At 43.9% G+C, this 52,502-nt stretch carries 43 protein-coding genes, 1 tRNA gene, 1 other RNA gene and 2 pseudogenes; 25 read left to right on the forward strand and 22 right to left on the reverse strand.

The window, feature by feature from the left end; genetic code table 11:
• Positions 1 to 40: 40 nt before the first annotated feature.
• From B1A85_RS15210 to B1A85_RS15230, 5 genes are all read right to left on the reverse strand, one after another.
• Entirely contained in the window at positions 41 to 235 is a 195-nt protein-coding gene (locus B1A85_RS15210; RefSeq protein WP_015186531.1) for an NblA/ycf18 family protein, read from the reverse strand.
• 369 nt (positions 236 to 604) lie between these two features.
• Complete coding sequence (locus B1A85_RS15215) at positions 605 to 1,327, reverse strand: Stp1/IreP family PP2C-type Ser/Thr phosphatase (RefSeq protein WP_104547751.1); 723 nt, start codon at positions 1,325 to 1,327, stop codon at positions 605 to 607.
• A 17-nt stretch (positions 1,328 to 1,344) separates the two neighbouring features.
• Positions 1,345 to 3,081 carry an AarF/ABC1/UbiB kinase family protein gene (locus B1A85_RS15220; protein WP_104547752.1) on the reverse strand — a complete coding sequence of 579 codons (1,737 nt, stop codon included), beginning with the start codon at positions 3,079 to 3,081 and terminating at the stop codon, positions 1,345 to 1,347.
• A gap of 123 nt (positions 3,082 to 3,204) precedes the next feature.
• Positions 3,205 to 3,543 carry a DUF6825 family protein gene (locus B1A85_RS15225; RefSeq protein ID WP_104547753.1) on the reverse strand — a complete coding sequence of 113 codons (339 nt, stop codon included), beginning with the start codon at positions 3,541 to 3,543 and terminating at the stop codon, positions 3,205 to 3,207.
• Between the two features lie 140 nt (positions 3,544 to 3,683).
• Positions 3,684 to 6,437, reverse strand: coding sequence for a CBS domain-containing protein (locus tag B1A85_RS15230; RefSeq protein ID WP_104547754.1), 2,754 nt, complete (start codon positions 6,435 to 6,437; stop codon positions 3,684 to 3,686).
• A 274-nt stretch (positions 6,438 to 6,711) separates the two neighbouring features.
• Here B1A85_RS15230 and psbZ point away from each other — a divergent pair, with 274 nt between their 5' ends.
• The 5 genes from psbZ (at position 6,712) to B1A85_RS15255 (ending at position 9,657) form a co-directional block, all read left to right on the forward strand.
• The gene (gene psbZ, locus B1A85_RS15235; protein WP_104547755.1) at positions 6,712 to 6,903 is read left to right on the forward strand and encodes a photosystem II reaction center protein PsbZ; all 192 of its coding nucleotides are present in this window, start codon (positions 6,712 to 6,714) and stop codon (positions 6,901 to 6,903) included.
• Between the two features lie 155 nt (positions 6,904 to 7,058).
• Positions 7,059 to 7,634: a 6,7-dimethyl-8-ribityllumazine synthase gene (gene ribH / locus B1A85_RS15240; protein ID WP_104547756.1), complete on the forward strand. Its 576-nt coding sequence runs from the start codon at positions 7,059 to 7,061 to the stop codon at positions 7,632 to 7,634.
• A 69-nt stretch (positions 7,635 to 7,703) separates the two neighbouring features.
• Positions 7,704 to 7,775, forward strand: a tRNA-Gly gene (locus B1A85_RS15245).
• A 203-nt stretch (positions 7,776 to 7,978) separates the two neighbouring features.
• On the forward strand, positions 7,979 to 8,389 hold the full coding sequence (locus B1A85_RS15250; protein WP_104547757.1) for a hypothetical protein: 411 nt from the start codon (positions 7,979 to 7,981) through the stop codon (positions 8,387 to 8,389).
• A gap of 5 nt (positions 8,390 to 8,394) precedes the next feature.
• Entirely contained in the window at positions 8,395 to 9,657 is a 1,263-nt protein-coding gene (locus B1A85_RS15255) for a glutamate-5-semialdehyde dehydrogenase (protein WP_104547758.1), read from the forward strand.
• Between the two features lie 10 nt (positions 9,658 to 9,667).
• Here the strand turns inward: B1A85_RS15255 and B1A85_RS25640 are convergent, their stop codons facing one another.
• From B1A85_RS25640 to B1A85_RS15260, 3 genes are all read right to left on the reverse strand, one after another.
• Entirely contained in the window at positions 9,668 to 9,799 is a 132-nt protein-coding gene (locus B1A85_RS25640; protein WP_256387464.1) for a hypothetical protein, read from the reverse strand.
• An 803-nt stretch (positions 9,800 to 10,602) separates the two neighbouring features.
• Complete coding sequence (locus B1A85_RS23655) at positions 10,603 to 10,836, reverse strand: hypothetical protein (RefSeq protein WP_146087187.1); 234 nt, start codon at positions 10,834 to 10,836, stop codon at positions 10,603 to 10,605.
• 268 nt (positions 10,837 to 11,104) lie between these two features.
• Positions 11,105 to 12,262 carry a sodium-dependent bicarbonate transport family permease gene (locus B1A85_RS15260; protein ID WP_104547759.1) on the reverse strand — a complete coding sequence of 386 codons (1,158 nt, stop codon included), beginning with the start codon at positions 12,260 to 12,262 and terminating at the stop codon, positions 11,105 to 11,107.
• 1,013 nt (positions 12,263 to 13,275) lie between these two features.
• Between B1A85_RS15260 and B1A85_RS15265 the strand changes: the two genes are divergently transcribed.
• Positions 13,276 to 13,590 (forward strand): P-II family nitrogen regulator, encoded by a 315-nt coding sequence (locus B1A85_RS15265; RefSeq protein ID WP_104547760.1) that lies wholly within the window; start codon positions 13,276 to 13,278, stop codon positions 13,588 to 13,590.
• Between the two features lie 436 nt (positions 13,591 to 14,026).
• Here B1A85_RS15265 and B1A85_RS15270 read toward each other — a convergent pair whose 3' ends face one another.
• Positions 14,027 to 14,851, reverse strand: a complete 825-nt coding sequence (locus B1A85_RS15270) for an acyl-CoA desaturase (protein ID WP_104547761.1) — start codon at positions 14,849 to 14,851, stop codon at positions 14,027 to 14,029.
• Positions 14,852 to 14,926: 75 nt separating this feature from the next.
• On the opposite strand from B1A85_RS15270, the gene B1A85_RS15275 reads away from it, so the two are divergent.
• Both B1A85_RS15275 and B1A85_RS15280 read left to right on the forward strand, forming a co-directional pair.
• Positions 14,927 to 16,159, forward strand: a complete 1,233-nt coding sequence (locus B1A85_RS15275; protein WP_104547762.1) for a methionine gamma-lyase family protein — start codon at positions 14,927 to 14,929, stop codon at positions 16,157 to 16,159.
• Between the two features lie 156 nt (positions 16,160 to 16,315).
• Entirely contained in the window at positions 16,316 to 16,858 is a 543-nt protein-coding gene (locus B1A85_RS15280; protein ID WP_104547763.1) for a hypothetical protein, read from the forward strand.
• Positions 16,859 to 17,186: 328 nt separating this feature from the next.
• Here B1A85_RS15280 and B1A85_RS15285 read toward each other — a convergent pair whose 3' ends face one another.
• Together B1A85_RS15285 and B1A85_RS15290 are read right to left on the reverse strand one after the other, a co-directional pair.
• The gene (locus B1A85_RS15285; RefSeq protein ID WP_104547764.1) at positions 17,187 to 17,669 is read right to left on the reverse strand and encodes a TspO/MBR family protein; all 483 of its coding nucleotides are present in this window, start codon (positions 17,667 to 17,669) and stop codon (positions 17,187 to 17,189) included.
• Between the two features lie 83 nt (positions 17,670 to 17,752).
• Positions 17,753 to 18,511: a class I SAM-dependent methyltransferase gene (locus B1A85_RS15290; protein WP_104547765.1), complete on the reverse strand. Its 759-nt coding sequence runs from the start codon at positions 18,509 to 18,511 to the stop codon at positions 17,753 to 17,755.
• 157 nt (positions 18,512 to 18,668) lie between these two features.
• Here B1A85_RS15290 and B1A85_RS15295 point away from each other — a divergent pair, with 157 nt between their 5' ends.
• The 5 genes and pseudogenes from B1A85_RS15295 (at position 18,669) to B1A85_RS15320 (ending at position 21,318) form a co-directional block, all read left to right on the forward strand.
• Positions 18,669 to 19,628, forward strand: coding sequence for a polyphosphate kinase 2 family protein (locus B1A85_RS15295; RefSeq protein ID WP_104547766.1), 960 nt, complete (start codon positions 18,669 to 18,671; stop codon positions 19,626 to 19,628).
• Between the two features lie 16 nt (positions 19,629 to 19,644).
• A complete protein-coding gene (locus B1A85_RS15300; RefSeq protein ID WP_104547767.1) occupies positions 19,645 to 19,830 on the forward strand; it encodes a hypothetical protein in 186 nt (61 codons plus the stop codon).
• Positions 19,831 to 19,976: 146 nt separating this feature from the next.
• Positions 19,977 to 20,212: pseudogene (locus B1A85_RS26200) on the forward strand (helix-turn-helix transcriptional regulator).
• Positions 20,213 to 20,377: 165 nt separating this feature from the next.
• Positions 20,378 to 20,659: a hypothetical protein gene (locus B1A85_RS15315; RefSeq protein ID WP_210404484.1), complete on the forward strand. Its 282-nt coding sequence runs from the start codon at positions 20,378 to 20,380 to the stop codon at positions 20,657 to 20,659.
• A gap of 188 nt (positions 20,660 to 20,847) precedes the next feature.
• Positions 20,848 to 21,318, forward strand: coding sequence for an ABC transporter substrate-binding protein (locus B1A85_RS15320; RefSeq protein ID WP_104547770.1), 471 nt, complete (start codon positions 20,848 to 20,850; stop codon positions 21,316 to 21,318).
• Between the two features lie 7 nt (positions 21,319 to 21,325).
• Here the strand turns inward: B1A85_RS15320 and B1A85_RS15325 are convergent, their stop codons facing one another.
• Genes B1A85_RS15325 through B1A85_RS15335 form a run of 4 tightly spaced genes read right to left on the reverse strand, consistent with a single transcriptional unit; the run spans position 21,326 to position 23,529 of the window.
• Positions 21,326 to 21,907 carry a CPBP family intramembrane glutamic endopeptidase gene (locus tag B1A85_RS15325; protein WP_104547771.1) on the reverse strand — a complete coding sequence of 194 codons (582 nt, stop codon included), beginning with the start codon at positions 21,905 to 21,907 and terminating at the stop codon, positions 21,326 to 21,328.
• Between the two features lie 2 nt (positions 21,908 to 21,909).
• The gene (locus tag B1A85_RS15330) at positions 21,910 to 22,974 is read right to left on the reverse strand and encodes a DUF3326 domain-containing protein (protein ID WP_104547772.1); all 1,065 of its coding nucleotides are present in this window, start codon (positions 22,972 to 22,974) and stop codon (positions 21,910 to 21,912) included.
• Between the two features lie 9 nt (positions 22,975 to 22,983).
• Positions 22,984 to 23,160 carry a hypothetical protein gene (locus tag B1A85_RS23960; RefSeq protein WP_168192413.1) on the reverse strand — a complete coding sequence of 59 codons (177 nt, stop codon included), beginning with the start codon at positions 23,158 to 23,160 and terminating at the stop codon, positions 22,984 to 22,986.
• Positions 23,161 to 23,202: 42 nt separating this feature from the next.
• Complete coding sequence (locus B1A85_RS15335; protein WP_104547773.1) at positions 23,203 to 23,529, reverse strand: 2Fe-2S iron-sulfur cluster-binding protein; 327 nt, start codon at positions 23,527 to 23,529, stop codon at positions 23,203 to 23,205.
• A gap of 292 nt (positions 23,530 to 23,821) precedes the next feature.
• On the opposite strand from B1A85_RS15335, the gene acnB reads away from it, so the two are divergent.
• Positions 23,822 to 26,428, forward strand: a complete 2,607-nt coding sequence (gene acnB / locus B1A85_RS15340; RefSeq protein WP_104547774.1) for a bifunctional aconitate hydratase 2/2-methylisocitrate dehydratase — start codon at positions 23,822 to 23,824, stop codon at positions 26,426 to 26,428.
• A gap of 200 nt (positions 26,429 to 26,628) precedes the next feature.
• Here the strand turns inward: acnB and B1A85_RS15345 are convergent, their stop codons facing one another.
• The 3 genes from B1A85_RS15345 to topA form a co-directional block, all read right to left on the reverse strand.
• A complete protein-coding gene (locus B1A85_RS15345) occupies positions 26,629 to 27,339 on the reverse strand; it encodes a dienelactone hydrolase family protein (RefSeq protein WP_104547800.1) in 711 nt (236 codons plus the stop codon).
• Between the two features lie 94 nt (positions 27,340 to 27,433).
• Positions 27,434 to 28,342 carry an AraC family transcriptional regulator gene (locus B1A85_RS15350; protein ID WP_104547775.1) on the reverse strand — a complete coding sequence of 303 codons (909 nt, stop codon included), beginning with the start codon at positions 28,340 to 28,342 and terminating at the stop codon, positions 27,434 to 27,436.
• A 150-nt stretch (positions 28,343 to 28,492) separates the two neighbouring features.
• On the reverse strand, positions 28,493 to 31,174 hold the full coding sequence (topA, locus tag B1A85_RS15355) for a type I DNA topoisomerase (protein ID WP_104547776.1): 2,682 nt from the start codon (positions 31,172 to 31,174) through the stop codon (positions 28,493 to 28,495).
• A 979-nt stretch (positions 31,175 to 32,153) separates the two neighbouring features.
• On the opposite strand from topA, the gene B1A85_RS15360 reads away from it, so the two are divergent.
• From B1A85_RS15360 to B1A85_RS15370, 3 genes are all read left to right on the forward strand, one after another.
• Entirely contained in the window at positions 32,154 to 33,725 is a 1,572-nt protein-coding gene (locus tag B1A85_RS15360) for an NAD(P)H-quinone oxidoreductase subunit N (RefSeq protein ID WP_104547777.1), read from the forward strand.
• A 72-nt stretch (positions 33,726 to 33,797) separates the two neighbouring features.
• Positions 33,798 to 35,624, forward strand: a complete 1,827-nt coding sequence (gene cobJ, locus B1A85_RS15365; RefSeq protein WP_104547778.1) for a precorrin-3B C(17)-methyltransferase — start codon at positions 33,798 to 33,800, stop codon at positions 35,622 to 35,624.
• Positions 35,625 to 35,690: 66 nt separating this feature from the next.
• On the forward strand, positions 35,691 to 37,016 hold the full coding sequence (locus B1A85_RS15370) for an NAD(P)/FAD-dependent oxidoreductase (RefSeq protein ID WP_104547779.1): 1,326 nt from the start codon (positions 35,691 to 35,693) through the stop codon (positions 37,014 to 37,016).
• 15 nt (positions 37,017 to 37,031) lie between these two features.
• Here B1A85_RS15370 and B1A85_RS15375 read toward each other — a convergent pair whose 3' ends face one another.
• Complete coding sequence (locus B1A85_RS15375) at positions 37,032 to 37,388, reverse strand: phage holin family protein (RefSeq protein WP_104547780.1); 357 nt, start codon at positions 37,386 to 37,388, stop codon at positions 37,032 to 37,034.
• 129 nt (positions 37,389 to 37,517) lie between these two features.
• Here B1A85_RS15375 and B1A85_RS15380 point away from each other — a divergent pair, with 129 nt between their 5' ends.
• From B1A85_RS15380 to B1A85_RS15400, 5 genes are all read left to right on the forward strand, one after another.
• The gene (locus tag B1A85_RS15380) at positions 37,518 to 38,009 is read left to right on the forward strand and encodes a pentapeptide repeat-containing protein (RefSeq protein ID WP_104547781.1); all 492 of its coding nucleotides are present in this window, start codon (positions 37,518 to 37,520) and stop codon (positions 38,007 to 38,009) included.
• Positions 38,000 to 39,133, forward strand: a complete 1,134-nt coding sequence (locus B1A85_RS15385; protein WP_246841437.1) for a 5-(carboxyamino)imidazole ribonucleotide synthase — start codon at positions 38,000 to 38,002, stop codon at positions 39,131 to 39,133. The genes B1A85_RS15380 and B1A85_RS15385 overlap by 10 nt, the downstream gene beginning before the upstream one ends.
• Positions 39,134 to 39,262: 129 nt before the next feature.
• A non-coding RNA gene (gene ssrS, locus B1A85_RS15390) (6S RNA) lies at positions 39,263 to 39,449 on the forward strand.
• Between the two features lie 258 nt (positions 39,450 to 39,707).
• Positions 39,708 to 40,976 (forward strand): pitrilysin family protein, encoded by a 1,269-nt coding sequence (locus tag B1A85_RS15395; RefSeq protein WP_168192414.1) that lies wholly within the window; start codon positions 39,708 to 39,710, stop codon positions 40,974 to 40,976.
• 171 nt (positions 40,977 to 41,147) lie between these two features.
• Entirely contained in the window at positions 41,148 to 42,446 is a 1,299-nt protein-coding gene (locus B1A85_RS15400) for a pitrilysin family protein (protein WP_104547782.1), read from the forward strand.
• Positions 42,447 to 42,559: 113 nt separating this feature from the next.
• On the opposite strand, the gene B1A85_RS15405 is transcribed toward B1A85_RS15400, so the two are convergent.
• Both B1A85_RS15405 and B1A85_RS15410 read right to left on the reverse strand, forming a co-directional pair.
• The gene (locus B1A85_RS15405) at positions 42,560 to 43,606 is read right to left on the reverse strand and encodes an oxidoreductase (protein WP_104547783.1); all 1,047 of its coding nucleotides are present in this window, start codon (positions 43,604 to 43,606) and stop codon (positions 42,560 to 42,562) included.
• Positions 43,607 to 43,680: 74 nt separating this feature from the next.
• The gene (locus tag B1A85_RS15410) at positions 43,681 to 45,285 is read right to left on the reverse strand and encodes a sodium:solute symporter (protein WP_104547784.1); all 1,605 of its coding nucleotides are present in this window, start codon (positions 45,283 to 45,285) and stop codon (positions 43,681 to 43,683) included.
• A 599-nt stretch (positions 45,286 to 45,884) separates the two neighbouring features.
• On the opposite strand from B1A85_RS15410, the gene B1A85_RS15415 reads away from it, so the two are divergent.
• The 3 genes from B1A85_RS15415 (at position 45,885) to B1A85_RS25255 (ending at position 51,844) form a co-directional block, all read left to right on the forward strand.
• Positions 45,885 to 47,696, forward strand: a complete 1,812-nt coding sequence (locus B1A85_RS15415; protein WP_104547785.1) for an iron uptake porin — start codon at positions 45,885 to 45,887, stop codon at positions 47,694 to 47,696.
• A 103-nt stretch (positions 47,697 to 47,799) separates the two neighbouring features.
• Positions 47,800 to 47,946, forward strand: coding sequence for a ribbon-helix-helix protein, CopG family (locus B1A85_RS15420; RefSeq protein WP_104547803.1), 147 nt, complete (start codon positions 47,800 to 47,802; stop codon positions 47,944 to 47,946).
• A gap of 400 nt (positions 47,947 to 48,346) precedes the next feature.
• Entirely contained in the window at positions 48,347 to 51,844 is a 3,498-nt protein-coding gene (locus tag B1A85_RS25255) for a calcium-binding protein (RefSeq protein WP_104547786.1), read from the forward strand.
• A gap of 509 nt (positions 51,845 to 52,353) precedes the next feature.
• On the opposite strand, the pseudogene B1A85_RS15430 reads toward B1A85_RS25255, so the two are convergent.
• A pseudogene (locus B1A85_RS15430) lies at positions 52,354 to 52,502 on the reverse strand (photosystem II protein D2); the annotation flags it as partial.

A 52,502-nucleotide genomic window follows, 5' to 3' on the forward strand; every position in this document is an offset into this window, starting at 1 on the left:
GAGATGGAGGTCGCCTACTGCGACATTAAGGTAGTACGAATTAAGCCCAGCTACCTCCTTCTAGTCCCCAGTGATGCTTTAGCAGTTGCTTGTAGGTTGCTTCGCGCATCACCATTTGCTGATAGAGCTTCACTAAGAAGTCTTTGGCTTGCTCGTGGCTCATGTTTTGTACTTGTGTTTCAAAGGAGCGGATACTGAACTGTTGTTCTAAAGAAAGTTCGATTGGCTGATCCATAGCTAACTCCAAACAAGATAATCAAGGTATTGGTTGATCTATCTAACTAAAGTAGGAGTAAATGTTGTACTCTCTACATTTAGATTCATTTTTACAAAATATAACAAATAGTTGACAAGTTGCACATACTCCTCGATGAGTAGTTATTCTAATCAAAAGAAATAACCTTAACCTCGGTGGATTCCAGGAAGGCTCCAGTTATTTTTATCAAGTTACAAAAAGTAAAAATGCTCAAACTGAACAAATAATAAGTATATATACCTAAAAATATTTTGGGTTTGAGGACAAAAATTATTAGTTATATTGATAATTGCCCAAAGATGGTCATCCTCAGGAGCCTTCAGGAGCGCAGATATCTAACGAAAACTCTTACTCAAGTTCGACGATTGCTACGGTGATATTATCATGACCACCGCTTGCCAGTGCAGCTTTCACTAAGGCAGCAGCAGCTTTCTCGATTGGGGGGTTGGATTGCAGCTGAAAAGCAATTTGTTCGTCAGAGAGTTCTTCAGTCAGTCCGTCAGAGCAGAGTAGCAAGCGATCGCCACTTTGAACGGCGAGCGTTTGTAGATCGACTTGGTCTAACTCCTCGCGACCCAAACAGCGCGAGAGGATGTGTCTCCAGGGATGAACGCGGGCTTCTTCAGGCGTAATATCGCCTTGGTGTAAAGCCATGTTGACCCAGGTATGATCTGCGGTAACTTGTTGTAATGTTGAGTCACGAAACAGATACAAGCGGGAGTCCCCAACGTGCGCGATTGTTGGTTGTTGGTTGCGAAAAACAACTGCGACAGCGGTTGTTCCCATATCACTGCATTGCGGCTGTCGTTTTTGTTCTCGGACGATTGTGAGATTAGCCTGCTTGAAAGCATTGTCTAATAAGTCTTTTGTTGCAAGATCGCTCTTCCAATGCTGCAACAGATAGTCGCGAATGACGTGTATTGCAATCCGACTTGCCTCTTCGCCGCCAGTATGACCGCCCATACCGTCAGCGACAATAAAAAATCGCCCTTCCGGATCGATGTAGTAAGCATCCTGATTCGAGAAGCGTACCAACCCTGGGTTACTAAGACCCGTGAAGCGCAGTTTCATAGTTGCCTGAGAAAATATCAATACATTCGGTCGTATCGGTCAAGGCGCATGAGCAGTCGTATAAGCGCTACCCCTACTACTGCAGCGATCGCTGCTGCAACAATTGCCAACCATATATAATGATTGACGAATAATAGCGTAGCGGACAGGGTAAAAGCACTGATCATTATCGCGTAGTTTGTTCCTAGTTGCAGGCTACTGTGCCGACGTAATAGCCGCTCGGTTTCGATTGAACGTACGCGCACGCGAATATCACCCCGCTCTAGCTTTTCTAGTGTATCCTCTAAACGTCTTGGCAGTCCAAAGGCCGTGCTACCCACCTGTGCTGCTTGGCGACCTAACTCGTTCAAGAAGCTATTACCTTCAATACCGTTGCCGTTTGTCATAAGATCCATTGCAAAAGGTTTAGCAACTTCCATAAAATTAAATTCTGGATCTAAGCCCTTACCAACACCCTCTAGCGTCGAGAAAGCCCGCATCACAAACGTAAAAGTTGCAGGAAAGCGGAAGGGCTGACCGTAAGCAATTTCGTATAGATCGTCACTAATTGCCGCCACTGATTGATTTTCAAATGGCTTATCCATAAAGTGATCCAGCATATACTGAATTGAGCGCCGTACAGGTCCCATATCATCGGTGGGTACCAACGCTCCTAACGCAACTAAAGAGTCGATAACTTGTTGCGCATCTTTTTGGGCGATACCAAACAGCGTCTTCATGAGTTGTTCGCGGACGCTCGTTTTAATCTGACCCATCATGCCAAAATCGTAGAAGATCAGCGCTCCCTCTGGACTGACCGCAATGTTACCTGGGTGGGGATCGGCATGAAAGAAACCATCATTGAGTAGCTGTTGTAAATAAGCCTCAGCACCTTGACGTGCTACCAATTTTCTGTCAATTCCTGCTGCTTCTAGCGCTTCATAGTGGCTAATCTTAATTCCAGGTACGTATTCTAAAGTCAGTACTCTAGAAGATGTATAGCGCCAGTAGACTCTGGGAACTTTTACCCAATCGTAAGCGCGAAAATTGCGCCGAAAAGTATCTGCATTCCGCCCTTCGTTGATATATTCAATTTCTTCCCATAAAATGCGGCAGCACTCTTCATAAATTCCTATCCAGTCGCGACCGCGTCCCCATTTAGGATGATTTTGGAAGTATTGCGTAATTCCTCGGAGAATTTTTAAATCAATTTCAAAAAGCTTACGCAATCCTGGGCGTTGTACCTTAACAACAACAATTTCGCCTGAATGCAGTTGTGCTTTATGAACTTGACCTAAGCTGGCGGCGGCGATGGGAATTGGTTCAAAACTTGTGAAGAGCTCAGGAATTTTTTTGCCGAGTTCTTGCTCAATGATTGTTTCTACTTGCGCATAACTAAAAGCGGGTACTTTATCTTGGAGTTTGGCAAGTTCTTCAACGTATTCACTCGGAAATAGATCGGCTCGCGTCGAAAATAACTGCCCTACTTTAATAAAAGTTGGTCCTAAGTCTAATAGTTTATTGCGAATCCAAATAGCCTGTCGTTTGCGTCGCGCACTGCGCTTAGCATCAGTAACGCCGCCTGCATAACTCCACGATTTGTTGTTGTACCAAAAACCAGCCAGCAATCGAATGACAAACAGCCAGATGTCAACAAAACGGCGTTTGCTTGAGTAATTTTCCCGATTCCAACGGTAGGACTTTTCTTTATAGCCCGTCTCCAGATTATTGGTATACCGTAGGGTTTTCACAGAGTTAGCAGGAAGAACAGACACTCAATGTTCCTAAGTTTGTTTGCTAGAAATTCTTCAAACTTTTACAGGGAATTTTTAGTCAGGTTATGACTGCGATCGCCTGAGTTGCGCTTCTACCCTGCGAAAGCTACAACTTTACGAATTTTAGGTGCTTGTGCCAGAATTACTGCGATAGCGCTGTATTTCTGTCCGTAACAAAGCAATTTCAGCGCGAAGATCGTCGATCATTGCTTGTGTATCGACAGGTTGCGTATTTGGCGTAACAACTGTTGTCCCTCTACCCCTAGAGGTCATTTCCATTTCCATTTCCCGATTTGCCCGTTCCATGACTTCATCCGAAAATTGGCGCATTTGCTCTCGGAGTTCAGCATCGAGTTTACCTAGTTCGCTGAGCGCGTCGGTTAGGGCATTTTCTAGCTGCTCATTGAAGATTTCAGCAACAGCTCTGCCAACAAAAAAAGCTTTTACAAAAGGATTACTCATAAATATTTGTTTACATGCCTCCGCAAAAATTATAACTTGCTTGTTTGCTCTGCTGCTGTTGGTATTATTGGTTTGCGATTTTTGTGGAAGTGAAGATCCTCTGAGTATTGACCAAGAAGCAATAAGTTTAGCTTATTTTTTTATTGCGGGTAGCGGTTTTGAACAAACGCGATCGCCCACTGACGACGTTCTTCAGGATTTGCATTGCGCTCAATCGCACCATCGAGCGTCGCGGCTAATAAATCATCTAAAATGACGCGGTATATTGGTCCTGGTTTGTAACCTAAAGCTTTTAGGTCATTTCCATTTAAGGGTGGTTCAACCATTCTCCAGAAGTTGAAATATTGCCAAATTAAACGTCTAACTCTTTGATTGGTACGAATGGCGATTAAAATTAGCGTTGGTATGTCATAACAACGAAGTAACTGTACAATTTGACTTGGTTGCTGATAGGAAGGTAATAATTGTTCAATTTTGGTTTGTACCTCACTTAATGCTCCGAGACGTTTGATACTATCCTCAGAAAGCTGTAAATGCGTGGCAACCTGCGCGCGATATTCTGGTGAGAGGTACGCGACGATCGCTTCGAGTCGCAATAGCCAATGATGTAAGTTTTGTTGCCAGTCAAGTTTTTGTTGCAAACAGCGTTCTAACAAACGCAGTTGTCGCCATAATTCGCGATCGAGTTCTAAAGTTGGGTGAATGCACTTGAGTGCGCCTAAATCGGAAAGTAGCTTTAATGCCCGCTGCCAATAAGGTGCTTCTAAAATATACTTCAGTTCGCCTTTGAGCCGCGCAGACAGTGCAGGAGTTTTATTGCCTTGAAGGCGGTTATAGATACCACTAGCGATGCAGTAGCGAATATAGCTTTCGGTTTCGGGTTCAATCGTAAAATCTAGCCGTACTGCAAACCTCACCGCCCGGTAAATCCGCGTGGGATCTTCAATAAAACTATTGGCGTGCAGAACGCGAATTTGCTTGGCTTGTAGATCGAGAAAACCACCAAAGAAATCTAATAACTCTCCGGCGCGCGGCGATGTCAGTCGAATTGCTAAAGCATTAATTGTAAAGTCTCGCCGATACAAATCTTGGCGAATTGAACTTGCTTCCACCTCAGGGTTAGCTGCGGGGTAGGGATAAAATTCGGTTCTTGCGGTGGCAATATCTACCCATAAAGAATCAAAAACTGGGTCTTTGTGCCATAAAAGTGCTGCAGTTTGAAACGCGCCGTGAACTTCTAAACGAGCATTGGGATAGATTTGCTGTAATTCTCGTGCAAGTTGGACGCCTGCACCGTTACCATTGTTGGCAACAGGACCATCTACGACTAAGTCAAGATCGGTTAGAAGTGCGGAATTATCTTGGAAAGAGCTTTTATCTGAGCCATACTTGTCATGTCGAAAGTATGTCAACAGCAAGTCGCGGACAGCACCACCAACAAGATATAAATGCCAACCTCGTTGTTCAGCGTGAGTCGCCGCTTTGATGAGTAATTCCCAAAGTTGCGGGGCTAAGCGATCGCGTAAAAGTTGATATGCACCTTGTCGATAGTTGGGTAAAATACTATCTCTAGTTGTTTGTTCTCGGCTGGTTTCTTCTTGATGAATTTCGCGCAGTACGTCGGTACGCGTTACAATTCCCACTAATTCATTGCTATCTAAAACGGGAAGACGTCCAATATCGTATGTCACCATAAGTGACTCGATTTCGGGTAGTGTTGTTGTTGGGGTAATTGTTTTAAGATTTGTTTTCATGTATCCCTTGACGGGTGCATGACTAAAGCCATGATGCAGCGCAATATCAAGATCGCGGCGGGAAACAATACCGACAAGTTGACCTTCAGAATCGGCAACGCATAAGCCCGAATGACCATAGCGTAAAAGAATCCGCTGTGCTTCGCCAATCGTTGTTTCAGGTCGAATTGTGCGCACGGGTGAAGACATTAAATCGCGGGCAATCGGTGGTGTAGGAGTTTGTTTTTTCAGCCTGTTTAAGATTGCCGTTAAGGTTTGCTTAGCATCGACACCACGCAGCGAAATGGATGCTGCTTGCGAATGTCCGCCACCACCAAATTCTTGAAAGACTTGATTGAGGTTTGTTCCTGGAATTCGCGATCGCCCGATAATTGTCAACCGTTCGTCGTCTAAAGAATGCTGTGCGGCTAAAATTAGCGCATCGCTTTCGGTAATTTCCATTAACTGCGAAGCCAAGCTAGATAAACCCATGACATAACCTGAGGTTTCTAGCAGTACCCAAGCTATGTTGTAGCCGCTGATAATTTCGGTTTGCAGATTGGCTAAAGCTGTTGTGAGTAATTCTTGTAACTCTGGTGATAATCCTGGGTCGATATAATCGCGAATGACACGTAAATTTGCCCCTTGCTCCATCAACCACGATAAGGCGATCGCATCGCGGGCGGTTGCTTGGGCAAAGGTAAGCGAACCGGTATCAACATGAATTCCTAATGCCATCACTGTGGCTTCAATTGAGTTAAGGCTAATGTTTTGTTGCTGCAGTTCTTCGACGACTAAAGTTGTTGCTGCGCCAACAGAGGCAATTCGAGTTTGCGTTGCGGGAATATCTGTCGCAACATCTACGTGATGATCGTATACGCAAATCGCTTCTAATTGCGGTAAATCTAACCACTCGGCTGCTTTACCCAAGCGATCGCGCTTTTGTGTATCTACTACCACTAAAGAACGAATTTGTTCGGGATGAACCGCACGGCGTTCGATTAAGGGATACTCGTCGCGATGTAACGCCAAAAAATCACGCACCGCTGGATGGCTACCACCTGTTAGGACGATTTTTGCCCCAGGAAGCAACCGCGCAACGCCGACAGCTGCACCTAGCGCATCAAAATCTGCTGTTGTATGACACAAAATTAAATCCATGTTTTTATAGCAGGGGTCAAAGGTCAGCGGTCAAAGGTTAGGGAAAGAAGAATTATGAGCATTTACAATGTCCTAACCGTATTGACCATTGCTATGAATTCAAACAGCGAGGCTACGATCTTATTGTCCTACTTGCCGCTTGTCTTAAGTTCGTTACCTAAAGCGATCGCCCGATCTGGATCTGATAGCGTACAAATAAGGAATAATCAAAAGTATAGTCAGCTTTACGCTCAACAATTTTGTCCACCTTGTTGCTGTTTTGGGAGAAGCACCAATGCTCACAATTTTATTTCAAATTGCTTTAGTTGCTCTGGTGATCGTGTCGTTTGCTATGCTCATTGGCGTTCCTGTTGCGTATGCTACGCCGCAGAACTGGGTTGAATCCAAAAGGCTACTGTGGATAGGTTCGATTACTTGGATTGCTCTCGTCTTTTTAGTCGGCGCGCTAAACTTTCTCGTTGTTTAGAATATTGCGACAAGACTCTACTAGCAATATCAAGATACACTAGTACTCTATGGGGGCAATGACTATATTGCCCCTATGTTGTCAAAGTAGCGCTGCATGAAGATGAAGCAGTGATTTCATTAAGACATCAACATATGAGATTTTGATTTATAGTTATGGCAGTTTTTGAGGGTACTTTTGCGCAAACTGAGCCATTACGCTTGGCAATAGTTATTGGGCGATTCAACGATCTAATTACAAATAAGTTACTGGAGGGATGCCAGGATTGCTTAAAACGTCATGGTGTTGATATCAATCCGCATGGTAACCAAGTAGATTATGTCTGGGTTCCAGGAAGTTTTGAAGTTCCAGTCGTTGCGCATCAACTCGCGCAATCACGACGTTACGACGCGATCATTTGCTTGGGGGCTGTGATTCGCGGGCAAACTCCGCATTTCGATTATGTTGCGGGTGAAGTTGCGAAAGGTATTGCTGCCGCTGGCTTTCAAACTGGAGTGCCTGTTGTTTTTGGCATTTTGACGGCAGACAATATGCAGCAAGCATTAGAAAGGGCAGGCATCAAAAGTAATAAAGGCTGGGATTACGCGATGAATGCTTTGGAAATGGGTAATTTGATGCGTCAACTACACTCGCGACTCGAAGTCGAATCGTATCGAGATCCACAACTCCCTGTAGCCCTCAAAAGCGCGCAAGCCTCAGATGTTTCAGTTGCTCCCGAAGCAATGGGTTAAACATATTCCCTCGCAATGGGGGTTGACAAATCATGATTAAATTGCAATGATAAAAATTGCACAAGTTTTGCGGGTATAGCTCAGTGGTAGAGCGTCACCTTGCCAAGGTGAATGTCGCGCGTTCGAATCGCGTTACCCGCTTTTATAAAGATTCAATACGGTATCTATTGTAAGATGCGGGCAAAAACTCATAGGATAGATCGTAGAGTTGTCCGTGAAACTATGCGTAAGGATGGGTAAAGTAAAAATAGAAAAATAGATCCAACCAATAAATATAGTTGGTCATCTTGGATTAGATTTAGATACACTCGTGGAATAGCTACTTTTTGCTTCTACTAGTCGCTGTGCAAGCTCAAAAGGGAAAAAAAATTGATCTCAGTTCAGACTATCCGTGTCCGTGTCGCAGACGCGGGCGTTTAGTCCCGATTACCTTGACAGAAGCATTCGGGTGCGATCGCTGTCAGCAACTATTTGTCGTGGAAGATAAAGGTTACTTGTTAGAGCAACTTTCGACAACTTATCCATACAAACGGGCGTGGCGCTGGATGGGCGGTCGTTGGGTTGTTGCTCAACCACGCTTCGGACAGACCTACTTACCGATAGCTTTGGGCATTATTTTAGTGTTACTCGTGGTTTGGTTGCCTTTGGCGCTGAGGTCGAACAATACAAACACAAATATTCTCGTTTGGGCAATGGTCGCAGTACTATTAGCTGTATTACCAGCGCTAATGGTATGGCTTACTTATAGACGTTGATATAAATGATTGATGCTTTTGATATAGCCCCTGATGCGATCGCCGTTGCAAGCCGCGCCTATCAAGCTTCCTTAACACTAGGTACTACCAAAGGAACTGAACGAAGTAGCGCTGTACTGGCCATGGCAAAAGCACTACAGCATTCATTTGATGACATTCTGGAAGCAAATACGCTGGATTTGGAAGCTAGCCGCGAAATGGCAGTTCCCGATTTAATTTTAGATTGGCTAAAACTAACGCCGAAACGTTTGCAAGCCGCAGTAGAAATTTTAGAACGCCTCGCAGAATTATCCGATCCAATTCGGCGCGTGCGCAATGCTGACTATCAATTACTAGACTCGCAAACGTACTGCCAACTCGTACCTTTGGGAGTTATTGCGTTGATATATGAGGCATTTCCTGAGTTAGCAGCGATCGCAGCAGGATTGTGCATCAAAACAGGTAATAGCTTAATCTTGAAAGGCGGTAGCGAAGCGAGTAATTCTAATGCAGCAATTGTCAATGCTTTACAACTAGCGCTAGAAGAAACAGGTTTACCTCACGGATGTCTGGATTTATTACCAGTCGACCGCGGTGGCATTATCCGCGATTTGGTTACTCAAGATCAGTATTTGAATCTTGTGATTCCCTACGGGCGTCCTAGCTTGGTACAACAAGTTACTAAAGTCGCGACTGCTCCAGTCTTGCGTTCGGCAATGGGTAATTGTTACCTTTACTGGTCAGCGTCAGGAAGTCTGGATATGACGCGCACCATTATTATAGACAGCCATCAAAGCGAACCCGATCCAGTTAATGCGATCGAGAAAGTCCTCGTTCATCGTGCGAGTAAGCCTTCGTATTTAGTTAGCCTCTGGAACAACTTGCAAGAAAAAGGTTTCAAGATCAAAGGCGATGCAGAGTTAGTTGCAGCATTTCCAGAGTTACAGCTCGCAGCGGAATCGGAATGGGCGTGTCCTTACTTGGATCGAACCGTGGCATTTAAAGTTGTCGATCGCTTGGAAGAAGCGATCGCATGGATTAATCGATATAGCAGTGGTCACGCCGACTGCATTGTCACCGAATCTTACCAAGAAAGTCGCCACTTTGCCTTAGGAGTAAATAGCGCCTCAACGTACATTAATGCTTCTCCACGCTTTTCGCGTAATCCCGCGCAAGGCGATGCTGTATTTTTGGGTATGTCAAATCAAAAAGGACAAAGACGAGGTTTTATTAGCTTAGAAACGCTAACAACCGTCAAGCACATTGTTCAAGGTAATGGCAAGTTTTGATTGAGTTCCTTTAGGGAAGTTGTTGAGAGTACATCACCATCATAAATATTGTGACGCCTAATCCGCAGATTAGCAGTAGTAGAGAACCCCAACTGGCTGAATGCTCTGTCATTTGTTGCCATATTCGATTACGGGTTGCCATAAGACTGTCCTCTATATCCCTGTAATTTTTAATTTATCGCTAAGGAATCGGTAATCTTTAATGAGAAAAGAAAATTAACAGTACGGGGATCAAAGAGATATCAGAGGTTAGAAAAAACCAATTAATGCGATTTAGGGGGAAATTTAACTGCGACAAATCAGCCTTCTGGATTAGGGGATTCAGGGGGACTTCAAATTCAGAAACTTTCGAGAGTAGAGAGCTAAGCCAGCCCTTAGGGATTTTCCTCATTCTAAGAACTGGGGTGCGTTGGGGGACAGTTTAAACAACTATAAATCCGTTTTCAGATAAATTCAGCTTACCTGCTTCGACAAGTTGCATTACCGCGATCGAGGAGTGACTTGACGCTGATTTAGATCGGCAATACCATAACCACGCAGATATACAGCGCGATCGCCTTCAACAATTCCTAACGCTAAGCCTGGGTCTGCAATGGCTGCATTTCCGATTGCCCATATTGATCGAGCGCTTCTGAGGTTTCGGTTTGTGAAGATGAAGCGGGTTGACTAGCAGCACTTACTGCCGTCAGGCACCTTACCCAAAGCGTAAGACAGATAATACTTAACTATTGTTCAGGTTTTGTCATTCAGCTTTACTAAAGCAATATAACGACAATGACTCTACCTGTGTCATTGAAGTGGCTCCTCTGTCTTAAGGTAAAATCTCGCTTACCTCAAGAAAGACCTTAAGACTTGTTTCATTGAATCTTAAATACTGGGGTATAAGCTTCAAAAACTGCTTATACCAACTATCTGGGAAGTTGCACTTAATATGAAGATGTACTCCTAACCACCGAGAGAGCTAACAACGTCAACTGTGATGCTTTTCAGCACTTTGTCTGGTTCGCGTCGCGACTCATGGAGCGTCTTACATGAGTCCCAAGCTAAGGCTTGCTTGAGGTGTTGCCAAAGCTCAATTGGATTAAGTTCAGAACTGTGAACCACCTGAAAAATGGGTATGACATTAGCCGGAAATAGCACAGATGCAGATTTGTGGAAGCTGCCATTATCTATCTGCACAAGGTTAAGTGGGTCTAGAAACGTTTAAAAGGTTCTCGCTCATCCTGGCATTTTACGCCCCAGGCGCAGGGAATTCACTCGCAGAGATTGAACTAATCTGCCCCATAGAGCAAAATTTTCGCGTGAAAGCATATTTATTCTTTGGTGAGAAATCGTCGTTTTCAATCGTTGGTTCATCAAGCTTGTCTGGAAGATGCAGACTTTGACATAGCCGCCACGTTGGTCGCTAGTCAAGGGAACACTGGCAGAGACCGCGACCTGTCTGGAATTAATTACCCATCAGCGCCTGGGCGAGCCCAATGTATAGCGGTATTCCCAAGGCGATCGCAACTGGCGTGCCAACGGCTGTGGAAGCACCTACGTAGGCTGAGGGATTTGCTGACGGGATACCGGCTCGTAAAGTAGGCGGACCTGAGATGTCTGAACTGGAGCAGGCAATGACGGCTAGGATCGCGACGCCACCAAGGCTGAATCCCGTGGCAAAGTGGGCAATCATACCGAAACCAAAGGCTATGAGCCCATGTAGCAGCGGCGCCACCACAGCATATACAGCGTACCAGTGGGCGACCTTGCGCAACTCGCTAAGCCTTGCCGTGGCCTCCATACCCATTACCAGCATCAGTATCGAAAGCAGTCCGCGGAAGAGGGGTTCGTAGAAGCTTTCAAAGACACTTTCCGGTCTGGTTAACAAGCCCAAAGCGAGACCAAGGAGCAGTGCCGACAGCGCAGAACCCTGGAGGCTTTCCTTCACAATAGGCCATATCTTGACCTGCTTACTTGTGATGCCGCGCGGCTTGCTGGGATACTCACATACGATACCGCGTGGCTCACTAGGATACTTACCTACGGTACCGCGCGGCTCACTGGGATACTCGCCTGCGATAACGGGCTGCATGCTGAGATATTCCTGCTTGCTGAGATACTCTTCTTTGATAGCGCGCCGCTTACTAAGATAAACGCTGGCCAAGACGATCGCAGTTACAAGTGCAGGGATGTCCATGAAGGGATAGAGTGCGGCGGCCCAAGCCTCGTATTCGATGCCTTGCTCTTGCAGTAGAGATAGGGCGGCGGCGAGGGTAGAGCCACTCACGGCACCGAACAAGCCCGCAGTCGCGATGGCATCCACGGTTTTGACGTTCGGTAGCTTAGCCAACGTGTAGCGCCCGATAAACACGATAAGAACCCCCATGACCATGGCAAACACCGCAGGCAACAGCATCTCCGCCAGATTAGCATTGCGGATCGCAATGCCACCTTGCAGGCCGACTTTTACAAGCAGCATGAAGACGACAAACTGATAGATCGCATCTGGAACTTGCAGTCGGCTATTAACGGCGGCAACGACCATACCACCAATCAGAAAGCCGAGTGTCGGGGACTGTAACTGCGCCAGGAAGCGCATCAAGAAATCGGACAAGAAATCCACGAATACCTCCTTCCACCTCCTCTAACGAGGAACGATTATTGTAATTAAGTGAGCTTTAAAGAGTTGAAGAAAGTAAGGGTGAAGCGCTTCATCCCTACTGTACAGGTGTTAAGCGAGAACCTACCGACAGGATATTCAGAGAGGGCTGCTCTTTGAATAAAGCTGGAAGGTGATGGTTATCCCGCACTACCCTCCATAGATGCCTGGCTATCAATAACTAAATCTTTATGGGTTTAAGTCTATCCTGAAATGCACAGATTTTTAATATGGATTTGGAACGCAATTTCAAATCTGTGTCATAAGTTTTCCTTTTAATTGACAGTTTTCGATATATCCTTGGTTAATGAAAATTGCGATCGCATTCTCAATGCCTCATCTCGTTCATAGCTCAGGTTGCCGATATTTCGGGGCTGCAATGTTTGAACCAGTTTGAACCAACTAAATTGGCTCGCTCTGTACAGCATGCCTGTGACTGAGGTGAACGCCCTGACGAATTTGTTAAAGTTTATCCTGGCTCAATTTGCGGGGAATTGGACTAGCTCCATCCTACCTGTCCAGTCGAACTTGTCAGAGCGCCTGTTGGTTTTCACCAGAGGATAGTATGGGAAAGATAAAGACTGGGTATGGATGGCTGCCCAATATTGTGGGCGACGAGCCCCCCTTGGCGCTGTCGCAGCGAATGCAAAGAGAACTCTCGTACCGCTTGCTGCCGACTACTAAAACATCTGCGCCGTTGTTGGATGGTGAATCGAAGTTTGATTACTCTATCAGTGGACGGTACTGCAAACGGCAGAGCACTCATCTCTAGCGCTTCTTGCAATCTGATGTTGAATGGCGGTCATAACGCCAAAAGGATTTTTTATAAAATGCTTCCGCTAATTTGAGTCAATCTTTTTCAACAGAGGGCAGTGGATTCGCCGCTCTTTGACATAAACTTAAAGACATGGTTCAAAACAACACCATAGAGTCTTGCCTTAAATTGTCGCAACAGAACGCATCAAGAGGTAACCCACATGACCCAGCAAGCCAGCAAACTTGTCATCGTCACGGAAAAGGTGCTGCTAAAACAGATCGCCAAGATTATCGACGAAGCCGGGGCTACCGGTTATACGGTGGTGGCCGCTGGCGGTAAAGGCAGTCGCAACGTGCGCTCGTCGGGACAACCCACCGTTTCCGATACCTATGCGAATATCAAGATCGAGGTGCTCACCGCCAATCGGGATATAGCCTTAAAGATTTCAGACGAGGTCGCAGCGCAGTTTTTCGGCGATTATTCGGGCATCGCCTATCTCTGCGACGCGGAGGTACTGCACGCGCACAAGTTCTGACTCAAAACTCCTTAGTGGTGCAGAAAACTCTGTCGTTTGCGATCAATGGTCTCTAAGACAGATAAAACTTAACTATTGTTTGGGTTTTGTTATTCAGCTTCACTAAAGCAACAAAAGACAAATACCTCACCTATAGTATTGAAGTGACTCCTCAGTCTTAGAGTAGAATCTTGCCCACCTCATAAAGAACCTTAAGGCTTGTTTCACCAATAACCTTAAGGTCGTTTCATCTTAAATACTGAAGAATAAGCTTCAAAAACTGCTTAGCTGTATGACAATTTTTTCACAACTTATGAGGGTTGGAAACTAAATATAGCAATCGATGGGAAGGTAAGACATTCTAAAAGCTCAAAAACCTTCTCCTGGTTAGCTTTTAGCCCTGACCTCTGCTATAGCAGTAGTTTTGTGCTTAACTTCGATCTTTGACCTTTGAGTATTAGTTTAAGGATTCTTTTGGTGCTAACTTGACTTTAGTTGCCAGTCCCAAGGTTTGTAGCAATTGAATTGTCATCCACGTAAGGTCAATTTCCCACCACTGCAAGCCGTGACGGGCAGAGTATTGAAACGCATGATGGTTGTTGTGCCAACCTTCGCCGTAGGTAACTAAAGCAACCCACCAACAATTTTTTGAGTTATCGTTTGATTCGTAGGTACTATAACCAAAAATATGGCTAGCACTATTCACAAACCAAGTGCAGTGCCAAACTAGAACGAGACGGACAAAAATTCCCCAAACGACGAAAGACCAGCCACCGATGAAGAACAGTAGAAGTCCTAGGGCAAACTGGATAGGAATAAAATATTTATTAAAAAATTGATACACTGGGTCATCCGCAATGTCTTTGATGTAGCGGGGAATTTCAGATTCTACGGGGGTGTGAAACAACATCCAACCTATATGGCTCCACCAAAAGCCTTGGTTAGAATCGTGGGGATCTAGCTTTTGATCCGAATACAAGTGATGTAGTCGATGTAGTCCCACCCAGTCAAACACTCCTCCTTGGCAAGCAAGCGTACCGCAGAAGACAAAAAAATACTCCAACCATTTGGGAGTTTGAAAGCTGCGGTGGGTTACCAAGCGATGAAATCCTAGTGTAATTCCTAACCCACCGGTGATCCAATGGAGTAATAAAGCTAAACCTAAGGCACTCCAATTAAAATTGCTAGGTAGTAAGGCAAACGCAGCGCCGATGTGAACAAAGGCAATAAAAATGATAAACGCCCAATTCAGGGAAGGTTTGGTTGAGTTGGCAATGGTCATGCAATTATCTCGTATAGGTCAGCTTAATTTCGGCAATAATAAACACCGCGTAGAAAATTAAAGTATGAGGTGTTAATGAATAGCGCTGAACAGCTACAAGCAGCCGAACAGGCACTATCTCCGATTTTTTCTGGAATTGACGCTGCAGTCAAGCAAAATTTACAACGCGTGCTGAGAGCATTTCGCAATCAGCGTGTTGGAACACACCATTTTGCTTCGGTGAGTGGTTATGGTCACGACGACTTAGGACGTGATGTTTTAGACCGCGTTTTTGCAGAAGTCATGCAAGCCGAAGCTGCAGCAGTACGGGTGCAATTTGTTTCAGGAACTCATGCGATCGCTTGTGCGTTATATGGTGTCCTCCGTCCTGGAGACGAAATGTTAGCCGTTGTGGGTTCCCCGTATGACACGTTAGAAGAAGTCATTGGATTGCGTTCTCCTGGTCAAGGTTCCCTTCTTGAGTTTGGCATCCGTTACCGCGAATTATCTCTAACCGATGAGGGAACTATCGATTGGAACAGGTTAGAAAACGCCATTAAAGATGATACCCGTTTGGTGTTAATTCAGCGATCGTGTGGTTATTCTTGGCGTGCTAGTTTAGCGATCGCCGAAATTGAAAAAATTATCCGCATTGTTAAACAGCAAAATCCCGACACGGTTTGCTTTGTTGATAACTGCTACGGTGAGTTTATTGAAGATCGCGAACCAACCGCTGTTGGTGCAGATTTAATTGCGGGTTCGTTGATTAAAAACCCTGGGGGTACAATTGTCACTGCTGGCGGTTATGTTGCTGGAAAAGCCGAATTGGTAGAAGCAGCAGCTTGTCGCTTAACAGCGCCAGGAATTGGCACTGCTGGAGGAGCAACGTTCGATCAAAATCGTCTGTTGTATCAAGGGTTGTTTCTTGCGCCGCAAATGGTGGGAGAAGCAATGAAAGGCAATCACCTGACGGCGTATGTCTTCGATCAGTTGGGGTATCCTGTGAATCCTGCACCGTTTGCACCCCGCCGCGATGTGATTCAAGCAATTAAGTTAGGTTCGCCGCAAAAGTTGATTGCGTTTTGCCGGGCAATTCAACAAAATTCCCCTGTTGGTTCTTATCTCGATCCGGTTCCTGCAGCAATGCACGGTTATGAAAGCCAGTTGGTAATGGCGGGTGGGACGTTTATTGATGGCAGTACGTCGGAATTTTCAGCGGATGGTCCATTACGAGAACCATATATCGTCTTTTGTCAAGGGGGGACGCATTGGACGCATGTAGCGATCGCGCTTGAAGCGGCGATTGAGGCAGTGCAGGCGGTTGACTAGTAGAGAATTCTTCATTTTGTAGGATTAAGGTGGTGATGACATAATTATTGAGACTAACGAACCACATTGGCGTAGCCTTCCCGCAGGGTAGGCACAAAGGTTGTCCAGAATTAATAATTACTAGAATTACAAAAGTACTTGATTAGGTTTTGTGTTGTGAATAAAGCTATAAAAGTGCCAACGGAGGTTTCTTTTAAAGAGGCGATTGATTTAACTCAGTTATTGCTGGAACAAGCTGATGCTAGGCAATTGCCAGAATCGGAAGTTAAAGCGGTTGTCTCTGATTTGGTGAGAACGCAAAACGGTGCTAGAGGTTTTTTTGTTACTTATTTGACGTCTGATTCACCAGTAGTCGATCGCTTAATGCATTCAGTTGTTGAAGCTTTGCGATCGCATCCTGAAACTGTTGCAGAATTGTTGGTGAAAAATGTGGCAATGTCCGCAGCCCAAGCTATTTACCATCAACGCAATCAAGCTGAGGAAATGGTACAAAGTTCTTTACGAGTTCAACAGCGTACGCAAAAGTTAATTCAATTACTTAATCTTACTGCTGTAACTCAATACGCTCAGGACTTATTAAACACTGCCACAAGTGGAGAAGGTAGCTACAAGGATTTTCTCAATCGCTGGGGCTACGATACTGAACAAAGACAAGTTATTTGCCAAGCACTACAACAAGTCTTATCTCACGCTGGTTAAGTCGCGTCGTCAATTTCACTCCATAATTTACGATTTCTAGCTGCATTAAGGAATCAGTTTTCAGAGTTTCCACATATCCAAAAACAGCAGATTCATTGGAAATGTTCTGACCTCCGACCCCTAGCAAATTCAACTAGCCGCTGAATCCGACTAAGAATACCGCGATCGCACCAGCGACTGCCAAGATTGAAAGTACCAATCCAGCATTGGGACTGCCTTTAAAGGAATAGTTTTTGTCTTTCATAGAAGTACCTACGTGTTAAGCTTCTATAGATATTGTTACATTTAGTAACTGATTTTTCATAAATGATAACAAACTAAATAGTAACTAGACGCCTCCTGCGCCAGGGTTAAGCTGAATGAGTACCCAAGTGAGATATGTACCAATTGGTCCCCAAAGCATGTAGGGTAAAAGTAGCCAAGACGCGGTTGTTGATATCTTACGGACAGAAATCGCCACAACATAAGCTAATATTGTTGCTAATCCACCGAAGATCAGCCCGCCAACGAGGCTGCGGAGTTCAACAACAACAGGGCTATAGAGTGTAGTTAAAAGAGCGATCGCAATATACAAGCCCATGAATAGCCACGGGCGATCGCGTCTTTGACGGCGAGATTGTTCCCAGACTAGAATTGCTGAGATTGTCCCACAAATCCAAACCACTGCCCAAATTAAGGGAATTAATGATTCAAAGGTTAACCATCCAGGGCGAGTTAAGTTTTGAAACCAAGGGTCTTGCAGTGAAGTTAGTAGATTTCCTCCAAAAAAAATAGCTACGGAAACGGCAAGTATTATCCATCTAGCTTTCATAGTTATTAGTAATTGATAATTGGTAATTGGTATAGTTCGATCTTATCTATTACCTAATTACTCGATTGATTTTTGTTGATAAGCTATTTAACCATAGCTTTAGCAAAAGTTATAATGTGTTGATTTGGTAGAGATTCGTTGGTGTTTTGCCATTGCAATCCGATCAATGCCATTTCTTTTTTTACTTGATTTAGAGTCATTTTATGTAATCCCTTAATTGGAATAAAAGGATTTTCTTTGCGGTATTCAACTAAGACGACTCTTCCCCCAGGTTTGAGTGCTTTTGTAATACCTTGCATAACTTCATATGGGAAGGAAAATTCATGATAGGCATCTACCATTAGAGCTAAATCAATGCTATTCTCAGGCAAGTTAGGATTAGTAACAGTGCCTAAGATGGTTTCAACATTGGTAAGTCCTGTCTCTTTTTTCAGAAACTCAATAATATCCAACATTTCTGGCTGAATATCGACAGCTAGTACTTTTCCCTGGAGGAGCTTTTGAGCTATCCGAAAGCTAAAGTAACCTGTACCCGCACCAATATCGGCGACCACATCTGTAGGTTGCAGATTCAGTGCATCTAATACTTTTTGTGGTTGTTCTTCTCTTTCTCGACTTGGGCGTTCTAGCCATAGTGCTTCAGTATGTCCCATAACTTTCGCAATTTCACGCCCTTGATAAAATTTGCCGATACCATCAGGGCTATGTATGGTGCGATACTGGTAAGTTGAGTGATTATCTACAGATGAAGTTGCAGCGATTGGCGTGCAACTTATCAAAACTGTGCAACATATAAATACAAGCAGTTGTAATAGTTTCTGTTTGAGTTGGTTCCAAAGCATAATTTCAGAAATATTAGCGACGAGATAATGGTGGCTTGATACAATTACACGTCTTGTCATAACGATATCGTCTACCTTGTGATAGAAACGGCAGCATCTGTGGCTGAACTAATATCAAGACAAAGTAGTTTAGATTACAATCAGGCTACAAAAGCTTATGAATCAAGACGATCGCACAAATAATCTTAATCCGACAGATGTCACTGAAGCAGAAGAACGAGAAACGACTCAAGCTGCGGAACAAAAAGCTAGTAGCGTTGCCAATGTCGTATCACCAGAAACACTCGTTGTCAACGAACCACCACCAAAACCGGATTATCCTCGCTACCGAGTCAGCCCAGATGAACGCATTAGACTCGCGGATATTAACCCCGATGCTTGCGAACACTACAAAAAAAAGAAAGATGTTGAACACGAACTAGAAATTCAAAGGAAGCGACTAGCAGTGTTACAAGAACGCTTATACGCGGAAAATAAACGTAGTGTTTTGATTGTATTGCAAGCAATGGATACAGGTGGAAAGGATGGTACAATTAAGCACGTTTTTCGAGGAATTAATCCGCAAGGTTGTCAAGTTTGGTCTTTCAAAAAACCTACTGATGAAGAACTGAGTCATGACTTTTTGTGGCGCTATCATCGCCGCGCACCACGTCGAGGAATGATTACGATTTTCAACCGATCGCACTACGAAGATGTCCTGATTGTACGTGTAAAAGACTTAGTTCCTGAACAAGTATGGCGTCAGCGCTATCGTGTCATCAATGAGTTTGAGCAAATGCTGACATTGGATAATATTGTTATTATCAAGTTTTTCCTACATATTTCTAAGGACGAACAACGCCGGAGATTAGAAAGTCGCTTGGAAGATCCTGATAAGCGCTGGAAATTTTCAATTAACGATGTCAATGAGCGTCAGTTATGGGATAAATATCAGCAAGCTTACGAAGACGCAATTAATAACTGTTCGACCGCTTATGCACCTTGGTACGTTGTACCATCGAATAAAAAATGGTATCGCAATTTGGTAATTGCCCGCGCGATCGCCGATACGCTAGAGGCAATGAATCCGCAATATCCCGCTGCTGAAAAATTAGAAAACATTGTGATTCCAGCATAAAGGTTATGTGAGGCAGATGGAATTACTTCCTCAAGAGTTACGACAACAACTCGAAAATCCAGATAAAGAATTTTATACCGATTTAAGTATCGTCACTCCAGAAGTTCATTTGGTGTTACAGCAAATTCTCAATTGTCCCTACCAAGGAGAAATTGAGAAAATTTATTTGCAAGCCAAAGCCCTAGAATTAATGGCATTATAGTCAGACTATATTCTCAAGCATAGCGATCGCAACCACCTCAGGAAGCTGAAATCAAGCGATATTGCTCGTCTTTATCAGGCTAGAGATGTGTTGATAATAATGCTGAGAATCCACCTTCGTTGATTGATTTAGCACGATCAGTAGGGATGAATGACTGTACGTTTAAACGCGGATTTCGGCAAGTTTTTGGGACAACGGCATTTGGTTATCTGCGAAAACACCGCATGATTCAAGCACGGCAATTGTTACTAGGAATAAAATGAGTATTGCTGAAGTAGCGCGTGCAGTTGGCTATTCACATCCTGGCTATTTCGCTGCTGCATTTCGCAAAAAGTTTGGCGTGAGTCCGAGTCATTATTCATCGCAACATGGGAATAGGTAATTGGTAATAGCAGAACTGTTCGCAATTTTCACCCACTTAATTAACAAATTCCGTTTTGGGATCTAATCATTCCATTTGTGAGTCACTTCAGCGTGCATAAACCATTAATATTTTGATCTGAACTAATTAGGAAAGTTTATCAACTTGTGGGTTGGGTAAGGAGTGATGGAGCGATCGCATTTTCTTGTAGCAATAGTCAGCATGGTGTCGATTATCGGTACGCAGTCAGTTCACGCGGAAGAATTACCAACAGTACAACAAAGTCCTGCGACTACCGTTGCTGAGTGGCTAGCGCAATCTCCAGTAATACAAGTTACCAAAGTAGAGCTAAATCCAACTTCTGAAGGCTTGCAAGTCAAACCCAAATTTGCAAAACACCCCAACGCATTATCGCCCTCGATCCGCGATCGCTTGATTTATTACTTTCTCTCAACATTCAACCCGTAGGCTATGCTGAAGATGCCAGAGTTTTAGTTGGTACTCCACAATTCGGCACAACGGTCGATGTTAAATATTTAGGCGGTCGCATCACAAACGATCCCATGTATGTTGGTACTCGGCAATCACCATCACAAGAAGCAGTATTAACACTCAAACCCGATTTAATTCTTTTAGGCTAAAGCAGCGAACAATCGCTGTATCTCATTTTTTCCCAGATCGCGCCAACATTACCGTTATCGCACAGCGATCGCCACTGGCAAGATGATTTATTAACGCTTGGTCGAGTCACGCATCGCGAACAACAGGCACAACAGGTGATTCAAGACTACAACAAACGAATGACCGACACGAAAGAGAAGTTTAAAGCTTTGCAAGGAAAACAGCTATTACTGTTATCAATTTCTGGATTAGACAGTATTGAAGTCTTCACCAAACAAACCTTTGCGGGTAATCTCCTTGAAGAGCTAGGATTTGAGTTAGTATTACCCAAACTACCTGTACGCTATGGTGCAATACCGATTTCTTTAGAACTTTTACCACAATCGCTACCTGCTTATCAGGCAAAGCAAGTGTATTTTGTTGATTATCATTTCTGGAGTCGAATTACGGGTCCAATTGCGACTGAGTTAGTGATTGAACAACTTCAACAACTATTAGATCTGTAAATTGCATTTACCGCGAGTGTTCCCACTTCCAAAAGTAACTAGAAAACAAGTTAGTAATCGTGTGTGCCACAATTGGCACGAGAAGATTACCTGTGTATAAAGCGCTACAACCGAGTAAGAAGCCTACCGCTGTTGCCCAAACGACATATGGCCATTGCTGAGTAGAACTCATGTGAAGCACGCCAAAACAGATACTCGATACAATCACAGCAGTGATATTGAAGCCAAATGCAGGCAACATGACACCGCGAAATAATAATTCTTCGCTTAGTCCTGGAAGTAACCCAATCCAAATTAAATCTGCCCAGTGTAAAGGTTTGAGAACCAATTCGAGGTAAAAATCCGCACTACGACGATACCCCGACCAAACGCGGTAGACGACCCAACTCGCGATCGCAATGATCGACGCAACACCCAATCCCCTAGCCACTGCTATTGATGTTAGCTCCACAGGCAATAAGGCAAAATTACCAAATTGCAACCATAGCTTGGCAATAACCAGTAATACTAATGCAGTAACGGCCATGCCAATTAAGATCTGGGTACGCGATAACGGCTGAATTTTGGGGTCAAAATCTTGTTCGGTCACTGTCAGTTAGAATTCAGGCAATTAAGGGATGAAATATGAGGGTCAAGTGCAGTCGGTGTAATTCCTGCCTTATGCGCGGCTAATACACCAATTGCTTCTAGGTACGAGTTTACCGATATGACTTTAATTCCTAATGGTTCTGGAGGAACATAAAGTTGAGTTTGATTTTCTTGTACTGTAACAATTTGTACAGGCGATTGACTAAGGTTTAACACTGTGCTGCCACCGCAAGCCGTTGCCGGAATGACAACAGCATCAACTTGATTTGCCCAGATGTCTTGTGGTGATGATTGCTGCTGGTTTGTCACAAACTGCGGGGCACGACTTAAACCCACAAGCACACTAGGTAAGAATGTATACCCAATTTCTTCAGCAGCCGATCGCGGTGATATATCAGGATCGAGCGGTAACGGTAACAAAGCGGGCGCGTGGGCGCAAGGAACTTGAAATTCGCGGACAACTAAATGACTGATGACAGCTTCAGCACCTGCAAGCGGGTCAACACCTTTACCGTAACGATATTGCTGTAATGCAGGACTATCCATATCATCAGGAAAACGGGCTACAACGGCGATCGCGTCTACTCTTGCTTTATTAATCAATGTCTCTGTTGCCCGCAGTAAAGTTCCAGGATTTTGAATCGTTCCCCAACTCACACCTGAATCGGATATTCGTAATTCTACGCCTATAGCTGTATCAGTGACAACATAATTAGCTAAGTGTAATCCTAGAGTAGCACGGGCAGCATCAGCTGCTTGCAGCTGCCGTACTCGTAAGTCTGGTTCGATTCCCTGGTCTAAAATGAGACCAATACGATTTTGATGTACAGGACGTAACCCCCAACTCCCAGCAGCAAATTGATCGAGTCCGTAACCTTCTACATAGAAAACATTTGGTAAAGACCAATACAATTGCGCGCCATTGAGCACATTTGGGTGAGTAATCAGGCGGTCCGCGACAGAAGCGATCGCCCTAGCAACTGGCATGGCATCTCCGGCATATCCGCCAATGGCGGCTCCGATACCAGTTGGTACAATTAAGATAACGGTGTAAGGACGCTGGTTCACGCTGTTGAGTTAGTCCTCTAAAGTAACAACGGCTTCGACAGTCGCTGTTTGTTGTTGGAGATCTATCGCTGTAATTGCCCAGCGTAGTGGTTTTCCAGATAACTGTAATTCAGCCTCAATGACCTTGGGAAGCATTGCAGGAGAATCCTGAAACTTAATCTCAGCAGTAATAAAGTGTGTTTTCATACTACCTGTTAAATTCTATACCAAGAAAGCCGGGCAACTTCTTTAGCTGGGTTGAAACTGACCAAACTGTAAGTCGTATACTTCATCTTCCTTCTCAGTTTCGATCTTCAAATCGGATCGGGGGTAGGAAACACAAAGTAAAGCGTAACCTTTCTGCTGGAGTTCAGGACTAAGACCCATGCCATCACTTTGTTCTACAGTACCTTCAAGCAGCAAAGCCGCACAAGTTGTACAAACACCAGCATTACAGGAACTAGGTAAATCTAAGCCAGCCGCACTCGCAGCACGTAAAATAATTTTGTCTTCGGGAACTTCAATCGTATGAGTTTGACCTTGATGCTGAATTTGAACCTTATAAATTTGAGGCATAAACTAAAAACCGTTTTACTAAACTGCCAAGTTAAATGCAGTCTCTGCTCGTGATTAATCACTAACAAGTAATTGTATCTTGAGGCGTCAGGAATCTGAGGTCGGAAAGCAGAGGAAGCAGAAGAAATTATGCATCAAAAAAATTATGTATCCAAAATATTTCTTTGTTCTGTGACCCCTGAGCTCTACAATCTCACAGACCGTATCATTGTCAACTGTAATTGCGGTCGCGCGGCGTTAACCTTGCACTAAAAAGACAAAAGATAATATGGCTGATTTAATGGAGATGAGAATGCTGGAAGAATATCGGCACCACGTTGCCCAAAGACAAGCAATGGGTATTCCCCCGTTACCTTTGAATGCACAACAAACCGCAGATGTATGTGAATTATTAAAAGCGCCACCTGCAGGCGAAGAAGAAACTTTATTGCACCTGTTGCGCGATCGCGTTTCGCCAGGAGTCGATCCCGCCGCCTACGTTAAAGCTGGATTTCTCACGGCGATCGCCAAAGGCGAAACGACAAGCCCATTAATTTCTCCCACTTATGCGATTGAACTTTTAGGCACAATGATGGGCGGATACAACGTGCGATCGCTTGTAGAATTACTATCCGCAGATGATGAATTAGCTACAGCAGCGACAACGGCTTTAAGCAAAACTTTGCTAGTGTACGATGCTTTTCACGACGTTGAAGAATTAGCAAAAACAAACTCCTACGCGCAAAAAGTCATGCAGTCGTGGGCGGATGCGGAATGGTTTACGACGCGCGCACCTTTACCCGAAGCAATTACCGTCACAGTTTTTAAAGTACCGGGCGAAACGAACACCGACGATCTTTCTCCAGCGACACACGCGACAACACGTCCTGATATTCCGCTACACGCGCTAGCAATGCTAGAGTCACGTCTTCCTGGGGCATTAGACACGATTGCCGAATTAAAGCAAAAAGGACATCCCTTAGCGTATGTTGGCGATGTTGTTGGTACGGGATCGTCGCGCAAATCTGCGATTAACTCTGTATTGTGGCACATCGGGCAAGATATTCCGTACGTACCGAACAAACGCGCTGGAGGATATATTCTAGGAGGTGCGATCGCGCCAATTTTCTTTAACACCGCTGAAGATGCAGGGGCGTTACCAATTCAGTGCGATGTGACTAAGATGGAAACGGGCATGGTAGTCACCATCTATCCCTACAAAGGTGAAATTACCAACGAAGCCGGAGACGTCATTTCTACCTTTAAGCTACAACCCGATACAATTACCGACGAAGTTCGTGCAGGTGGGCGCATTCCTTTACTCATTGGGCGTACCCTCACCGACAAAGCGCGCATCGCAATGGGATTAGAACCAAGTTCTGTCTTTATTCGTCCGCAACAACCAACCGATACAGGCAAAGGTTACACCCTCGCGCAAAAGATGGTAGGTAAAGCTTGCGGCTTACCTGGCGTCCGTCCTGGAACATCATGCGAACCGATTATGACAACAGTTGGTTCTCAAGATACCACAGGACCAATGACCCGCGACGAACTGAAAGAACTTGCGTGTCTTGGCTTTAGTGCGGATTTAGTCATGCAGAGTTTCTGTCATACCGCCGCCTATCCAAAACCTGTCGATATTAAAACGCATCACGAACTTCCTGATTTCTTTGCCTCGCGGGGTGGTGTTGCTTTACGCCCTGGCGATGGCATTATTCACTCGTGGTTGAATCGGATGTTGTTACCCGACACGGTAGGAACTGGTGGCGATTCGCATACGCGCTTTCCTTTAGGAATTTCCTTCCCTGCTGGTTCAGGGTTAGTCGCATTTGCGGCGGCGTTAGGTGTTATGCCATTAAATATGCCAGAGTCAGTTTTAGTGCGGTTTAAAGGCGAGTTGCAACCAGGTATCACCTTACGCGATATTGTCAACGCGATTCCTTACGTTGCGATTCAAAAAGGATTACTCACCGTTGCGAAACAGAACAAGAAAAACGTCTTTTCTGGGCGCATTATGGAAATCGAAGGCTTACCCGATTTAAAAGTCGAACAAGCTTTTGAATTAACCGATGCAACCGCAGAGCGATCGTGTGCAGGCTGTACGATTAAGTTGAGTGTCGAGACAATTTCTGAGTATTTGCGCTCCAACATCGCGCTCTTAAAAAATATGGTGGCGCGGGGTTATCAGGATGCACGGACAATTATGCGCCGCGTTGCCAAGATGGAACAATGGCTAGCCAATCCAGTATTGATGGAAGCAGATGCAGATGCAGAGTATGCGGAAATTATTGAAATTGATTTGAATGAAATCAAAGAACCAATTGTCGCTGCACCCAACGATCCTGACAATGTCAAATTATTATCAGAAGTTGCTAACGATCCTGTACAAGAAGTCTTTGTCGGTTCGTGCATGACAAATATTGGTCATTACCGCGCTACTGCTAAAGTCTTAGAAGGCGCAGGTGCGGTGCAAACTCGGCTGTGGATTTGTCCGCCGACGCGCATGGACGAAAATCAACTTAAGGAAGAAGGCGTTTACGGTATATTTGGTGCAGCTGGGGCGCGAACGGAAATGCCTGGTTGTAGTTTGTGCATGGGAAATCAAGCACGAGTCGCGGATGGCACAACGGTGTTTTCTACCTCTACGCGGAACTTTAATAACCGCATGGGTAAAGATGCGCGTGTCTATCTTGGTTCAGCAGAATTAGCCGCAGTTTGTGCCTTGTTAGGACGCATTCCTACAGTTGAGGAATACATGGATATTGTTGCGCACAAAATTCATCCGTTTGCTGATGATTTGTATCGCTATCTCAACTTCGATCAAATTGCCGGTTTTGAAGATGAAGGGCGCGTAGTTCCTCTAGAAGAAATGCCCAAGATTGAGGATATTTTAGGAATTCCCGCAGGTACATTGTCTTAACTAAATCTGGGTGGGTACTACCCACCTACACGTTTTTAGTTACCTAAGAGCTTATAAATACTTCGGAAGTTTATTCGCTATTAGACAAACCCCATTCAGCTTTGCAAACTCATTCATAAATCTATTACTTATAGCGTGCTGCCGTGCATACTTTGTTTAGGTAGCCCCGAAGGAAGTCGGAAGGTATCTATGATTCATGCTTACCACAAATGTTTGCGAAAGAACTGCATCAGTTCGCGCCAAGCGTCTTCAGCTGCTAAGCGATTGTACGAAGAACGTTCGTTGCAAAAAAACCCATGGTCGGCATCAGGATAAACTTTCAAGGTGTATTCTTTATTAAGTTTTTGAAATCGTGTTTCGATTTGGTGAATGCGATCGCGCGAAATAAAAGGATCTCTACCACCAAAGAACAAATAAATAGGCACTGTAATATTTTTTACTGCAGCGATCCACTCATCTAAAACCATACCGTAAAAAGGCGCTGCTGCCGCAATTTCAGCTGAAAACTTGCAAGCAGTTAAAAAAGTCAACCCACCGCCCAAACAAAAACCGGTAACACCAATTCTTTCTGGATTCACAGGCGATCGCGTTTTTAAGTAACCCAATGCTGCTTGAAGATCCGCTTCTATAGACTTACCGAAGTCAAGCCGCCACATCATCGCCATAGCCTGCTCTACTTCATCGTAACCAAACTTGTTGTTAGGTTGGCGATAGTATAAATCTGGCACAAGAACTACGTATCCTTCATTTGCGATACGGACTGCTACATCTTGGATATGCGCGGTTAAGCCAAAAGCTTCCATTAATAGAAGAATCGCGGGTACACGCTTTAGCGTAACAGGTGTATATAAGAATGCGGACATTTGTCCATCGGGTGTTTGAATCATCACCTGTGATTGTTCAATTTGCATCATTTTTTCCAGAAAATCCTACTGCTGACAGCTTAAAAAGTCAGCAACTCGATACTCTAGAAAAATATTGCGGAGTTTTGGAATATTCTTGCACTCAACAACCTTGCAGAAATTGTTTTGGCGTGACGCCAAGCATACGCTTGAAACATCGAGTCATATGGCTTTGATCGCAAAAGCCAGCACAAAGAGCAATATTTACAATACTCAATTTGCTGTGTCGCAACAAATATTTTGCTTTATCAATTCGGCGCTGCAAGATGTATTGATGAGGTGTAACACCCATACTTTGCTTAAACAATCGCAAAAAGTGATACGGACTTATTTGCGCGATCGCCGCAATTTCTGTCAGTGTCAAATTTTGATGTAGATGTTCGTTGATGTAGTCTGTTATGAGAACTAGCTTTGCTGATGATAATCCATCTGAGTAGCTAGATTTAGGAGATGTCGCGCAATAGTTTCGTAACAGGTGAATTGCCAACACTGTTTTCAAACTATCAACTAGCAGCTGTCCGCCAATTCTGTAAGATTCTAATTCGTCTTTTAAAGTTAAAAAGATGCTTTGTATCAGTGCGTCTGGCTTACTCATAAACTGCGGTATCAATTCAATACCGTCGGGGTTTACCCAATCTTGACCAATGTTTTTGAGCAGTATAGGCTCAAGAGCTAAAACCATAAACTGAACTGAGGTGTTCCAATTACAGCGGTGGGAAACATTAGCAGGAATAATCGCAATGTCTCCAGTATTTCGCGTCTCTTTGCTCAGCTTTCCATCTAACCATCGCTCTCCTGATGAGTCTTCTATATATGAAGAGGAAAGTCCGCAAGCAATAACGTGCATCGTGTGTTGATGCTCCGCAATCTCAAATTTTGGCTGCTGATAAACTTCTAAGTGAATATCACTCCAACCGCTGCTTGCAAGAACCGATGGTTGGGGTAATAGTGCATTTGCTGCATTGATTTGGCGATAGTCAATAATGCTGCAGGTTGGCGCTGGTGGTTTCATCTTGCGCTCGAATGAATGAGAAGTTTGTTTTGACTTGGCGATAATAAAAAGAGGCGATCGCACCCCCTAAATTCAAAGCTTGAAAGCCATTGCCCCATATATGTTGGGCTGCAATTTATGTATATTACATAACGCCAAGGGGTAGATTTCCTACTGAGATTTAGAACTAGACGTTGCCTTTGTACGGCTACTAGAACTTTTGCGAGTTGTCGATTTAGTCGCTGTACCGCTGCTAGTAGAAGCTTTACGGCGCGTTGATTTAGAGCTTGTGGTTTTGGTTGCTAGTAGTTCGAGTGCTGTTGCCAGCGTTATATCTTCTACCGATTTACCTTCAGGTAGACCCACATTGGTTTTACCGTGCTTAACATAAGGACCGTAAGGACCATCGTATATATTCACGGCTTCGCCATCATCAGGATGGGCACCTAACTCTTTTAATGGCGTTTTCGTTTTACTCCGACCGCCACTGCGTCCTTTTTTAGGTTCTGATAGTAACTCTAAAGCGCGTTCTAAAGTCACTGTAAAAACATCATCCCCAGCTTTAAGCGATCGATAGTCTTTTCCTTCTTTTCCTCGATCGTGTACGACATAGGGACCAAAAGGACCGATCGCAGCTTGAATTTTGCCACCTGTTTCTGGATGAGTTCCTAACAACCGAGGTAAAGACAAAAGACCAACAGCTTTATCCAGCGTCAGGTTTTCGATTGTTATTCCCTTCGGTAATGATGATGTTTTGGGTTTAGGATTTTCTTCCGTCGCATCTCCGAGTTGAATGTAAGGACCGCGACTACCAATTAGTACATAAATCGGTTCTCCCGTTTCGGGATGGCGACCTAATTGATCGGGACCTTCGGTTTTTTGTCGTAGCAATACCTCGACTTGTTCAGGATCTAAATCAGCTGGGTTAATATCCTTAGGAATTGAAGCTGTAACAACACCATTACCATTTTCTACTTCGATGTAAGGACCAAACTTACCGATGCGGACTTTGGCGGCTAAGTCTTCGAGTTCAACAGTCCGTGCGGTGTTCGGATCAATTTGATTTTCACGTTCTTTAACAAGCGTTTCTAAGCCAGAATCACCCAAATAAAATTCTCGTAAGTAAGGTAGCCAGTCAGCTTCCCCTGTGGCAATATCATCTAAAGTTTGCTCCATTTTTGAAGTAAAGCTAGTATCGACTAGATCGGGGAAATATTTTTCGAGCAGACCTGTGACGGCGAAAGCAGTAAACGTAGGAACAAGCGCATTACCAACAAGTTGGGCGTAACCACGGTCAATAATCGTGCCAATAATACTTGCATAAGTACTGGGACGACCAATTCCCTCACTTTCGAGTGTTTTGACTAAAGAAGCTTCGGTATAACGCGCAGGTGGCTGTGTTTCGTGTTTGATTGCTTCGAGTTTTTTACAATTTGGGCGATCGCCTACTTTTAGATCTGGTAAGATTACTTCTCGATCTTCTAGCGCCGCTTCGGGATCGTCAGAGCCTTCGACATACGCGCGTAAGTATCCTGGAAAATCAATGCGCTTACCGGTCGACCGAAATCCCGCATCTTCAACTTGCAGGTGCATTACAATTTGCGTTTGCTTTGCATCTGCCATTTGGCTAGCAACTGTACGTTTCCAAATCAAATCATACAATTCTAGTTCGCGTCCGCTTAAGCCGGTTTCTTGCGGCGTTCTAAATGTACTTCCTGCTGGGCGAATGGCTTCGTGAGCTTCTTGCGCGCCTTTACTTTTCGTCGTGTATTGTCGCGGAGAAGGGCTGAGATATTGCTTACCGTAAAGTTGTTCGACACAAGTTCGGGCAGCAGCGATCGCCTGATCCGATAAATGCACCGAATCTGTACGCATATAGGTAATATATCCTTGTTCGTACAAACTTTGAGCTGTCCGCATTGTATCCCGCGCTGATAGCCTGAGTTTGCGGTTAGCTTCCTGTTGCAAGGTTGAAGTTGTAAACGGTGGTGCAGGTTTGCGCGTCACCGGTCGTTCTTCTAACTCGGTAACTTCCCAAGGTTTTCCTGTCAGGCGGTCTTTTAAAGCTTTTGCTGCTGCTTCATCGAGTAAAACAACCTTGCGCCCAGCAATTAGTTTTCCTGTTGCTTCATCAAAATCGCTACCATTCGCAACTTTGGTTCCTCCCAAAGTGACCAAGCGCGATTCAAACGCATTTTTCGACGCAATGCCTTCACTTTCTGCCTCTAATTCTGCTTTTAAATCCCAGTACGTCGCTTGCCGAAATGCTCGACGCTGGCGTTCTTTTTCAACCAATAACCGCACTGCTACCGATTGTACGCGTCCTGCTGATAAACCCCAAGCGATTTTCTTCCACAACAGTGGCGACAACGTATAACCTACAAGTCGATCTAAAATTCTTCTTGTCTCTTGGGCGCGTACGAGTTGTTCGTCAACATCGCGACAATTCTGCAATGCTTTACGAATCGCATCTTGCGTAATTTCATGAAATACCATCCGCTTGATTGGTACTTTAGGTTTGAGCAGCTGCAATAGATGCCAACTGATACTTTCACCTTCGCGGTCTTCGTCCGTCGCGAGTACCAATTCATCTGCACTTTTCAGCGCTTCTTTCAGTTGAGCAACAACCTTCTTCTTGTCCTTTGGGACGATATACAACGGTTCAAAGTCAGCATCCACATTAACACCCAGCTGCGCCCATTTTTCACCTTTCACCGCCGCAGGAATATCGCTAGCCGACTGCGGAAGGTCGCGGATATGCCCCATAGACGCTTCCACGCGGTAACCATTTGGCAAGTAGTTACGAATGGTACGGGCTTTAGTGGGAGATTCGACAATGACCAGAGTTGACATGGGTTCTTGCAAATAAAATATAGCAGCTAGGCTAAACAGACAACTTTAAAGAAATTGCCTCAATTGTCAAGAGGCAGTGTTAGAGGAAAAACGTGAATTTAGATTTCCATCTCCATATAGTGATACCCCTAGATCTCTAGGTTATAACTAACAAATCTATATCCGACAAAAGTTACCCTCACAACATTTCAGATGAATAAGAATTTATCAGCACTACAGTAGTTTCTATTTACGTAAAAAATGATACTCATTTTTGTTAAAAATACTTAATAAGTGTAGTTTGCCAGACGTGAGGTTACAGAATTGAACAAATATAGCGTTCTAGTTTTTAACATCACACAAAACGATTGCGTGCCTGATAAAGGTATTCGGTATTTTTTGACAGCCTGCCACAGTTTTGCCGCATGTTTTAGCGATCGCGCTGCCAATGCTAATAATACGCTACAACTCCATCTACCTCAGATAATCAAGATAAAATAACAACAAATCCATAAAAGTTGGTCATTATGGCAACCTAACTTGAGTAAACTAAAGCGCTACCACTGGTAGTATCCTGAGAAACATTGCCCAACGACTAGACAATGCGAGAATAACCCTGTGGAAAATACAAGTCAACTAATTATTGCTGGTGCGTTACGCAAAAACCTATCAACTTAGTGGTTGCACTCAATAAATAGTATCTCGGGTAGCAGGGAACAAAAGAAGCACGCACGGGTTATTGGAGTTGCGCAAGAAGAATGGTGTAGGTAACTTGTTACCGTGGGTGAGAAAACTGAACTTCTTACCTTAAATTATAATTACGCGATCGTTAAGAGTTAGTAACAACTTATACTGATGGCAACTCATAGTACTAGCTACTCAGCAGCAATCGCAAGTAGCGTTGCAGTCATTACCAAGATGAAACATACATAAAAGCAACCATATGATAGACAATAAAATTAACACAGCGATTGTCTCATAGCCAAAACCTATATCACTCATGGATTTTGCTAATCTTGCAGACCAGTTAAATGCTGGAACAATTTTGCCCGAAGGGATAGTGCTGACTACCCTGATGGCGATCGTCGTAGGCGATTTGATTGTCGGACGTAGTGCGTCGCGCTGGATTCCATATACAGCGATCGCAGGATTACTCGCCGCCGTCGTCGCGTTATATCTTCAATGGAATAACCCTAGCCCTATTTCGTTTCTAGGTGCTTTTAATAGTGATGACCTCAGTATTGTTTTTCGCGGTATTATCGCGCTGTCAACTGCGGTAACGATTTTGATGTCGATTCGCTATATCGAGCAATCTGGTACAGCGTTAGCAGAATTTATTGGAATAATGCTAACGGCAACGCTAGGAGGGATGTTTTTATCTGGGGCTTCTGAATTAGTCACAATATTTATCTCCCTCGAAACTCTAAGTATCTCTTCGTACTTGATGACAGGATACACCAAGCGCGATCCCCGCTCGAACGAAGCTGCACTTAAATATTTATTAATTGGTGCTGCGAGTACAGGTGTTTTCCTTTACGGCGTCTCTCTACTCTACGGTTTATCAGGAGGCAAAACTCAACTAAGTGCGATCGCGTCTGCAATTGCTGACGCTAACTTAAGTCAATCTCTTGGCTTAGTGATTTCTTTAGTCTTTGTGATTGCAGGTGTTGCTTTTAAAATTTCTGCGGCTCCCTTCCATCAGTGGACACCTGACGTTTATGAAGGTTCGCCAACACCTGTTGTCGCGTTTTTATCTGTAGGTTCCAAAGCTGCAGGATTTGCTTTAGCAATTCGTCTCATGAATAGTGCCTTCCCACTACTGATTGACGAGTGGCAATTTGTCTTTACCGCACTGGCTGTACTCAGTATGGTGTTAGGTAACGTCGTGGCGCTGGCACAAACCAGCATGAAACGGATGCTAGCTTATTCTTCAATCGGACAAGCTGGATTTGTCATGATTGGTTTGATTGCGGGCACCGAAGCAGGATATGCCAGCATGGTATTCTACTTGTTGGTTTACCTTTTCATGAACTTGGGAGCGTTTACCTGTGTGATTCTATTCACGCTCCGAACAGGAACAGACCAGATTAGCGAATATTCGGGACTGTATCAAAAAGATCCTTTGCTAACGCTGTGTTTAAGCATTTGCCTGCTATCTTTAGGCGGTATTCCACCGCTTGCAGGATTTTTCGGTAAGATTTACTTATTTTGGGCAGGTTGGCAAGCCGGACAATATGGATTGGTTTTACTCGGTTTAGTTACCACGGTAGTTTCGATTTACTACTACATCCGTGTTGTGCGGATGATGGTTGTCAAGGAACCGCAAGAAATGTCCGACGCGGTGAAAAACTATCCTGAAGTACAATGGAGTTTACCTGGTATGCGACCGCTGCAAGTCGGCTTGGTGCTAACCTTGGTGGCTACGTCCTTAGCTGGAATTTTGTCAAACCCATTGTTTACTTTAGCTAACACCTCAATTGCGCGGACAACAACACTACAACCAATTGTTATTAGTTCCCACTTTAGCGCAACTGCGCCAGCGGAAAATTCTGCGCTGCCAACTCAGCAATAGTAATAAATTTACTAAAAGCTGCTTTCATACTAGTAGCCTGACTGGGTTTGTCAGGCTTTTTCATTGAAATCAATGAGTTTGTTAGAAGTTCATCCGATCGCGGCGATCGCCACAACTCCTATGGCTGCCAAAACGCTACAAAAGCTATGTCAAGATGGTATCATTCTTTGGGTGCCAAAATCACTTGGTGATGTTTTTGGAGCAAAGGTTTACACAGGTTCGCTCAAAACGCATGTCGCTGAACTTTGGAAAACCCACCGAGGTTTAATCTTTGGTTTAGCAACAGGCGCAGTAGTGCGGCTCATAGCGCCTTTAGTGCAACATAAATCCTGCGATCCGGCGGTTGTTGTTGTCGATGAAACGGGTAAATTTGTTGTGAGCTTGTGCAGTGGACATCAAGGTGGGGCAGATAAACTAACACAAGCGATCGCACATCTACTTAATGCAACACCTGTATTAACTGGTACTGCATCGACACTCGGACTACCCGCAGTCGATACTATAGGAATTCCTTTTGGTTGGCAACGCGGCGAGGGAAATTGGACAGAAGTTAGTGCTGCAGTAGCACGCAATGAACCGGTACAAGTTATTCAAGAAGCTGGTTCTACGCTTTGGCAATCAACCGCAAGCTTTCAAAACTCCAGTTTAACCCTGGAAACTACTTTCAACTCGCCAGCTGTGTGTATTACCCCTCGCTCCTTGTCCTACACGTCTAACCCCTCCATCTACTGGCATCCTCGTGTTTTATGGGTAGGAATTGGTTGCGAACGCGGGACATCGCGGAAATTAATCGAAAGCGCAATTAAGCAAGTTTGTCAAGAGTATCAATTAGCCGAACAGGCGATCGCGGGTATTGCCACAATTGATCTCAAAGCTGATGAAGTTGGATTAGTTGAATTGTGTCGCGATCGCCACTTTCCTTTACGAACTTTCCCCGCCGATATTTTGCGTAGCATTACTGTTCCCAATCCCTCAAAGATCGTTAATGCAGAAGTGGGAACCCCCAGTGTCGCCGAAGCTGCGGCGTTGTCTGCTGCAAAAGCACGAAATTTACTTGTTACTAAGCAAATTTTTCGGGCTTCTGCTGAATTTCAAGGCGCAGTTACCATTGCGATCGCGCAAGCCGAACAAGAATATACTGGACGCATTGGCAAATTGTTGCTGGTAGGAATTGGACCTGGACAACTCAATCAGATTACGCCAGCTGCACAAGCAGCAATCGCTTCTGCGGATGTAGTTATCGGTTATTCGTTATACGTCGATTTAATCGCCCCACTTTTTCAACCACACCAAATCGTTGAAGCCTTACCCATCACTCAAGAACGTCAACGGGCGCAACGCGCAATTTCACTCGCACAATGGGGTTTAACGGTTGCTGTTGTTTCGTCGGGTGATATTGGCATTTATGGAATGGCAGGTTTAGTTCTAGAGGAACTGCAAATCCAAGGCTGGGATGGTAAAATGCCCAAAGTAGAAGTGTTTCCAGGAATTACCGCGATGCAAGCTGCTGCTGCACGTTTAGGCGCGCCATTGATGCACGATTTCTGTGCCATTAGTTTAAGCGATTTACTCACACCTTGGCAAGTCATAGAAAAACGCTTACACGCTGCAGCCCAAGCAGATTTTGTTACAGCATTATATAATCCGCGATCGCAAACCCGCATTCAACAACTCACAAGGGCAATTCAAATATTCTTACAATATCGCGATCCGCAAACTCCGGTCGCTGTGGTACGTTCTGCTTACCGTCAGGATGAACAAATTACTCTAACATCGCTCGACAAATTATCAGACGTTCCTGTAGATATGCTAACGACAGTTTTAATAGGCAACCAAAGTACGCGCACTCAAGGCGACTGGATGATTACACCACGCGGATATAATGCTGTTTTGTCTTAGAGTTGCTGCGTCTGGGAAAAAGCAAGATAGCTGAGGAGAATGAAATAATGAATTAGGATAACATCCATGGGTAAAGACAATGATAATCGTGCTGTGGTCATCGGAGGTAGTATTGCAGGGTTACTTGCAGCAAGAGTGCTAGCAGACTATTTCCCAAAAGTTATCGTTATTGAAGCCGACACTCTATCCGCACAACCTCACGCCCGTAAAGGTGTACCGCAATCATTACAACCTCATGTTTTACTCGCCAAAGGATACCGAATTTTAGAAGAACTTTTTCCTGGTATTGGTGGTGAGTTGCAGCAAGCGGGTGCGTTACCACTAGATTGGGCGCGAGAATTTTATCATTATAGTCACGGTGGTTGGAATTGCGTTACCACAACACCCTCTGATGTTATTTCTTTAACTTGTAGCCGCCCGTTAATTGAATGGTCAATTCGTCGCCGATTAACGCAGTTACCTCATGTGAACTTTCTTGATGGGAGACGCGTGACAGGCTTAGCGTGCGATCGCGGTTCAGTTACTGGTGTTTACTTGCAATCATCTGAAAAACTCCCAGCAGCTTTTGTCGTTGATGCGAGTGGCAGGCGATCGCAAACACCAAAATGGCTACAAAGTCAAGGATTTAATCCGCCACTAGAAACCGTTGTTAATCCATTTCTGGGTTATGCAACTCGTCGCTATCGTTTGCAACAATCTTCGCCTGACTGGAAAGTGCTGTTAGTATCGCAATCACCTCCACACAATACGCGGCTAGGATATTTAGCACAAATTGAAAATGGTGAGTGGATTGCAACGCTGGGTGGATACGGGCGCGATTATCCGCCTCTGGGCGATTCTGGTTTTTTAGATTTTGCCCGCAGCTTGGCTAGCCCGAAATTCTATGAAGCGATTAAAGATGCTGAACCTGTTTCGCCAATTTATGCACATCGAGCAACGGCAAATCGGCTGCGCCATTATGACAAAATTGAACTACCGCGTAATTTTGTTGTTTTAGGCGATGCTGTTTGTGCGTTATGTCCTGTTTACGGACAGGGAATGACAGTCAGCGCACTATCTGCAATCGTGCTACGCAAATGGCTGCAAAAGCAATACAACCATTCTTCCGCTTTTCGGGAATCTGCAACTTTTCAAAAGCAGCTAGCGCAGAGTAATTTATTGCACTGGAGTTTAGCAACAACTCAAGATTCCCAATTTCTGACAACTCAAGGTCGTCGAGAAGTTAGCAGTGGTGGATTATTCAGTTGGTATGCGAATCGCTTATTGCAGCTAGCTAATAGCGATCCACATGCGTATACTCAACTTATCCAAGTTGTTAATTTAGTGCGATCGCCACTACAACTTTATCATCCCAAAGTCATTTTCCGTGTTGTCAGAACACTTCGCAGTTGATGCTTGTAGAAGTTGTTAGCGATTAGGGCGAACGCTACCGACCAAAAAGGTAAGTAAACTTGTCACTAGTGTTAAAACAATCGAACCTAATAAAGCTGGAAGAAACCCTGTAACGACAAAGCCAGGAGTAATTGCCCCAGCTAGCCAAATTAATAAAGCATTGATAATAAAGAGAAACAAGCCCAACGTAACAACGGTAAGTGGCAATGTCAGTAAGACAATAATTGGCTTAATAATCGCATTAATCAATCCTAAAACCACTGCAGCTAGCAATGCTGAGGCAAAACTCGTGACAGCAAATCCAGGCACAATATAGGCAGTGATCACAAGCGCGATCGCACTTAAAACCCAAATTAGAACAAACTGAATCATAACGTTCACTCCTCAATAATTAATTTAGCAAGGGCAAGTACCAAAATACCTAAAATTTGAGATGCGCTAAGCTAAAAAAGCAGCATTTCGGTCACAAAATAGATCTTGACACTCCACTCGCTATTTAATATGTTTTGGCGGAAACTCACTTTTCTTTTGTTGATACTTATATTATCGTTTTGGGCGTTACCTGCGAAAGCTTTTGATTATCCTCCTCCTTTGTCTTTTAGTAATGCTGAACTCAAAGGACGCGATTTTTCAGGACAAATGTTACGCGCATCCGAGTTTTCCAACGCAAATATGGAACAAGCTAACTTTGCCAATGCAGACTTGCGGGGAGCAATTTTTAGTGCTTCGGTAATGACCAAAGCAAATCTACACGGTGCAAACCTGACAAATGCGATGGCGGATCAAGTTAACTTTACTAATGCTGATTTGAGCGAAGCTGTTCTTGCGGAAACAATTTTGCTACGCTCGGTATTTGATAATACAAATATAACCGCTGCTGATTTTAGTGATGCAATTTTAGACGGCGTACAAATCAAAGAATTGTGTCAACGTGCGAGTGGCGTGAATCCTACAACTGGTGTTGATACGCGGGAATCTTTAGGATGCAAATAAAACGAGTTGGTGTCATAGGTGGCGGACAACTTGCTTGGATGATGGCACCTCCAGCGCAAGCACTGGGAATAGAATTAGTTATCCAAACACCTAGTTTTGACGACCCTGCAGTGGCGATCGCTGCGGATACTGTCATTGCTCCTATTGATGATGCAGATGCTACCAAAGAATTAGCACGGCGCTGCGATCTCATTACATTTGAAAATGAATTTGTTGACTTAGCTGCGTTATTTCCGCTAGCAGCCAGCGGTGTTTGTTTTCGCCCGCGTTTAGAGGCGTTATCTCCTTTACTCGATAAATATCATCAACGCTGTTATCTAGAAAAATTGGGGATACCACAACCTGAATTTGCGTTACCCTCATCCCCCAAGCACATAAAGTTTCCCGTTGTCTTAAAAACTCGACGCCATGGTTATGACGGTCAAGGGACGTTTATCATCAAAGACTCAGAAACTCTACAGCAGAAGTTAGCGACTTTGCACAAATTGTCAGAAGTTCTTTTAGAAGAGTTTATCCCGTTTGAACGCGAACTGGCGGTGATGGCAGCGCGTTCTATTGACGGTAATGTTATGACATTCCCGATTGTGGAAACCCAGCAGGAAAATCAAGTGTGTCGGCGCGCGATCGCACCAGCAGCAATAAGTTCAACTGTAGCTCAAGAAATTGAAGCGATCGCCCGTACGCTGATGACTAGTTTACAAGCAGTTGGCGTCTTTGGTATTGAGCTATTTTTAACACAAGATCAAAAAGTTTTAGTCAACGAAATCGCCCCACGCACGCACAACTCCGGACACTTTACAATTGATGCATGTGTAACTTCACAGTTTGAACAACATTTACGTGCCATATGTGACTTACCTTTAGGAAGTTCGGCGTTGACGTGTGGTGGTGCGGTAATGGTTAATCTCTTAGGTTACGAGTACGCCCAGGATGAATATATTGAAAAGCGAGCGCAAATTAGTCAAGTTCCCCACGCGCGCGTTCACTGGTATGGTAAGCATGAATCGCGTCCAGGACGCAAACTCGGTCATGTTACTGTGTTGATAGATCAATTTCATCCTGAAGCTGCACAAGCGATCGCACAAAAGATTGAATCGCTTTGGTATCCTCAGCTCAATAAGTAAATACTCTTATTTAGAAGCTCATTGCCGCAAATCCTGGAATTTTAAGCTTTTTATCGCTCATTATCGCAGCAAACAAAAAACTAGAATCACTTGACGACACCAGGCACATTAATCGCTATAATGAATAAAGTTCCACTGCAGCGTTGGTGACTGCCAATAATGTTTTTGGATCTATGCTTTGTTGAATGAGGGAACCACTATAGTCTAGTGGCAGTAGACCGAGCTTTGCTACTCGGAAACTTTAAACTAGAGAAGAGGTACCCACCTGGATTTATCCAGGTCTAAAACTGAGGTAAAACGGCACTGCGGTGAACTCAAGCATAATCAAGCTCTCTTGGTTTTACACTAAGAGAGTTTTAATTATTGGTAATGGGTAATTGAAAATAGGGAACATTCTAAGATTCAGATACTATTGCCATACATAATTTTCAGACAGTTATTGAAAAATCCGAGCCATTACCAATTACCAATTCCGCGTTACCTATTAACTATTGCTATTTGCTGTATCAAATGCTGCGAAATTGTTATCCAGGATACGTTAGGATAGTGAAATTCTGATTCAAGTTGCGCTACTTTGTCTCAATTGCTGACTACTCCAGTATTTCCAGCAGCTGTTTTTCAGCTAGAAAATGGTTTAACAATTATTCATCAATATATCTCTGCTACCCCTGTTGTGGTAGTAGATGTCTGGGTACGCGCTGGTGCGATGTGCGAGCCAGAACCTTGGTATGGCATGGCGCACTTTCTAGAACACATGATTTTTAAAGGCACTTCCGCAATACCGCCAGGAGTATTTGACTACGTTATCGAAAACTTAGGAGGCACCACCAACGCCGCTACGAGCCATGATTATGCTCATTTTTTTCTGACAACCGCGGCATCATACTTAGAAGATACAGTACCATACTTGGCAGAATTACTCCTCAATCCAGCAATTCCTGATGAAGAGTTTATTTTAGAACGCGATGTTGTTCGTGAGGAAATTCGTTGCGCGTACGACGATCCCGACTGGATTGGCTTTCAAGCTTTGGGCGAGAGTATTTATCAACAGCATCCTTATGGGCGTTCGGTACTTGGCAGCGAGACGGACTTGATGCAGTATACACCAGAGGCAATGCGCTGTTTTCATCACGCGCACTATCAGCCGGAAAATATGACTGTCGTAATTGTTGGGGGTATTGCCCAAGCAGCAGCGATTGAGATAGTCTCTCAAGCTTTTCAAGAGTTCGCGCCGCGCTGCGAGTGTCCGCACACAGAAATTGTCCTTACTGAACCATTACTTGCAGGGATTCGCCGTCAAGAAATCTATTTACCTAGATTAGAGCAAGCACGATTGCTGATGGCTTGGACAGGTCCAGGAGTCGATCAACTACGCAATGCCTATGGTTTAGATCTGCTTTCGGTGTTACTCTCAGAAGGTCGTTCATCGCGATTGGTACGCGAGTTACGTGAAGAACAGCACTTAGTTCAAGGAATTGCCAGTAATTTTTCGCTACAGCGCGATTCGAGTTTATTTACTATTACGGCTTGGTTAGAATCAGAAAATTTAGAGCGTGTAGAATCACTAATTCGCACGCACTTAGAAGACTTACAAACAACTCTCATAACACCAGCAGAATTGGCGCGGTGTAAGCGCGTACTGTGCAACGATTATGCATTTTCAACCGAAACACCCAGCCAACTAGCAGGGCTTTATGGTTACTACAATACGATCGCGCAAGCCGAATTAGCAGTCATTTACCCCGAACAAATTCAGTCTTTTCCAGCTGAAGAGCTTCAATTGTTAACACAACAATATCTTTCTCCATATTCTTATGCAGTTACCGTACTCAAACCTTGCTAGCCTAAAGTAAAGAGGTCAGAGGTCAGAGGTCAGGGGTCAGGGTACAAGAAGCAGGGAAGCAAAGGTGCAGAGGAAGAATTTATGTAAACTTCTTCCACGCCAGCCACCAGCTACTAACCACGAGCTACCAAGTCACTATTCCCTCACCCCTCATATTGCACGAGCAGACAGATGAAAACGGACAACGGACAATACATCGCGATCGCATCATCACCAAATAAACAAATTACCCGCACGATTTTAAGTAACGGTATTGTTGTACTTGTAACTGAAAATCCAGCAGCCGACATCGTTGCTGCTAGAATTTTTGTCAAAGCCGGAAGTTGTCGCGAAGCCCCACATCAGTCGGGTTTAGTTCATTTACTCGCTTCGGTTCTCACTAAAGGAACGCAAAAACGCTCTTCATTGGAAATTGCTGAGCAAGTGGAATCTGTCGGGGCGAGTTTGGGTACGGATGCAGCGGCGGATTATTTCCTACTGAGTTTGAAGACGGTTAGCTCAGATTTTTTAGAGATTTTGGCACTCGCTGCTGAACTTTTGCGATCGCCTTCGTTTCCTGAATTAGAAGTCGAGTTAGAACGACGCTGGTTGATGCAAAACATTCGTTCGCAGCAAGAACAGCCGTTTACCATTGCCTTTGACCAATTACGGCAAGCAATGTACCAAAACCACCCTTATGCGTCATCAGCGTTAGGAACCGAAGCAACTGTAGCAAATCTCCGTCGCGATGATTTAATCGAATACCATCAAACGTATTTTCGTCCTGATAATTTAGTCATCAGTATTACAGGTCGCATTACGGCAAACGAGGCTGTAGCTGCTATCGAAAAGGTTTTTGGCGATTGGCAAAATCCCGCGACTTCGTTACCCGCGTTGCAACTACCTCACATTGAGCCACAACCTTATCAAATTAACAAACCTCAACCCACGCAACAATCGATTGTGATGTTAGGGTATCTGGCGCCGTCAGTACAGCAAAGTGATTATGTTGCTTTAAAGCTGTTATCTACGTATTTAGGCAATGGGCTTTCAAGTCGTCTATTTGTAGAATTGCGCGAAAAGCGGGGATTGGCTTACGATGTTTCCGCGTTTTATCCTACACGCCAAGGTGTTGCACCATTTGTAGTTTACATCGGAACCGCTCCTGAAAATACTGCGATCGCCCTTGCAGGGCTAAAAACTGAAGTTGAACTTCTCTGCACGCAACCGCTAGAAGAATATGCCTTGCAAACCGCTAAAAATAAAATACTTGGGCAGTACGCTTTAGGTAAACAAACCAATGCTCAAATTGCACAAACTTACGGCTGGTACGAAGCTTTAGGATTAGGAATCGAATTTGATATGCGCTTTCAGCAACAAATTGCAGCAGTGACTGCGAAACAGTTACAACAAGCGGCATGTCGTTATTTTCTAGAACCTTATGTCTCAATCGTAGGTCCAGAAGATGCAATTTCTCTAAGTCAAGGTTAACTATGGCTAATATTTAATAGCTTGAATTTAAGTAGGTGGACATAGTGAAACACCGCACTTGTTGGGTACTAGAAACTGATTTACCAATTACCAGTGACCAATGACCAACCTTCTCAGCAAAAATCTAAAGTGCGTCTTTGTGCGTGACTTTCCATTGCTAGCTCAATAATCCGAATCGTATCTTTTGCTTGTTCTGGTTTGACAACGATTTCTTCTTTTTGCGTTATGGCGTTGTAAATATTTTGGTAATATGCCGGATAGCAACCTGCCAGCGTTTCGATTTTTCCGTAAAAATGTAATCCGTCAATATCTGTATTCAATGTTCCCCAATGTTCTTGTGGTTCTTTTCCCCAATTAGTTCCCTGCGGTAGACGCCCTTGCTTAAGCGCCTCTTCCTGTGGGTCCATACCATATTTCACAAAAGAACCTGCTGTACCATGCAATAAGAAATGTGGTCCTAATTCCCTGACTAATTGACCAGCTTTTGCTGTAACTTTTAATTCGCCATAATTGAGAATCAATTCAAACGCATCTGCTGTTTTTGCTCCTGGTCGTTGCTTTCTAATATCAGCAGTCACCGTATCTGGTAAACCAAAAAGACAGATTGCTTGGTCGATTAAATGCGAACCAAGGTCGTATAAAATTCCCGATCCAGGCTCGTCGTATTCGCGCCAGTTTGTTTTGATCTGGTTACGAAAGCGGTCAAAATGAACTTCGTATTCGACTAGCTTTCCTAATAAACGATTCCCAATGATCCGTTTAACAGTCAGAAAATCGCCATCCCAACGGCGATTGTGATGAACACTGAGCAATTTGTTTCGTTGTTGTGCTAGCTCAATTAACTCAGTTGCTTGTTGTGATGTTGGTGTAAAAGGCTTTTCGACAACGACGTGTTTGTCTGCTAACAGTGCTTTTTGGACTAACTCGAAGTGCGAAGTATTTGGCGTAGAGACAACGACAAGATCGATATTAGGATCTGTTAGTAGTTTCTCAGCACTACTGACAGTTTCTACCCCAGGATAGCGCGTTTGACATTTAGTACCATGACGTTCTACGACTTTAGTTAACTTGAGTTCGGGGATAACTGCGATCGCCGGTGCGTGAAAGACTTCTCCAGCCATTCCATATCCAATTAATCCAACCTGCACGACTTGATTCATGTTGATAATACATTTCCATAAGGATATGGGGTAGGAAAGAGATTTATCTCTTTCCCTTAGTCGTTTGCGATCGCCTAAAAAACTACAGGACTAAAAATTACCCAGAATACAGCAACAATTGCTGCTAAACCCACACTATAGATGACATTTTGCTGATGTACCTTATGCGAACCTAGTACTTTTTGTACTCTTTGCTCTGATGCTAAAAACATACTGAGATGCTTTTGACTCGGTGCTGAGCTTGTCAAACTTACAAGTACTAAAATAAACACCGAGATCGCAAACAATAAAATCGCAAAATGCAAGAAGTTAATAGTAGCGTAGGCAACTAACGGTCTCCAAGTAATCCAACCGGCATTTGTTCCAAGTTCAGCAATAAAGCGAATTGCACCCAAAATAAATCCAGCAATCAGAGTATTAATTGCACCTCTGCCATTGGCGCGTTTCCACAAAAGTCCCAATAAAAAGACAGCCGCGATCGGTGGTGAAATATATGCTTGTACTGATTGGAGATACACATACAATTGATCGCTCATCAAGCCAATAAATGGAAGCCAGAGTAAACCAGAAATGACAAGAACAATTGTTGACAGCTGCCCAGCACGAACTAGTTCTCTTTCACTCGCATCTGGACGCCAGCGCTTGTAAAAGTCCATTACCACTAAGGTAGAACTACTATTAAACACACTGGAAAGCGAACTCATCAATGCTGCCAGTAAGCCAGCAACAACCAACCCTTTAATTCCTGTTGGTAGCAGTTCATTAACCATTGTGGCGTACATCTGGTTAGGAGCAACATCAGGAAACAGTTCTCTGCCAGCAATGCCAGGAAGTACAAGAATAAAAACTGGTATTAACTTCAAAAAACCAGCAAAAATTGTCGATCGCCGCGCATTTTCAATATCCGGTGCTGCTAGCGTGCGTTGCACAATCATTTGATCCGTACACCAGTACCAAAGTCCGAGAATAGGTGCGCCGAACAAAATCCCTGTCCAAGGAAATTCCGGATGATTGATACTCTTCCATAAATTGAAGAATTCAGGGTCAGCACCTTGTACAAAAGGACCAAAACCACCGACATCGGTAATAGCGATCGCTGTGAGAAAAATTCCGCCACCAATCAGGATAAATGCTTGTAAAAAGTCTGTATAAATAACCGCACGCAATCCACCAAAGACTGTGTATGCTCCTGTCGCCACAATTAAGACAATTGCGCCTACCCAAATATTCCATCCCAAAATTGTTTGCAGAACCAGTGCCCCTGCATAAACCGCTACGCTAATTTTGGTAAAAATGTATGCAATTAAAGAAACAATAGATAAGTACGTACGGCATTGCGAATTAAAACGCTTCTCCAAAAACTCTGGCATTGTAAATACGCCAGTACGTATATAAAACGGTACAAACAGCCACCCTAATAGTAGCAGCATAAAGCAAGCAATCCATTCAAATTGCCCTACTGCTAAACCAGAACTCGCGCCTGTACCAGCTAATCCAATAAAGTGTTCTGCGGAAATATTGCTAGCAAACAAACTAGCACCAATTGCCATCCAACCAATTCCACCACCACCTAGAAAGTATGATTTACTACTTTCTAAACTCGATCTACTTGACCAGTAGCCAATCGCACCAACACCCACAAAGTAAGCAATGAGAACAAAGATATCTAACCCACTCACAAAAACCCTCCTCAAGCTTCAGTAAAAATACTGAATCTAATGCATTAACATTAATTAACAATCAAAGTTAAGACTTCACATGATAGAATATGCAGCCCCCTTCACCCCTGTTGCAAATTGAGCAGGGAAAATATACTTATTTGGACTAAGCAAAATTGAAAAGTAAGAACTCAAAAATCTATCCAGTTCTTTATTTCAACTCTAATTACAAGCAGGTGGCTTAATGCTTATCCTCACTATAATAATTGATCGCACTCTCAAAACATATTTGCTATCACTCTTAAGGTAGATGTTAGTGTTTCTAATCTTAATTACTTTATGATTCCAGGTAAAGTCAGTTTATCGAACTTAATTTTACTTTAGCAAACATTAAATTCTTGCTCTTTAACGGCTCTGCTAAATGTTTGAGTTTTGTAAAGTGTTGATAATATAAACAGACTAATATTTATAGAATTATGTGAGTGATTGAACAAATAGTATCCCTGCAAGCCAGAAACTATATGGCTTCTGTGGTTGTTTTGTGCGTGCAATGTCTACTAAAGGTGTTGCTCTGTTTTTGCTGACACGCAGATCAATCAAACAGAGTAAATTGAGGAGAAATGAAAAAAATACCACACTATGTTTTAGCCCCGCTAGCAACTGTTATAGCTGCAAATTTGATGGGAACACTTCCCACATCTGCGCAAGTTTTTCAAGAAAACATTGAAGATTCTGCCGACCTAAGTATTGCAGAAGAACAATCGTCTATTTCGAGTAAATTGCAACAAAACTTAGTCGTTGAATCGAGGGTTCAACTAGAAGAATCCACCCTCATAGCAGATAATTCTTCATTAGCAAATCATAGTACATCTACTATAAATTCATCGCCAACCAACGCTCTATCAGTTGATGCCTCAACAGCACATAACCAACAACCGATGGGGCAAGTGACTTCAGTATCGCAACTATCAGATGTTCAACCTACTGATTGGGCATTTCAGGCGCTACAGTCGTTAGTCGAACGCTACGGGTGTATTGCTGGCTACCCTGATGGGACTTATCGAGGTAATCGTGCATTAACTCGCTACGAATTTGCGGCTGGTCTCAACGCCTGTTTAGATCGAGTGAATGAATTGATTGCCACAGCAACCGCAAACCAAGTCACTCGCGAAGATTTAGATGTCTTGCGGCGATTACAAGAAGAATTTACTGGAGAACTTGCGACGATACGCGGTCGTGTTGATACCTTAGAAGCCCAAGTTGCTGAATTAGAAGCAAATCAATTTTCGACAACAACGCGGCTAAATGGAGAAATTGTTATCGGTGCTACGAGTGTTTTAGCAGGAGATAATGCAGCAGGCGAACCGATTGATCGCATTCCTACATTAGGTCAACGAACACAACTGAACTTTAATACCAGTTTTACTGGTGCAGACTTGTTAACAACACGCATTCAAGGCAACAACATTACACCGCTTGGCGGAACAAATAGCGGTCCTCTACTGACCAACGAAGGTCGAGTAGAATTTGATGGCGATAGCGGAAATGAGGTTGGACTTGCGTTGTTGCGATACCGTTTTCCGCTCACTTCTAGAACCAATGTTTATCTTGCAGGTGTTGGTAACGGTTTTGTTGACTTAGATGCTTCTTCTCAGCTTAACCCTTATTTCGATGGCGGTGCTGTTTCGCTGTTCGCGCTGCGCAACCCAATTTATAACTACAGCGGTGGTACTGGATTGGGTGTAAGACATCTGTTTAGCGATAACTTAGAATTAAACTTGGGTTACCTTGTTCCCAGTCTTAATGCGGCAAGACCAACCGAGAAGAACGGTTTGTTTGATGGTAACTATGGTGCTTTAGCACAAGTGATTTTTAGTCCTAGCGACAATGCCAGAATAGGGCTAACATACATCAACAGTTATAGCCAGTCGTTCTTCTTTGGGGAAGGCATAGATCCGCAACTTAACCCAGACTTCATCCCCTTTGGAACAAGCACAGGGAGTAACCTAGCAAATGACACGTTTGGTAGACCAGTTTCTGTTAATGCTTATGGTGTATCGGGAACGCTTGGACTTGGCGCTAATTTTGCTGTGAGTGGTTGGGTCGGATATGCAAACCAGCGCTATATTGGTCGAGGCGATGCAACCGTTTGGAACTGGGGAGTAGGTCTTGCTTTTCCTAATCTGGGTAGAGAGGGAAACTTGGGCGGTATTTTCGTAGGTATGGAACCCAAAGTTACAGAAATTTCTAGCACTCTCAATAATGGACAACCTGATCCTGATACCTCACTCCATCTCGAAGCATTCTATCGATATCAACTCACGGACAACATCCAAATTACTCCAGGTGTGATCTGGTTAACAGCACCAAACCACAATGCGAATAATGATGATGTTGTTATAGGCGTTTTGAGGACTGTATTCCGCTACTAAGCCGCCTATGGAATTTGCTTTAGCCACAATTCACAACCGGTCAAGCTTGCAGCTTTATAAGCTATGCCATAATGATACCATATTGGTACAGTGGAGCGCAGCTATGAAGGAAAAAAAGCACAGTCTAACCCTTAGACTTGATGATGTGGAGAAAGAAAAGCTAGAAAAGCTGGCAGAAGCTTCAGGATTAAGTTTAGCGGCAACAATGCGGCAACTTATTAGAAACGCTAAAGTTAAAAATAATATTTAGTGTAATTCTATAAACGTGCTGCAACTGATTCAGATATTAAGCAGGAGTTCCACAAAGCAGCGGAACTCCTCTTTTGTTTTTAGAACTAAACAATATTGTGACTTAAAACAACTAAAAATTGCGATCGCGATCGCTTAATATCATATTACTCATCTTGCAGTGCAAAACTTCATAAAACCTTCATCTTAATTAAGTGATTTTACTTTAGCTTTACTAAAACTTTATATTTTTTATAGTTTTATCCCTTATTCTGTCGGTAAGAAGAAAATTACATTTTCTTCCCAAAAAATTATCAAATGACAAACAGTTCAATTGTGTTATTCCTGTTAGGAAAACAACTTAATTGTTCTGTTCAGTGCCTACACTTCAACTTAATTTAAGAAAGGCAAAGAGCATCACTATGGCAATCATCCGAGGCACCCCAGGCGACGATACGTTAGTGGGAACAAGGTTTGCTGATACGATTTTTGGCTTAGCAGGCAACGATCTGCTGCTAGGGTTAGCAGGCAATGACACGCTTTACGGCAATAGAGGCAACGATACACTTAACGGTGGAGCAGGAATCGATTCCCTCATTGGTGGTGTAGGAAATGATGTTTATATTATCAATAATGTCGGCGATCGAGTTGTGGAAGCTGCCAATGCAGGTATAGATACTGTACGCTCTTCCGTCAGCTACACACTGCCAAATAATGTTGAGAATCTCATTCTCACGGGAAATCGCAACATCAACGGCACAGGTAACGCACTTGCTAACCGGATTGTTGGTAATAGTGGTAACAATAATATTGCTGGCTTAGGCGGTAACGATACTCTCTTCGGTGGTGCGGGTAACGATACTCTAAGTGGTGGAACTGGCAATGACATCCTCTACGGTGGAGTAGGTAACGATCAACTCTTCGGCAATGAGGGAAGCAATACTCTCTATGGCGGTGCGGGTAACGATACTCTAAGTGGTGGAACTGGCAATGACATCTTGTACGGCGGCGATGGTAACGATGTCCTTTATGGCAATCCAATCGGCTATGCCGGAGGAAATAATACTCTCTTTGGCGGTGCTGGTAATGATACACTCTACGGCGGCGATTTCAACGATCTTCTTGATGGTGGAGTAGGAAATGATCGGCTCTTTGGCTATAGTGGCAACGATACACTCTTTGGTCGTGCAGGTAACGATAGTCTCGATGGTGGCAGTGGTAGCGACGTTCTCTACGGTGGTGATGGTGACGATACTCTGATTCCTAGTGATGTTAACATTCGCCAGAGTTTCTTTTTATACGACTTTCTCTTCTTTTATGGAGATGGCAGTCCAGATCTCTTAGTTGGTGGCGATGGCAATGATACCTACATCATAGTTGAATCAGGCGATCGCATTATTGAAGCTCCCAATGCAGGTATTGATACAGTCATTGCCTACAATAGCTATTCTTTGGGAGATAACATAGAAAACCTGACGCTTGCTGAACAAAGAGATTTCAGTTCTGGTATTAGTGGCACAGGCAACCGTTTAGACAACATTATTGTTGGTAATTCGTCGAATAATACCATACGAGGGCAAGCTGGTAATGACTTTATCGATGGCGGTGCAGGTAACGATCTTATTGCTGGTACAAATCGCGGTATTGGTGAAATAGACACGCTGACGGGTGGAAGTGGCAGCGATCGCTTTATTTTAGGCAGTGCCACAACTGTCTTTTACAATGATGGCAACCCAACAACTCCCGGTTTCGGCGATTATGCCTTAATTACAGACTTCAACTCTGATGAAGATACTATTCGACTCAATGGCAGACGTACAGATTACTATTTAGTTGCTTCCCCCGAAGGCTTACCAGCAGGCACAGCACTCTATTATAGGCAACAAGGTGCAACAGATGAACTAATTGCTATTATCCAAAGCACTACAGCACTTGATATCAACGAAGCTTACTTTAGCTTCAACAACAATGGTGCTAACTTGTCTTTGTTTGAACTCGACGGCAGTAATGGCTTTACTTTACAAGGTGACTTCGGTTTTCCTGCGGGTAACTCGGTAAGTAGTGCAGGAGATGTCAACGGTGACGGGTTTGATGACCTTATTGTTGGTGGAGGTAGCGATGTAGTTCGTAGGGGAGTGTCGCGTAGTTATGTAATCTTTGGTCAAGCTTCTGAGTTTGATGCCAATGTCCAATTAGCAAATCTTGATGGTAACAACGGCTTTATCATTGAGGGGATTGATAACTATGACTTCTCTAACGTTTTAGTTAGCAGCGCTGGTGATATCAACGGTGATGGTTTTGCTGATGTTCTGATTGGTACGAGTGGTTCCTCTCGTGGCAACTTCGATAATTATGGTAATCGCATATATAACTCAGGAACACAAGTATATGTAGTGTTTGGCAAAGCGACAGGATTCGATGCTCGTGTCAATTTAGCAACTCTCGATGGTAGTAATGGTTTTGCGATCGAGGGGAGTAATGTTGATTTTCCATACTCCGTCTCCTTTCCACTTTCGGTAAGTAACGCTGGAGATATTAACGGCGATGGTTTTGATGACATCATCGTTGGTACTTCTGATGTCAGTCGTTATGGTCAAGTATCTGCCGCAGAAAGCTATGTGATATTTGGCAAAGAGACGGGATTTGACGCCCGTCTTGACTTAGGAACGCTTGATGGCAGTAATGGTTTTGTTCTGCAAGGAATTGATTTGAGTGGTTACTCTGCTTCTATTTCAGTAAGCAATGCCGGAGATATCAACGGTGACGGACTTGGTGACATTATTATCGGTGCTTCTGGTGCGCAAGAAAGTTATGTAGTGTTTGGCACAACTACAGGATTTGATGCCCGTGTTGATGTCGCAACTCTTGATGGCAGCAATGGCTTTGTCATTGATGGAATTGATATCAGTGATGACTCTACTAACATCTCAGTAAGCAATGCCGGAGATGTCAACGGTGACGGGCTTGATGACATCATTGTTAACGCGCCTAGCGCACAAGAAAGCTACGTAGTGTTTGGTAAAACCACAGGATTCGATGCCCGCGTTGATGTCGCAACTCTCGATGGCAGCAATGGCTTTGCGATTGAAGGTAACAACTTTGCAGTAAGTAACGCTGGAGATGTCAACAGTGATGGTTTTGATGATTTGATTATCAGTGGTGCTTTTCCAAGCCAAGAAACCTATGTAGTATTTGGTACTTCAAGTTTTGATGCTCGTCTTGATTTAACAACAATTGATGGCAGCAATGGCTTTATTGTTAATCGCAACAATCTTGCCGTCAGTAATGCCGGAGACATCAACGGTGATGGCTATGATGACATTATTTTAGGGAATCGTTTTGCTAGTCCTAATGGTCGTTCTGATGCAGGAGAAAGCTACGTCATTTACGGGCAAGACTTTACAGGACAAGTGACACGTCAAGGAACACCTGGTAATGACTTACTCATTGGCACTGCGGCGGATGACATTCTTGTTGGTGGACTGGGCAATGATACGCTGCGTGGTGGCGGTGGTAGCAACGTTCTCTACGGCGGTGCTGGCGATGATGTTCTAATTTATAGTCCTCAAAACCGTCGCATGGATGGCGGTAGTGGTATCGATACCTTAGCTGTTGATGGTAGTGGTGTGACGCTTGATTTAACTGCAACTCCCAACAACCGCATTCGCCGCATTGAGATTATTGACTTGACGGGTACAGGCAACAACACCTTACAACTGACGCGCTTAGATTTACTCAATTTATCTGAGTCAACGAATCAATTGATTGTCAGCGGGAACGCTGGCGACTCAATGATCTCGACTGGGCAAGGATGGCTGTTTGATACGACCACAACTTTCGATGGCAACCAATACAACCGCTATACTTCTGGTGCTGCAACCTTGTTAGTTGATACAGACATCACCACTACTCTCAGTTAAATTTAAGCAACTGTACTCATTAATCCAATGCTTCTTAGAGTCCCGCTACTTGTTGGGACTTTTTTAGCGTGCAAATCATATCCAATTATCTATTACCAAATACCCCAAAAAAACTATCCGCTCTCACGGGAGATCGCGGAGACCTAAGTGAGAGCGGTCTAGTCGGGTCGTCAGATTGGAACCAGACTGCCGGAAGGAACTCCGAGAATCAGCCTAGCTAATTGAGTTGTCTTAGTCTCTCAACAAGACCAAGGCTAACCTTTAGAGAACAGCCCCGGCGCACAGCCGGCTTGCTCCAATCTGGTGACCCATGCATTTACTACTATCTATCATGGGCATCACCTCCTTGTTGCCTGACCGGACTAAATCTCAAAAGGGCAGAGTGTTTAGCTCTGGGTTTGTTCAACCTTATTCAAGATAACATATGATTTGCGAATTTTGACTACAAATAGAAAAAACTCCTACCTTTTTTGGCAGGAGTTTATAGATTACTGATCTAACTCGGTTGATTACAAAGCGTTACCGCGAGGCAGTACCTCCTCAGGGAATTGGAAATGCTCGTGAGGCTGGTCTTGGGGAGCCATCCAAGCCCGAATACCTTCGTTGAGCAGAATGTTTTTCGTATAGAACGTCTCGAATTCGGGGTCTTCCGCCGCGC

Source organism: Chroococcidiopsis sp. TS-821 (assembly GCF_002939305.1).
GTDB lineage: Bacteria > Cyanobacteriota > Cyanobacteriia > Cyanobacteriales > Chroococcidiopsidaceae > Chroogloeocystis.

Coding starts and splice junctions, on each gene's coding strand:
- B1A85_RS15210 (WP_015186531.1), bottom strand. CDS start 235: ATGGATCAGCCAATCGAACTTTCTTTAGAACAACAGTTCAGTATCCGC.
- B1A85_RS15215 (WP_104547751.1), bottom strand. CDS start 1,327: ATGAAACTGCGCTTCACGGGTCTTAGTAACCCAGGGTTGGTACGCTTC.
- B1A85_RS15225 (WP_104547753.1), bottom strand. CDS start 3,543: ATGAGTAATCCTTTTGTAAAAGCTTTTTTTGTTGGCAGAGCTGTTGCT.
- B1A85_RS15230 (WP_104547754.1), bottom strand. CDS start 6,437: ATGGATTTAATTTTGTGTCATACAACAGCAGATTTTGATGCGCTAGGT.
- psbZ (WP_104547755.1), top strand. CDS start 6,712: ATGCTCACAATTTTATTTCAAATTGCTTTAGTTGCTCTGGTGATCGTG.
- ribH (WP_104547756.1), top strand. CDS start 7,059: ATGGCAGTTTTTGAGGGTACTTTTGCGCAAACTGAGCCATTACGCTTG.
- B1A85_RS15255 (WP_104547758.1), top strand. CDS start 8,395: ATGATTGATGCTTTTGATATAGCCCCTGATGCGATCGCCGTTGCAAGC.
- B1A85_RS25640 (WP_256387464.1), bottom strand. CDS start 9,799: ATGGCAACCCGTAATCGAATATGGCAACAAATGACAGAGCATTCAGCC.
- B1A85_RS15265 (WP_104547760.1), top strand. CDS start 13,276: ATGACCCAGCAAGCCAGCAAACTTGTCATCGTCACGGAAAAGGTGCTG.
- B1A85_RS15270 (WP_104547761.1), bottom strand. CDS start 14,851: ATGACCATTGCCAACTCAACCAAACCTTCCCTGAATTGGGCGTTTATC.
- B1A85_RS15275 (WP_104547762.1), top strand. CDS start 14,927: ATGAATAGCGCTGAACAGCTACAAGCAGCCGAACAGGCACTATCTCCG.
- B1A85_RS15285 (WP_104547764.1), bottom strand. CDS start 17,669: ATGAAAGCTAGATGGATAATACTTGCCGTTTCCGTAGCTATTTTTTTT.
- B1A85_RS15290 (WP_104547765.1), bottom strand. CDS start 18,511: ATGCTTTGGAACCAACTCAAACAGAAACTATTACAACTGCTTGTATTT.
- B1A85_RS15295 (WP_104547766.1), top strand. CDS start 18,669: ATGAATCAAGACGATCGCACAAATAATCTTAATCCGACAGATGTCACT.
- B1A85_RS15300 (WP_104547767.1), top strand. CDS start 19,645: ATGGAATTACTTCCTCAAGAGTTACGACAACAACTCGAAAATCCAGAT.
- B1A85_RS15315 (WP_210404484.1), top strand. CDS start 20,378: ATGGAGCGATCGCATTTTCTTGTAGCAATAGTCAGCATGGTGTCGATT.
- B1A85_RS23960 (WP_168192413.1), bottom strand. CDS start 23,160: ATGAAAACACACTTTATTACTGCTGAGATTAAGTTTCAGGATTCTCCT.
- B1A85_RS15335 (WP_104547773.1), bottom strand. CDS start 23,529: ATGCCTCAAATTTATAAGGTTCAAATTCAGCATCAAGGTCAAACTCAT.
- acnB (WP_104547774.1), top strand. CDS start 23,822: ATGCTGGAAGAATATCGGCACCACGTTGCCCAAAGACAAGCAATGGGT.
- B1A85_RS15345 (WP_104547800.1), bottom strand. CDS start 27,339: ATGCAAATTGAACAATCACAGGTGATGATTCAAACACCCGATGGACAA.
- B1A85_RS15350 (WP_104547775.1), bottom strand. CDS start 28,342: ATGAAACCACCAGCGCCAACCTGCAGCATTATTGACTATCGCCAAATC.
- topA (WP_104547776.1), bottom strand. CDS start 31,174: ATGTCAACTCTGGTCATTGTCGAATCTCCCACTAAAGCCCGTACCATT.
- B1A85_RS15360 (WP_104547777.1), top strand. CDS start 32,154: ATGGATTTTGCTAATCTTGCAGACCAGTTAAATGCTGGAACAATTTTG.
- cobJ (WP_104547778.1), top strand. CDS start 33,798: ATGAGTTTGTTAGAAGTTCATCCGATCGCGGCGATCGCCACAACTCCT.
- B1A85_RS15370 (WP_104547779.1), top strand. CDS start 35,691: ATGGGTAAAGACAATGATAATCGTGCTGTGGTCATCGGAGGTAGTATT.
- B1A85_RS15375 (WP_104547780.1), bottom strand. CDS start 37,388: ATGATTCAGTTTGTTCTAATTTGGGTTTTAAGTGCGATCGCGCTTGTG.
- B1A85_RS15380 (WP_104547781.1), top strand. CDS start 37,518: ATGTTTTGGCGGAAACTCACTTTTCTTTTGTTGATACTTATATTATCG.
- B1A85_RS15385 (WP_246841437.1), top strand. CDS start 38,000: ATGCAAATAAAACGAGTTGGTGTCATAGGTGGCGGACAACTTGCTTGG.
- B1A85_RS15400 (WP_104547782.1), top strand. CDS start 41,148: ATGAAAACGGACAACGGACAATACATCGCGATCGCATCATCACCAAAT.
- B1A85_RS15405 (WP_104547783.1), bottom strand. CDS start 43,606: ATGAATCAAGTCGTGCAGGTTGGATTAATTGGATATGGAATGGCTGGA.
- B1A85_RS15415 (WP_104547785.1), top strand. CDS start 45,885: ATGAAAAAAATACCACACTATGTTTTAGCCCCGCTAGCAACTGTTATA.
- B1A85_RS15420 (WP_104547803.1), top strand. CDS start 47,800: ATGAAGGAAAAAAAGCACAGTCTAACCCTTAGACTTGATGATGTGGAG.
- B1A85_RS25255 (WP_104547786.1), top strand. CDS start 48,347: ATGGCAATCATCCGAGGCACCCCAGGCGACGATACGTTAGTGGGAACA.